Below are 57484 nucleotides of genomic sequence, written 5' to 3' on the forward strand. Positions count from 1 at the left end.
TAATTTGCGATCATTCTCAGCCCCCTTCCTGGCTGTGATGTGCATGACGACTCCTTCCACGAGCCGCCTCGGTCTGCTCCCTTATCTGATTTTCTCTTCGCGATGGCTACAGTTGCCGTTGTATCTCGGACTGATCGTGGCGCAGGGCATCTACGTGGTGCAGTTTGTTCGTGAGCTGTGGCATCTGGTCGATGCCACCTTGTTCGGCCACCTTGGCGACGGCGTCAATGCCGAGAGTGCTGAGACCACGATCATGCTCACCGTGCTTGGACTGATCGATGTGGTGATGATCTCCAACCTGTTGGTAATGGTGATCGTGGGTGGCTACGAAACCTTCGTGTCCCGCCTGAAGCTGGAGGGCCATCCGGATCAACCGGAGTGGCTGTCCCACGTGAATGCCACGGTGCTGAAGGTGAAGTTGGCCATGGCCATCATTGGCATTTCCTCGATCCACTTGTTGGCCACCTTTATCAAGGCAGATTCGCTGAGCTCGCAGACGATCATGTGGCAACTGCTGTTGCACCTGGCGTTTGTGGTTTCGGCCCTGGCGCTGGCGTACATCGACCGGATCATGCAGCCGGGCGTGAAGGGCGAGGCGCACTGAGCTCGCAACGTTCCGGCAACGTTCCGGCGCGGCCGCTTGTTGCTACGCTTGTGACTCGCCGATCTCGGGAGCAGGCCGCGTGGAGAAGCGTTTCATTCTCGCCCTCGACCAGGGCACGACCAGTTCCCGTGCGATCCTGTTTGATCGCTCGGGCTCCGTCGTTGGCACATCACAGCGCGAGTTTGCGCAGATTTTTCCGCAGCCGGGCTGGGTTGAGCACAATCCACGCGAGATCCTCACCAGCGTCCTGGTGACGGTGACCGAGTTGCTCGCGAATGCGCAGGTCGAACTTGCGGACATCGCGGCTATCGGCATCACGAACCAACGCGAAACAACGGTGGTATGGGATCGAGCCACCGGCCAGCCTGTGTACAACGCCATCGTGTGGCAATCGCGGCAGAGCATGGATATCTGCGAACGAATGAAGCAGGAGGGCCTCGAATCCCTCGTGCGCGAACGTACCGGCCTCCTGATCGACGCCTACTTCTCGGCAACCAAGCTGCGCTGGATCCTCGATCATGTGGATGGCGCACAGCAACGCGCAGAACGCGGCGAATTCCTGTTCGGGACGATCGATAGCTGGCTGATCTGGAACCTGAGCGGCGGGGCGGCCCATGTAACCGACGTAAGCAATGCCGCGCGCACGCTGCTCTTCGACATTCATCGCCGCTGTTGGGACGAGGACCTGCTGCATGCGTTGAACATCCCGCGCGCGATGTTGCCCGACGTCCGCTCGAACAGTGAGATCTACACGACGACGGCGCCTTCCCAGTTCTTTGGCGCCAGCATTCCTGTCGCTGGAATGGCCGGTGACCAGCAGGCGGCGCTGTTCGGACAAGCTTGCTTCAAACCGGGCATGGCCAAGAACACGTATGGCACCGGCTGCTTCATGCTGATGCATACCGGTGGGCAAGCCGTGCCGTCAAAACACGGCCTGCTGTCCACCATTGCGTGGCAGCTGGGCGACCGTGTCGACTACGCGCTGGAAGGCAGCATCTTTGTCGCGGGATCGGTGATCCAATGGCTGCGAGATGGCTTGCGCATGCTGGGCAAGGCCAGCGACTCGCAGGCTTATGCGGAGCGCGTGGCATCCAGTGATGGTGTGTACATGGTGCCCGCATTCGTCGGGCTGGGTGCGCCATATTGGAAAAGCGACGTGCGTGGTGCGGTATTCGGGTTGAGCCGCGGCACCAGCAAGGAGCATTTCGTGCGCGCGGCGCTGGAGTCGTTGGCCTATCAATCGCGCGACGTGCTTACGGCGATGGAAGCGGATGCCGGCCTTGCATTGACCGAGTTGCGTGCCGATGGCGGCGCGATCGCCAACGATTTCATGGCGCAGTTCCAGAGCGACATGCTGGGCGTGCCCGTGCTGCGTCCGCGTGTGCAGGAAACCACGGCGCTGGGCGCGGCGTATCTTGCCGGGCTGGCCGTGGGCTTCTGGAAGGATTGCGAGGAGATCGCCGGTCTATGGCAGATGGATAGGCGTTTTACGCCGCAGATGCCTGCACTGGAGCGCGACCGGCTCTATCGCGGTTGGCAGGATGCGGTGAGCGCGACGATGGGATTTCGCGTGGGCTGATGCCGCTGCTTTCTTGATGTCATCCCGGCCTGTACCGGGATGACGGTGAGGGAGCATGGAGCGGAGCAGCGCGCCTGGCGCGCTGTCGTCAATCGAGCGCGTAGCCGAACTGTTCCTTGAACTCCGCGGCGAACTGCGCGTAGTCGAAGTGCTGGTTCTGCGTGCCCGGATGTTCCACCTTCAGTGCGCCCATCAGCGAGGCCATGCGGCCGACGGTGCCCCAGTCCTTGCCATTCATGATGCCGAAGATGAGGCCTGCGCGATAAGCGTCACCGCAGCCGGTGGGGTCAATCACCTGGCGCTCGCGCGCCGGCGGGATCTCGTGGATGGTGCCGTCGGTGTGGATCTGCGAACCGCGTGGGCCCAGCGTGACGATGTAGGCCTTCACGCGTGAGGCGATGTCCTGCGCGCTCCAGCCGGTGCGCTGCTGCAGCAGCTGCGACTCGTAGTCGTTGACGATGACGTAGGTGGCCTTTTCGATCATCGCGCGGAACTCGGCGCCATCGAACAGCGGCATCGCCTGGCCCGGGTCGAAGATGAAGGGCACGCCGCGCGCGGAGAACTCGTCCACGTGTTGCAGCATCGCATCGCGGCTGTCAGGCGCCACGATCGCGAAGCTGATCTCCGGGATATCGCGCACGTGGTTGGTGTGCGCACTCAGCATCGCGCCCGGATGGAAGGCGGTGATCTGGTTGTTGTCCAGGTCCGTGGTGATGAAGCACTGCGGGGTGAACTGGTCCTCGAACTCACGGACATAGTCCAGGCGGATACCGCACTTTTCCATGTGCGCGCGGTACGGCCCGAAATCCTGGCCGACCGTGGCGACCGGCACCGGATCTGCGCCCAGCAGCTTGAGGTTGTACGCAATGTTGCCGGCGCATCCGCCGAATTCGCGACGCATGCGCGGCACCAGGAAGGACACATTCAGGATGTGCACCTGGTCGGGCAGGATGTGGTTCTTGAACTGGTCCTGGAACACCATGATGGTGTCGTAGGCGAGCGATCCGCAGATGACGGCAGACATGGCGCGAGGTAGTTCCCTGGCAGTTGTAACGGAAGTGCCGGACGGTGCACGGACCGCCCTGGCTCAAAGTTCCAGATCATACCGGGAACCACTCCCGGCCGCGACTTCCATGCGGACGAAGAGGCGTGGTGCCGATGCCGAAAACGCGCATATCATCGCGTAAAGAAAGGCTTTCTTAACGAGATTGTCCTTGCGGTCCGAGGGCTTGCTGACTAGACTGGCCCGCTTACTTTTTAGCCACAGCCGGCCCACGGCGGACCCATGTTCAAGAAGTTTCGCGGCTTTTTCTCCAACGACATTTCCATCGATCTCGGCACCGCCAACACGCTGATTTATGTGCGTGGCCAGGGTATCGTCCTGAATGAACCGTCGGTGGTGGCGATCCGTCAGGACCGTGGCCCGGGTGGCCCGCGCGCCGTTGCGGCGGTGGGTAGCGACGCCAAGAAGATGCTGGGTCGTACGCCGGGCAACATTGCCACGGTGCGCCCGATGAAGGATGGCGTGATCGCCAACTTCTCGATGACCGAGGCGATGCTGCAGCACTTCATCAAGCAGGTGCACAAGTCGCGCATGCTGCGTCCGAGCCCGCGCGTGCTGGTGTGCGTGCCCTGCGGCTCCACCCAGGTGGAGCGTCGCGCCATCAAGGAATCGGCGGAAGGTGCCGGTGCCCGCGACGTGTTCCTGATCGAAGAGCCCATGGCCGCTGCGATCGGCGCCGGTATTCCGGTGCACGAGGCGCGTGGCTCGATGGTGCTGGATATCGGCGGCGGTACGTCCGAAGTGGCGGTGATCTCGCTCAACGGCATCGTCTACTCGCAGTCCGTGCGCGTGGGTGGCGACCGTTTCGATGAGGCCATCATCAACTACGTGCGCCGCAACCACGGCACGCTGATCGGCGAATCCACCGCCGAGCGCATCAAGATGGAAATCGGCTGCGCGTTCCCGCAGAGCGAGGTCAAGGAGATCCAGATCTCCGGTCGCAACCTCGCCGAAGGCGTGCCGCGCATGTTCACCATCAACTCCAACGAAGTCCTCGAGGCGCTGCACGAGCCGCTGTCGGGCATCGTGGCGGCCGTCAAGTCGGCGCTGGAGCAGACTCCGCCGGAACTGTGCTCCGACGTGGCTGAGCGCGGTATCGTGCTGACCGGTGGCGGCGCGCTGCTGCGTGATCTCGATCGCCTGATCTCCGAGGAAACCGGCCTGCACGTGCAGGTGGCCGACGAACCGCTCACCTGCGTGGCACGCGGTGGCGGCAAGGCGCTGGAGCTGATCGATCAGCACGGCAGCGATTTCTTCGCTCCCGAATAACCTATACGACAGGGGTCGGGTAGGTCATGGCGCTCGCGCGCGAGGAATCCTCGCCCCTGTTTGCCGGCACGGTTGCCGGAACGCTCAGGCTCATCTTTTATCTCGCGCTGGCCATGGTGCTGATGGTGCTCGACCATCGCAACGGCTGGATCTGGCGCTTGCGCTACACCACCTCGGTGCTGGTGGAGCCGGTCTATCGTCTGGCCAGCCTGCCGTCTGCCGGCATGCGCGCCGCCAGCGTGGCCTTCTCCGACCGCAAGCTCCTCACTGAACAGAACCAGCGCCTGCGCGAGGATCTGCTGCTGGCCAATGCCAAGCTCAACCGCATGGCGGCCGTTGCCGAGCAGAATCAGCGCCTGAAGGAACTGCTGGATACCCAGCACAGCCTCGAACTCAACGTGCAACTGGCCCGCGTGATCGACGTGGACCTAGGCACGGCCCGTCACCGCATGCTGGTGAACGTGGGCGCGCGCGATGGCGTGAAGAAAGGGCAGGTAGTGATCGACGCCCACGGCGTCATGGGTCAGGTGGTCGAGGTGATGCCGCGCACGTCGTTGGTGATGCTGGTGACAGACCCCGACCATGCCATTCCGGTGGTGATCGAGCGCACCGGCTTGCGCACGGTCGCCTATGGTTCGCGCGATGGCGGCTTTCTGAGCCTTCCCAATATTTCCATGGCATCCGACGTGCACCCCGGCGACAAACTGCTGACCTCGGGTCTCGGTGGCCGTTTTCCGCCGGGCTTCCCGGTAGGCGAAATCCGCAGTGTGGAGCCGGCAGCCTCCGGCATGTTCCTGGAAGGGCGCGCGCGCCCGGCCGCGGACCTGGACCGCAGCGAAGACGTCCTGTTGCTGCATGACCTGGCCGAGCCGGTGGGTCCGCCGGAGCCGGTGACACCTGCAGGCCCGCCATCGGATCTCGCGCCCGCACCGGCGCCCGCTTCCAGCGCGCCCGCGCCGGCCAGGAACACCAATGCAGCGGCAGCGGCCTCCGCCGGGACGGTGACGCCATGAACAAGCAACGCGTGGGTCTGTTGTGGTTCGTCGGGTCGCTGGTGTTCGCCCTGCTGATGATGCTGATCCCGCTGCCCGCACCCCTGCAGCCATTCAAGCCGTACTGGCCTGCGCTATTCCTGCTGTACTGGTCGCTGGAAGCGGGCGACCAGCGCGTGAACCTGGGTCTGGCGTTCTGTATCGGCCTGGGCGCGGATCTGCTGGATGGCGTGCTGCTGGGTGAGCAGGCGATGCGCCTGTGCGCCTTGGTGTTCATCGCATTGCGTTTCCGTTCGCGCCTGCGCTTCTTCCCGATGTGGCAGCAGACCTTGGCCGTGCTGGCGTTGCTGCTCAACGATCGCGTGCTGTTGCTGATCGTGCGCACGTTTGCGGGTGAGTCGTTGCCGCCGCCCACCTGGTGGATCTCGCCATTCATCGGCGCGGCGTTGTGGCCGTTCCTGTTCCTGCTCATGGACGACCTGCGCATGCGCCTGCGCCTTCAGTAGCGCCATGGCACTCAAGCGACGCTCGATCAAGGATTCCCGAGGCGAAAGCACGCTGTTCCGCGTGCGCGCCATGGTGGGCTTTGCTTTGATCCTGCTTGGGCTTGGCGTGCTGGTCGCCCGCTATCACTACCTGCAGGTGGGGCGCCACGACGAGTTTGCCCTGCGCTCGGAAAACAACCGGGTAAAGCCGCGGGCGATTCCCCCGGCGCGTGGCCTGATCTTTGACCGCAGCGGTGTGCTGCTGGCCGACAACGTGCCTGCCTTCCGCCTGGAAGTGGTGCCCGAGCAGGTGTCCGACATGAAGACGATGTTGTCGGACATCCGCGACGTGGTGCCGTTGGGCGATGACGACATCGATGCCTTCCGCAAGCAGCTCAAGCAGAACCGTCGCTTCGACAGCGTGCCGCTGAAGCTGCATCTGACCGAGGACGAGATTGCCCGCTTTGCGATCAATCGCTGGCGTTTCCCCGGGGTGGACGTGGTGCCGTATCTCACGCGGCGCTATCCGTACGGGCCGCTGTTCGCGCACGTGGTGGGCTACGTCAGCCGCATCGACGCCGATGACATGAAGCGGCTCGACCCTGATCGCTACAAGGGCACCAGCCATGTGGGGCGCAACGGGCTGGAGCGTTCCTATGAAGACATGCTGCACGGCGAACCGGGCTATGAACTGGTGGAAGTGAACGCCGATGGCCGCGTGCAGCGCGTGCTGGAAACCCATCCGCCGACACCGGGCAAGAACCTTTACCTCAGCATCGACGTGCGCGTACAGAAGGCGGCCAACGATGCGTTCGAGGGACGTCCGGGTTCGTCGGTGGCGATCGATCCGCGCAACGGCCAGGTGCTGGCCATGGTCAGCGTGCCGAGCTTCGATCCCAACCTGTTCGTCAACGGCATCAGCCATGCCGACTACACGACGTACACCACGGCGGAAGACAAGCCGCTGCTCAACCGCGCGCTCAAGAGCGCCTATCCGCCGGGCTCGACGGTGAAGCCGTTCCTCGCCCTCGGCGGCCTGGAGCTGGGCGTGCGCCGGCCGGAGGACACGGTGCTGTCGACCGGCGAATTCTGCATACCGGGGCAGCAGCGCTGCTATCGCGACGACACGCGCGGTGGCGACGGCACGGTGAACATGGTGCGTGCCATCGAGAAGTCCACCAACACCTACTTCTACCGGCTCGCGCTGGACATGGGCATCGACCGGTTTGCCAGCTGGATGGGCAGCCTGGGCTTCGGCAAGAAAACCGGCATCGACCTGCTGGGCGAAGCCGAGGGCATCCTGCCTTCGCGCGAATGGAAGGCCACGCGCAGCAAATATCCGTGGTTCCAGGGCGAGACGGTGATCGCCGGCATCGGCCAGGGTTATTGGAATGTCACCACGCTGCAGCTGGCCCACGCCACCGCCACCTTCGCCGGTCACGGCATGCCGTACGCACCGCGGCTGGTGATGGCGACGGCAGCGGTGAAGGAGCGGCCCACTCCCCTGGCCAATCCACCCTCAGGCCCCTCCGTGATCCGCAAGCCCAATGATTGGAATGTGGTGAACGAGGGCATGGAGGCGGTGGTCTACGGCCAGGGCGGTACCGCGCAGCAGGCCGGTGTGTTCAAGGGCTTCCCGCTGCGCGTCGCCGGCAAGAGCGGTACGGCGGAACGTTTCTCTCGCCGCAGCAACGAATACGACACCAACAAGAACCTGGCCTATCTGGCCACGCGCCATCGCGCATGGTTCATCGCCTATACGCCCACCGAGGCGCCGCGCATCGCGGTGGCGGCCATGCTCGAATCGGGCGCCTGGGGTGCGGCCGACGCAGGTCCCATCGTGCGCAAGATCATGGAAGCGTGGCTGGTCTCGACCGGTGGCGCGGTGCCTCCGGCGAAGACGCCCGAAAGCGGCACGCTGGCACCTGCGAGCGCTCCGGAGACTCCCGACGATACGCCGGTGGCCACGCCTGCCGACATGCCGGCGATGCCACCGGAAAGCGCCAGCACGGCACCGCCGGACGACGGAGGCACCCCATGATCGACGCCCTCCAGCTCAGGTTGCAGCGCGCCCTGCAACGCATGCTCAAGCGCCCGCGCATCGACCTGCCGCTGGCATTCGGCCTATTCGTGCTCGCCGTCGTGGGCTTGATGACGCTGTACAGCGCCAGCGGCGGCAACATGGCGATGATCACCGGGCAGGCGGTGCGCTTCATGATGGGCGGCGCGTTGTTGCTGCTGATCTCGCGCATCCCGCCCTCCGTGTTGCGCAGCTGGACGCCCTGGCTCTACGCCGGCAGCGTCACGCTTCTGCTGGTGGTGGCCGCGCTCGGTGAGGTGCGCAGCGGTTCCAAGCGCTGGCTGGACCTGGGCGTGCTGTCGTTCCAGCCGTCGGAGCTGCTCAAGCTCACCATGCCGATGATGGTGGCCTGGTACCTGCATCCGCGGCAGTTGCCGCCGAGCTGGAAGGACATCGCCGTCGTCGGCATCCTGATCGCCATTCCCGCCGGCCTCATCGCCGAGCAGCCGGATCTCGGCACGGCGCTGCTGGTGAGCGCCGCCGGCGCGTTTGCGCTGTTCCTGTCGGGCATGCGCTGGTGGAAGATCGGCAGCCTGCTGGCCATCGTGGGCGCGATGGTGCCGGTGGCCTGGCATTTCCTGCACGAATACCAGCGCAATCGCGTGCGCACGCTGCTGGATCCGGAATCCGATCCGCTGGGCAATGGCTGGCACATCATCCAGTCGCAGATCGCGGTGGGTTCCGGCGGCACCTTCGGCAAGGGCTGGCAACACGGCACGCAGTCGCGGCTGGACTTCCTGCCCGAGCACACCACCGACTTCATCTTCGCGGTGTTTTCCGAAGAGTTCGGCCTCATCGGCGTGATCGGCGTGATGCTGCTCTACGCCTTCATCATCGGCCGCTGCCTGTGGATCGCCATGGAAGCGCGCGACACCTATTCACGCCTGCTGGCCGGCGCGATCGGCATGAGCTTCTTCGTGTACGTGTTCGTCAACGGCGGCATGGTGGCCGGCATGTTGCCGGTGGTGGGCGTGCCGATGCCGCTGATCAGCTATGGCGGCACGTCGGCGGTGTCGCTGCTGACGGGCTTCGGCGTGCTGATGTCGATCTTTGCCAATCGCAAGGTGCATGACTGAGAACGCATGCGGACGCGCGCCGCCTGAGGCGCGCGCGTCCATGCAAGCCTGAGGTTGTCTGGAGGGTCGCGCGCACTGTGCGATCACCTGGCCTGGCGATTCGCAAAACCCCGTTTTCCCCCGGGGTTGCGTGATAGGCTTTGCATCGAAGCCGTTCCGACAGTGAAGTCATTCATGCCACTGATTGCCGCGTCGCTACCGACTCGTTGCCTCGCCGCCGCACTGGGCCTTTTCTTCGCCGCGGCATGCATGCCAGCCCTCGCACAAATCCATCCGGGACAGAGCCAACTGGTCAGCGAAGTGGCCAAGGACACCGGCAAGAGTCCGGCGGCGCTCAATGCCCTGCTCGATGGCGCGACCAAGCAGCAGAGCATCCTCGATGCGATCAGCCGCCCGGCCGAAGCCAAGCCGTGGAAGGACTACCGGCCGATCTTCATCACGCCCCAGCGCATCAATGACGGCATCGCGTTCTATCGCGAGCATCGCGCGCTGCTGGAGAGCACCGGCCGCCAGTACGGCGTGGCGCCCGAGTACATCGTGGCGATCATCGGCGTGGAAACCTCCTACGGTCGCAACACCGGCAAGTACAAGGTGCTGGATGCGCTGGTGACGCTGGGCCTGTACTACCCGCCGCGCGCCACCTTCTTCCGCGACCAGCTCAAGACCCTGCTGGAGCTGCCCGACAATCACCTGGCCGGTCCGGTGGACACGCTCACCGGTTCGTACGCCGGCGCGCAGGGCTGGGGGCAGTTCATGCCTTCGAGCATCCGCGATTTCGGCGTGGACGCCGATGGCGATGGCCGCATCGACCTGAAGAACTCGCTGCCGGACATCTTCGCCAGCGTCGCGAACTATTTTGCCAGGCACGGCTGGCAGCAGGGCGGCCTGGTGGCGGCGCGTGCGCAGCCCGACGGCGCGGCCAAGCCCATCTCGGTGAAGGACTCCAAGCCGCAGTGGCCGCTGGAGCAGCTTGAGGCGTGGGGTTATGCGCCGCTGCAGGCGATCAATCCGGGCCAGCCCACCAGCTTGCAGTCGCTGGAAGGCGGCGATGGCATGGAATACTGGTTCACCTTTCAGAATTTCTACGTGATCACCACGTACAACCGCAGTCCGCTGTATGCGCTGGCGGTTCACCAGCTGGCACAGGCTATTGCCGAGGGGGCAGGTGTGACCCAAGCCGCGCGATGAGGTGGCAGCTCGCGCTGCCTGTTTTGATGATGGCGCTGCTGGCTGGATGCGGTGGCGGAAAAACCCGACCTTCCCCGACCCACGCCGGATCGCCCTCGTCGCGCGGTGGGAGTGCGTCGTCGCCGGGCGGTAGCGGCAGTGCCCGCGGCGGTATCTACGACGACACCAGCCGCCCGCAGAGCAGTCGCTATCGCGACAACTCGGACAGCGTGCCGGATGCGTTGCCGCCGGAGGCCATCGACAAGATTCCCGAGCCGGTGCCCAAGGTGGAACCGCGTGCGCTGTACGGCAACAAGTCGCCGTATTCGGTGCTGGGCCAGTCTTACAACGTGCTGTCGAACCCCAGCGGTTATGTCGAGCGCGGCATCGCCTCGTTCTATGGCAACAAATTCCACGGGTACAAGACTTCTAGTCTCGAAGACTATGACATGTACCAGTTCACCGCTGCGCACAAGACCTTGCCGTTGCCCAGCTACGCGCGCGTGACCAACCTGGAGAATGGCAAGAGCGTGATCGTGCGCATCAACGATCGCGGCCCGTTCCACGAGAACCGCCTGATCGACCTGTCCTATGCCGCCGCCGTGAAGATCGGCGTGTGGCCCAAGGGCACCGGTCTGGTCGAGGTGCGTGCCATCGATCCGGGCCAGCCGCTCACGGCGCAGACCCTGCCGCCGCCACCGCCGCCGCCCAAACCGGCCAGCCCGGGGCCCGGGATTTTCCTCCAAGTGGGCGCATTCTCCGATGCGGGTAATGCCGAGCGTGTAGCGCAGCAGTTGCGGGCGGCCAATTTTGCGCCAGTACAGGTGGTGGATGCCCAAATCAACGGCCGCAATATCCGGCGCGTGCGCGTGGGACCGCTCGCCAGCGTCGACCAGGCCGACGATGTCACCTCGCGCATCGAGAATATGGGGCTGCCCAGGCCGCAGGTCGCGGTAGACTGACGTATTGAATTCGCGGCGTCGCGGCGCCGCCATCTAGCATTGGATTGAACCGAACGATGAACCTGATCCGCCGTACCCTGTCTTCACTCGCCGTCGCCGCCCTGGTTGTCGGTACCGCCATCGCCCAGCAGACCCCGCCCAAGCCCGTGCCGGTTCCGCGCCCGGCGGTGCCCGAGGCGCCGGTGCCGCCGCCGCCGGACGTGGACGGCAAGAGCTGGGTGCTGATGGATTACGCCACCGGCCAGGTGCTGGCGTCCAAAGAGCCGGATATGCGCGTCGAGCCGGCTTCGATCACCAAGGTGATGACCGACTATGTGGTGTCCGCCGAGATCGCCAACGGCAAGATCCACATGGCCGACCCGGTCAACATCAGCGAGAACGCATGGCGCAGCGGCGGTGCGGGCACCGACGGTTCCACCAGCTTCCTCAAGCTCAACAGCCAGGTGCCGCTGAAGGACCTGCTGTACGGCATGATCATCCAGTCCGGCAACGACGCTGCCATCGCGCTGGCCGAGCATACCGCCGGTTCGGAAACGGCGTTCGCCAACCTGATGAATGCCTATGCCAAGCAGCTGGGCATGACCAACTCCAATTTCCAGAACGCGTCCGGCTATCCGATCGCCAACCACTACTCCACGGCGCGCGACATCGCGCTGCTTTCGCGCGCACTGATCCATGATTTCCCCGAGGACTATGCGATCTCGGCGGTCAAGGACTTCGAGTGGAACGGCATCAAGCAGCACAACCGCAACCTGCTGTTGTGGCGCGACAACACCGTGGACGGCATCAAGACCGGCCATACCGCGGCCGCCGGCTTCTGCCTGGCCGCTTCGGCCAAGCAGGGCGATTCGCGCATGATCGCCATCGTGATGGGCGCCTCCAACGAGAAGGCACGCGCCGATGCCGCGCTGGCGCTGATGAACTACGGTTTCCGCTTCTACGAGACGCACAAGCTGTATGACGGCAACAAGCCGCTGGCCACGCCGAAACTGTGGAAGGGCCAGTCCAACCAGCTGCCGCTGGGCGTGGCCGACAACGTGCTGGTGACGGTCAAGCGCGGTGACTACGACAAGCTCAAGGCGACCATGGATGTCCCGGCCACGCTGATCGCGCCGTTCACCAAGGGACAGCAGGTGGGTACGCTGCGGGTCACGCTGGACGGCCAGCCGGTGCAGAACGTGCCCCTGGTGGCGCTGGCGGATGCGCCGCAGGCCGGGTTCTTCGGTCGCCTGTGGGACAGCATCATGCTGTGGTTCCACAGCGACAAGAAGCCCGACGAGAAGAAGTGAGGAGGTGCCGGCATGCGCGATATCGACTCCATCGAGGCCCAGCAGGAAGGCCAGGGCTTCCAGTTTCCAGGCGAATTTGAAATCACCGCCATGGGCAACGCCAGCGCGGACCTGAAATCCCGCGTGCCGCAGATCCTGGAAGGGATAGGCCTGCATGTGCTGCATGAGACGGTGAAGCATCGCAACTCCCGCGAAGGCAACTTCATCTCGGTGACCGTGAGCTTCCGCTGCGACACGCGCGAGCAGTACGACCTGGCGCATTCGACGCTGCGGGCCGACCCGGATATCCGGTACACGCTGTAAGGCCGAGGATGGGAATGGGATAGTGGGGCGCAAAACGAAGGCGCTCCCGCGGCCACCGATGGCGCCGCAGCCGGTTCTGGCGCCGCGACCACCCACGACCAACCCCGAGCTTCCGGCACTTGGCTTCCCCTCCAAGTGCCCGCACCTTCCCCAGACGTACCCCGTCCCCAGGCATCGCCATGTCCCTCCCGCTCAAAGTTCGTCGTCTCGGTCGCCAGCCCTACGCGGCGACCTGGGAGGCGATGAGCCAGTTCACCAACAACCGCGGCCCCGATACGCCCGATGAGTTGTGGCTGCTGGAGCACGACCCCGTGTTCACCCAGGGGCAGGCCGGCAAGGCCGAGCACGTGCTCGCGCCCGGCGATATTCCGGTGGTCCAGGTGGATCGCGGCGGCCAGGTGACCTACCACGGCCCGGGCCAGATCGTCGGCTATCCGTTGATCGACCTGCGTCGCGCCGGTGTCAGCGTGCGCGAGCTGGTGAACAAGATCGAGCAGTCCATCATCGATACGCTGGCGCACTGGAATATCGGCGCCGAACGTCTGGAGGGTGCTCCGGGCGTCTACGTTGCCGGGGCCAAGGTGGCGGCGCTGGGTCTGCGCGTGCGCCGCGGCTGCAGTTTCCACGGCCTTGCCTTCAACGTGAACATGGACCTGGAGCCCTATCACCGCATCAATCCCTGCGGCTACAAGGGTTTGGCGGTCACGCAGGTGCTAGACTTGGGTGGCCCATCGCGCCTGTCGGATGTCGAAGATGCGCTGGTCGACGAGTTCTGTCGCCAGTTCGGTTTCGCCGCCGAATCGGCCGCCCCCATCCTCCCTGAACTACCCGCTCGCGTAGCGGTCTGAGTCTGCCTACATGAGCGACATGTCCACCACCAAGGTCATCCCGATCAGTGTTGTCGGGACGCCCGAGAAGCAAATCGGCAACGACAAGATCGCGCTGAACCGCGCGGGCTTCGACACGGCCGTGCCGACGTTGCGCAAGCCGAGCTGGATCCGCGTGCGCCTGCCGCAGGGCAATGCCGTGGCGCAGCTGAAATCGCGCCTGCGCGAGAACTCGCTGGTGACGGTGTGCGAGGAAGCCTCGTGCCCGAACATCCATGAGTGCTTCAGCAAGGGCACTGCTACGTTCATGATCCTCGGCGAGGTGTGCACGCGCCGCTGCTCGTTCTGCGACGTGGCCCATGGCCGCCCAGCCGCTCCCGATCCGCTGGAACCGGCGCGTCTGGCTGAGACCATCCGCGACATGCGCCTGAAGTACGTGGTGATCACCTCGGTGGATCGCGACGATCTGCGCGACGGCGGCGCCGAGCACTTCGCCGCGTGCATCCGTGCCACGCGCCACGCGTCGCCGAACATCAAGATCGAGATCCTCACGCCCGACTTCCGCGGCAAGGGCCGCATGGAGCGCGCGCTGGAAGTGCTCAAGGACTTCCCGCCGGACGTGTTCAACCACAACCTTGAAACCGTGCCGCACCTCTATCGCGAAGTGCGCCCGGGCGCGGACTACCAGTGGTCGCTGGACCTGCTCAAGCGCTTCAAGGCGCAGCATCCGGACGTGCCGACCAAGTCCGGCATCATGCTGGGCCTGGGCGAGACGATGGAGCAGGTGCTGGAAACCATGCACGACCTGCGCGCGCACGACGTGGAAATGATCACCATCGGCCAGTACCTGCAGCCGACGCCGCATCATCATCCGGTGGTCCGTTACTGGACGCCGGAAGAATTCGAAACGCTGCGCGTGGCCGGTGAGGAGATGGGTTTCCATCACGTCGCCTCCGGTCCGCTGGTGCGTTCGTCCTATCACGCCGACCTGCAGGCACATGCCGCAGGTGTCACTGAGCACGCCTGAGAACTCCCAGAGAGCCTATGAAACTGCGCCCCACGCTAGCCCTGCTGCTTGCTCTTGCCGTCACCGGTGCCGGCGCCTACGCGCAGTCCGCCGCCGATCTCGCCGGCGACAACGCACCGCGCAAGTACTCCACGCTGCCACTCAAGCCCACGGTGAACCAGTCGCAGGCGGCGCAGCTTTCCGCGCGCTTCCTCACGCGCTTCCACTACGACGCGCAGCCGCTCGACGATGCGATGTCGCAGAAGATCTACAAGGCTTATCTCGACAGCCTCGACGGCGAAAAGGTCTTCTTCACACAGGCCGACCTTGCCAAGTTCGCGCCGCTGAAGACGCAGATGGACGATGCGATCTGGAACCAGGACCTTTCCGGCCCGTTCTCGATGTTCAACCTGTACATCACGCGCGCGATCGATCGCATGAACTATGCGCGCAGCCTGTTGAAGCAGGGTTTCGACTTCAACACCAGCGAAAGCTACAACTACGATCGCAAGAAGGCCGAATGGCCCAAGGACCAGGCGGAGCTCGACACGCTGTGGCGCGAGCGCACCATGAACGACTGGCTGCGCCTGAAGCTCGCCGGCAAGACCGATGACGACATCCGCAAGACGCTGGACAAGCGCTACGCCGGCTACGTCGACCGCGTGAAGCAGCTCGATGGCGAGGACGCGTTCCAGTCCTTCATGAATGCCTATGCCGAGTCTACCGACCCGCATACCGATTACCTCGGCCCCCGCGCCGCGGAAAATTTCGACATCTCGATGAAGCTGTCGCTGGAAGGCATCGGCGCGGTGCTGCAGGCGCGCGACGAATACACCGCCATCCGCGAAGTCGTGCCGGCCGGTCCGGCGGCGAAGTCGGGCAAGGTGCACGTGGGTGACCGCATCGTGGCGATCGGCGAGGGCGAGAACGGCCCCATGGTCGACGTCATCGGCTGGCGCCTGGACGATGTGGTCAAGCACATTCGTGGCAAGAAGAACACGACCGTACGCCTGGAAATCCTCCCGTCCGACGCAGGCGTGGACGGCAAGCACGAGCTGATCACCCTGGTGCGCCAGAAGGTGAGCATCGAAGAGCAGGCCGCCAAGAAGAAGGTCATCGAGATCAAGGACGCCAGCGTCACCCGCAAGATCGGCGTGATCGACCTGCCGAGCTTCTATTCCGATTTCGGCGCGCGCCGCGAAGGCGACAAGGACTTCAAGAGCGCCACCCGCGACGTCGCCAAGCTGCTCGGCGAGTTGAAGGCTGCCGGCGTCGAAGGCGTCGTGATCGACTTGCGCAACAACGGTGGTGGTTCGCTGGCCGAAGCCAATGAACTCACCGGCCTGTTCATCGACCAGGGTCCGGTGGTGCAGGTGCGCGATGCGCGCGGCGAAGTGCAGGTGCAGGGCGACGACCAGCCGGGCATGTCCTGGAGCGGCCCGCTGGCCGTGCTGGTGAACCGCGGTTCGGCGTCGGCGTCGGAAATCTTCGCAGCGGCCATCCAGGACTACGGCCGCGGCCTGATCATTGGCCAGCCCACGTTCGGCAAGGGCACCGTGCAGAACCTGGTCGACCTCGACCGCTTCACCCGCAACACCAGCGAGAAGCCGCAGTACGGCGAGTTGAAGATGACCATCCAGGAATTCTTCCGCATCAACGGCGGCTCCACCCAGTTGAAGGGCGTGACGCCGGACATCCAGTATCCGAAGAATGGCGACGAGAAGGATTTCGGCGAGTCGACCTACGACAACGCGCTGCCGTGGACGCAGATCCAGCCGGCCGACTACAAGCCGGTGGCGGACCTGAAGGCGTATCTCGGCCAGCTGCAAGCCAAGCACGACACCCGCGCTGCCTCATCGCCGTCGTGGAAGCTGATGCTCGACGAGCTGGCGCAGTACCGCAAGATGCGTGACAAGACCACCATCTCGCTGAATTTTGCCCAGCGCCAGACCGAGCGCAAGGAACAGGACGCCCTTCAGGCCGATTTCCGTGCCCGCCACAAGGCCATCGATGGCGACGTCAACGGTGACGACGACGTCGCGACGGACGATGGCCTCAACGCCAACGAACGGAGCCTCAAGTCCGAGCTGAAGCAGGAGAAGGACGCCAAGAAGGCGGCCGATCCGCAACTCGACGAAACGGCGCACATCCTGTTCGACGCCGTGGGTCTCATCAAGGCCGATTCGAAGTTGGCATCGGAAGTGCTGCCTTATGGCGGTCGCTATTCGAGCGCCACGGCAGCAGCGGCCGCACCGGAAAAGACCCCGCCGGCTGGCGTGCACTGAACTGGCGCTCTCCGCGGGTCCGTCCATGGGCGGACCCCGATGGAGGCGAGGGCCAGCGGGGCATGACACCGTTGCCGGCCTTGTTGTGCTGATAAAAAAACCCGCCTTTCGGCGGGTTTTTCATGGGCGAATACCTGGGATCAATCGTCGTCGTTGTCGCGGAACAGGTGTCGCAACAGGAAGAAGGCACCGAGTGTGCCGGCGACGATCGCAGTAGTAGCTACCGGGTGCCGCGATACCTGGCGGCGCAGGCGACGGTACTGGTAGTTGGCCTCGTCGGCGAAATCCTCGGCGGCATGGCCGATGCGACGTGCATAGGTGTTGCGATTGCGGCCGAAGCGGCGACGCGCATCGCGCCCGCGCTCCACCAGTTCGTCCGCACGGTCCGCAGCTTCGCCCGCGTAATGCCGCAGGCGGTCACCGACCCGTTCGCGGACGCCGTTGACGGTGTTCTCGATGTCATAGGAACGGCCCATGGCGTCCTCCTTGCAGTGTGTTGAGCCAAGGTGCCAGCGCTGGCGTGAGTGACGCGTAAACATCGCATGGCCTGTTCATGCAGAAATCATGGGCTTGGCGCGGCCTGCGGGACCGTCCGCCGACAGCATGCGAGCCAGTGCCCGCTGGAAGGGTGGCGTGGCCTGGCTGGCGCGCAGCAGGGCCCGCCTGGCCAGTCGCGCCGGCAGGCGGTCGTCGGTGTACAGCTTCGCGATGGCCAGCGTGGCGAGATACAGCGGGCGCGTGGCCAGACGGTGGTTGCGCTGATAGCGCTCCAATACGCGAATTGAGGCGAAGTCTTCGCCGGCGGCGTGCGCCTTGCGGATTTCCGCCGCCAGCGATTCCACACTGAGCAGGCCGAGGTTGAAGCCGTGCGCGGTCACCGGATGCATGCCGACGGCGGCGTCGCCAATGAGCGCGATGTTCGGCGCCACGAAGCGGCGCGCATAGGTTGCCACCAATGGATAGGTATGGCGCGTGCTGGTCAGGCGCATCTGCCCGAAGCGGCCGTCGAAGCGGCGATGCATGTCCTTGTTGAAGGCGGCATCGTCCAATGCCATGACGGCCTTCATGGCGTGGCCGGGCAGCGTCAGCACTACCGAGGCTTCGCCGTTGTGCAGCGGGAGAAGGGCGAGCGTCTGGCCGTGATCGAACCATTCGAGCGCTTCGCCGTCGTGCGACCGTTCCAATGCCATGCGGCACACCAGCATGGACTTGCCGAAGTCGTGCATGTCCGCGGGAATGCCGACCTCACGTCGCAGCGAAGAGAAGCGGCTGTCGGCGGCAACGGCCAGTCGCGCAGTGAGGCTGTCGCCGCTGGAAAGGTGCAGGCGAGGCAGGCCTTCGGAAAGCGAGACCGCGTGAACGGCGGTGTGAGGGACCAGCGTGACGCGCGGTTCGTGTTCCACGCATGCGTAGGCGGCACGACGGATGCGGTCGTTGGGCACCAGGAAGGCGAGCTCCGCATCGTCGTCGCCTGCGGGTGCCACGCTGAGCCCGTGCAAGGACGAACCATTGAGCACGCGGGCGCGGCGCAGTGGCGAAATATCCGGAGGCCCAAGGCGTTCCCACACGCCCAGTTCGCGCAGGATGCGCACGGAGCGCCGGGTGAGGGCGATTTCGCGTCCGTCGAAGGCGGGTTCGCGCAGCGACCCCAGTGGCTGTTGTTCGACGACGACCACACTCAGGCCGGTGGGAGCGAGCGCTCGCGCCAGGCACAATCCTGCCGGACCCGCTCCGACGATGACGACATCGACCTGCATGTGACCGCTCCCGCCGCATTCGGCTCTGAAAGGATCACGGCATGCTAGCGATGGGTGCCGGTGGTGCCTTGACAGGTGTCATTGCGGCGCGGCGGAAGCCGCACCGTCAGTAGATCTCGGCCACGCAGCAGCGCAGGCTGCCACCGGCTTTTTCGATCTCATCCAGCGCCGCGCATCGCAACTGGAAACCCCAGTGATCCAGGGCTTCTCGCTGCGTAGTCGTAAGCGAGTCCGCGGCGCGCTCGCTCAGCCACACGCAACGATCGGACAGGGTGATGGCGTTGCCGGCAAACGACGCCTTCTGCGCCGCACTCAGAGTGATGGCGCGACCGCCATAGGCACGAGCGATCGCCTCGGGTACGGCCGGATCGACAAAGCCCTCGGGCGCGAGCATCGCCGCGCGTCCAGCCAGCAGGGCCAGGACCACGTTGGTGTGATATTCGCCAGGTGCGAGATCGAAGCAGAACGTAAGGCGCAGGCCAAAGGCCTCGTGCATGGCGCGCGCACCCGCTTCGTCGCAGCGTTCGCTCAATCCGCAGAAACCGACGCCGCGTGCGCGATCGATGACCAGCGAGCCGGTGAGTTCGGCGACCAGGTCGCTGCGCGCAGAGAGGTCGATTTCGCGGTAACCGAGCACATCGCGAAAGAACGCGCGGATGTCGGTGCGCTCAGCCTCGCGCTGGCGAACCGGATGGCGCATGCGTCCGATGATGAATCGACCGGGCGCCGTCGCAAACACGTTGTTGGGAAACACGGCATCGGGCGTGTGCGCGTCGCCGGGAAACGTGATGATCGGAACATCCTCGCGCAAGGCCTGTGCAAGTGCCGCGTGCTGGGCTAGTGCATGCGAGGGTTCCACCGATTGCGACAAGTCCATGTAGCGGTTGTCGCGCGCGGACTCGGTGGCCAGTGCAAAGTCCGCGGGCGTGACCAGGAAGGCGCCACGTGCCGTTGCGGCGGCACCTTCGATGGGCGCGAGTTGCGCAAAGGCTTGGAGGAAGGCAGCGGGAGAACGAGTGATCATGGGTGCGCTCAGAGTGTGTCGGTGGCCGGCTCCGGCGGCGTGACGGGTTCGCCCTGCAGGCGCTGGCGCCGCCGCAGGGTGGGGAACATCGTCATCCACAGCCCCACCACGATCAGCGTGCCGATGCCGCCGATCAGGGTTGCGTTGACCGCGCCCACCCATGCCGCAAGCAAGCCCGATTCGAATTCGCCCAGCTGGTTGGAGGTGTTGATGAAGATGGCGTTGACCGCGCTCACGCGGCCACGCATGTCGTCGGGCGTGTCCAGCTGCACCAGCGCACCGCGGATCACCATGCTCACCATGTCCAGCGCGCCGAGCGCGAACAGCGCCGCCAGCGAAAGCCACAGCGCAGTGGACACGGCAAACACCAGCGTGGCGACGCCAAAGCCGGCGACGGACGCGAACATGATCGAACCCACGCGTCGTTCCATGTTGTGCCGCGTCAGCCATAGCGACATGAGCAACGCGCCGACGGCCGGCGCCGCGCGCAGCAGGCCCAATCCCCACGGGCCGGTGTGCAGCACGTCCTTGGCGAAGATCGGCAACAGCGCCGTGGCGCCGCCCAGCAGCACCGCGAACAGGTCCAGCGAAATCACGCCGAGCACATCGGGGCGCGCTCGGATGAAATGCACGCCGGCGAACAGGGTCTTCAGCGTGGCGGGTTCGCGCTTGGGTTGTGCCTGTTCGTAGCGCAGGTGTGCCATCAGCGCGACGGCGACCAGGTAGAGCAGGGCGCACACCGTATAGACCGTGCCGGGCCCGGCCACGTAGAGAAAGCCGCCGACCGCCGGACCCATGATCATCGCGGCCTGTCCTGCCGAGGCACTGGCGGCCATGGCGCGCGGCAGGATCGACGTCGGCACCAGCGCGGGCAGCATCGATTGCAGCGCGGGAAATTCAAAGGCCTTGGCCACGCCGATCACGAATATCAGCGCGAGGATGGTGGCCTCGTGTGCGAGATGCATCAGGCTGATGACGGCGAGCGCGGCGATGGCGACCAAGTCCACGATCTGGCCCAGCATCACGATGCGCCGGCGCTCGAACTGATCGGCCACGTGACCCGCGGGCAAGGCCAGCAGCACGGAGGGAATGAACTGGACGAGGCCGATCAGGCCAAGGTCCAGCGCCCGTCCGGTGATCGCGTAGACCTGCCAGCCCACCGCGACGGAAAGCATCTGGAAGCCGAAGCCGGAGCAGATGCGCGCAAACCAGAACTGTACGAACGCGGGATGCGAGCGCAGCGTATCCGCCGGCGCAGGAGACGATGACATGGGGAGCGGCCCTGGGGAGTCTGCGCATTATCGGCGGCACGCGCCATCGGGCAAGCATGAACGGTTCACACCGGCCTGCCCTTCCGTTGACCTGACGTTGTCGCTGGCCGCCCTAGCGTCAAACGCGTCCATGCAGGCAGCGAGGTGAGCCATGGGTCGCTTTGCCGAACAAGTATTCATCCATCCCGCGGAAATTCGTCATCTGGAAGGGCTGGTGCAGGCCTTGCCGACCAACGGGCACGTGGTGCTGGTGATGAACGACGGCACCAGCCACGACGGCATCGTGTGCGAGCGCCCGAACGTGCAGATGTTCCGTGACATTGCGGAGAACGAGGGCATCAACGGCGTGGTGCGGCTGGAGCGCCCGGACGTGCCGGACTGGACTTGCTATGTATGGCTCGGTGACATCCGTCGCGTGGAACATCTCGATTCCACGATGGGCAGCGAGACCTGAGGGCCTCGCTGCCCAAGGCTCAGACGCCCTGTGGCTGCAGCGTGGCCTGCGGCAGCGGGCGTGGGCGCGGCATCGCATCGAGGCCAAACAACAGACGCAACCAGCGCGAGCGACGTATCACCATCTCGTGCAACACCGCGCAGCCGCCTACCGTACCCAGCAGCACCAGCGTCGGCTCCCACATCGGGCCCAAGCGCAGCGGAAGCAGCCAGTAGGCAAAGGCCAGCATCACGCTCTGGTGCAGGATGTACCAGGGGAACACCGCTTCGCGCGCATACGGCAGCCAGCGGAACGGACGGTTGAGATAGCGATGGCCCCAGCCCAGCACGGCGGCAATGGCGCTCCATGCATAGAGGAAATGCAGTATCCGCATGCACAGCCGGGTGCAGGCCATGGCCGACTCCGGCGCGTCCGTGAGGTCGATGAAGTTGTCCAGGTAAGCCAGCAGCAGGAATGCCGCGAAACAGGCCACGGCCATGCCCAGCGCACGGTGGCGCAGGCGAGCGAGTTCATCCCACAAGCCCTGGTGCGTGCCAACGACGTAGCCATAGAAAAACATCGTGGCGTAGCCGGCGTGGGCGTACCAGTCACCGACAAGGGCATGGCTCATGGGAAAACGCGCGGCGAGCCAGAGGTTGCAGGCAAGCAGCGGCAGCGCGGGCAGCACCAGCAGCGGCCAGCCGCGTAGCCGCTGCAGAACGGCGATGGCGCGCTGTCCCGAGGCCGACTCCAGTGCCGGCAGCAGCGCCAGCAAGACCAGCGTGTAGACCCACACGTACGGCAAATACCACAGGTGGTTCCAGGTGACGCCGAACTGCCAGCCGTCGAACGCACCGGCGGGCCACGGTCCGCCGGTCCAGTAACGCAGCAGGAAGCGGCCGAAGCCGGGCGCGACCAGGCCGTTGTCCACCCCCTGCACATACGGCTGGATGGGAATGACCACGGCCATGCCGAACAGCAACGGCAGCAGCAGCCGTACCGTTCGCTTCCAGGCCAGCGCCGGGAGGCTCAGGCGTCCCCGCAGGAAATGCACCGCCATCCCAGAGATCAGGAACAGCAGGTCCATGCGCCAGAAACTGGAGGCCAGCATCGGATGCGCCAGCCAGTCGGCGATGTAGCTGCTCTTGAGATGGAAACGCCAGTCGTCGGCGGGACCCACATACAGCATGCCCAGATGGAACAGGATCAGCAGGCCGAAGGCCAGGACGCGCAGGGCGTCGATGTCGTGGCGGCGGTTCATGAACGGCACTCCCTGGTCGGGGTGGATGAAGTGATGCTCCACCTGCGCCCGCCCCGGGTTTGCCGCCAAGTGATTGATTGACCGGATAAGGGGACGAGTGGCGGACGGCGAGGGACGAAATGCCCGGTACGGCGGCGGCTCCACGTAGAATCCCCGTCCATGACGCCAGCACCCGCCTTCGACTATTCCCGTTTCCAGCGCTGGCGCCGGCCGTTCGAGATCGGCTTCTGGGTGGTCATGCTGATGGCCAACACGGTCTTCAACGGCATGGTCGCCTGGTTCGACGATGTCTATCGCATGCACCGCGCCGACAGCATCGAGCCGTGGATCTGGGAGGCCAGCAGCAGCCTGGTGCTGCTTTTGCTGGTGCCCACGGTGGTGTGGGCCACCCGGCGATGGCCCATGCGCTTCGATACCTGGAGGGCCAACCTCAAAGTGCATCTGGGCCTGAGCGTGGCGTTCTGCCTCGTCCATGTCGGGCTGATGATCGTGCTGCGGCGCCTTGCCTATGCCGCCATGGGCGAGCACTACGATTTCGGCGACGACTGGCCGTTGCAGCTGGGCTACGAATACCTCAAGGACATCCGTACCTACGCTTCATTCGTGTTGACGATCACCGGCTATGGTTTCGTCGTGCGCCGCCTGCAGGGCGAAGCCAGCCTGCTGGCCGAGCCGGACGAGGGGCCGCCGGTGGAACCCGTCGACCGGCCCGAACGATTCCTGGTGCGCAAGCTGGGCAAGGAATTCCTGGTCGCGGCGCGGGAGATCGAATGGCTGCAGGCCTCGGGCAACTACGTGAACCTGCACGTGCGCGGACGCAACTATCCGCTGCGCGCCACCATGGCCGGCATCGAGGAACGCCTGGATCCCTCGCGTTTCGAGCGCGTACATCGCAGTTACCTGATCAACCTCGATTACCTTGCGGAGATCGAGCCACTGGACACGGGCGATGCGCGGCTCGCCATGCGCGATGGCGCGATCATTCCGTGTAGCCGACGGTACCGCGCCCAACTGCGCGAGCGCTTCGGCGAGACGCCCGTCGGCGCCTGATACCCTCGTCCTTCGTGCAGGAGCGCACCCTGTGCGCGATCCGGGACGCGGAACGCTCCACCTGCGGCATGGGCGATCCCGGGTACGACGTCGCGTCGCGGAAGGACAGGTGTTGCGCTCCGACGCGCGCCCGTTTCACTCTAGGCGCCTTCCTGACCGCGGATACCACGCCATGAACCTGCTTCGTCCTGCATTTGCCGGCACCGCCTTCTGCACAGTTCTTGCCATGGCGGCCTGCTCCCAGTCCGGCGAGCAGGCGCAGGCGCCACAGCAGGGCCAGGCACCTGTCGATGCATCGGCGCAAAAGCTGGATACCTATCGCCAGCTGGTACGCATCGGCAACGACGAAATGGCGGTGACGATGGGCAAGGAAATCGTCAGTCGCTACCCCGACAGCGCCGCCGCCAAGGAAGTGCAGCAGAGCCTGCCGACGATCGAGAAGCGCTACACCGAGAACAGCGAAAAGAATCGCCTCGCGGGGCTCTGGCTTTACCAGGTGTCGCCGATGGAGGGTGGCACGCAATCGACCGCCACCATCTACACCAGCCAGCCTTCGGGTGAGGAGCGCGTGCGCCTGGTGCTGCGCCGCCATACCGACTGGGGACAGAACGCCTTCCTGTTCAACGGCGGACCGCACGGCTTCGTGTGCAAGGGCGTGTGCTCGATCAAGGCCACGTTCGACGGCAAGCCCGGCACGATCAGCGCGTTTGCACCCACCACCGGCGAGCCCGCGTTGCTGTTCAAGGACGACAAGGGCTTCATCGCGCAGCTGGAAAAGGCGAAGAAAATCACCATGGACGTGACGCTGCAGGACGGCGAGAAGAAAGTGACCCTGGTGTACGAAGTGGGCGGCTTCGACCCCGCCAAATGGCAGCCGGTCAACAAGCAGGCGAAGAAGAAGTAAAGCGTCCACGCGCGCGGTTTTCGCGCGTTGTGGCATGCAGTCACCACGGAGATTGCCGTCATGGCCATCAAGCAAACTCTTTTCGTCGCCGCTGCTGCCCTGTGTCTCGCCGCCTGTGCCAGCGTGGGCCAGGACTACGCCACGCGCCTCAGCGCGCGCCAACAGGCCTACGCCACCGCGGCCGGCGCACCGGTCAACAGCTTCCGCTACGTCAGCCTGTGGTCGTGGGAACCGCTGAGCGACCAGCAACTGGCAGTCTATACTCGCGCCAACGAAGCCTGGCTGCTGGACATGGACGGCAAATGCCGCAACCTGCAGTTCACCAACCACATCGGCCTGACCTCGAGCGTCAGCGAAGTGTCCGCCCGTTTCGACCGCGTGATCACCGGCGGCGCCGACGCACCCTGTTTCATCAAGCAGATCCGTCCGGTGGACATCGCCAAGCTGAATTCACCGCAGCAGGGCAAGCCGCGTGAGGTGGAAGAGGTGGCGCGGCCGGCGAAGTGAGGGAATGTGTGGCTTGCGATAGGTGGCGGTGTCCCAACGACTGCGCCTTCCGCACGTTGGGCGGCCGGCAGGACGTCGAAACGCCCGCTGCGCAGGCGGCACGCTGGCGTTACGCAACAACCAAAGACTGATGCCTCTGGATCCCGGCCCCGCCGGGATGACGATCAACAAAGCCCGAGGCGAAGGCGATCACGCACAGGGTGCGCTCCTACAGAAATGGCTTCGAGGAAGTCATGGTACTAATCGTCACCACTCCAGCGCGGCGATCCGGCGACCGCGACCGCAGGCAGGACCCAGCCACTCCCACCAGATGAGAGTGAGCAACGTCAATTGAGAAACAGCTTCTCCGCGATCTTCGCCAGCGGCTTCTCCACCGCCTTCTGCAGCCGCGGCGGAAGATCCAGCGGCCTCAGCAGCATCTTCACCGTCATCTCGGCGGGAATATTACGGCGCAATAAAGCGTGCGCACGCTCGGCCACGCGACGGAATGCCGTGTCGTCATCCTTCTGGTCGGGATAGCACTGGTTGAAGACATGGCGCAGCGCGATGTCGCCGTCCTCGGCCTTGATCTCGTTGACGCGACGTAGGATCGCGCGGAATACCTTGTAGCGGCCAAAGCCCTCGCGTTCGCGGTACAGGCGAAAGTGCTGGTAGAAGTGCTTGAAGTGACGCACTTCGTCGCTCTTGATGTGATGGGTGAGCTGTTTGAGGACGGGCTCGTCGGTGATGTCGTTGAGTGCTCGATACAGACTGGCAGTGCCGGTTTCCACCACGCAGCGCGCCGCCAGTTCCAGGCCGCGGCTGGTTTCCAGTTGTTCGTTGGTGCACATCGCGCCGTACTCGTCCCAGAACGCCTGGAAGCCGCGCTCCCAGTCAAATTCCGGCCAGACCGCCTTGACGTAGCCGGCCAGCGCGCGGCCGTGTTGCAACTCCTCGTGCTCCCAATGCTGGCTCAGCCAGGTCTGCAGTTCCTGGTCGCCGGCGAAATGGTCGACCAGGTTGTGGGTGTACAGGTCCGAGCCGCTTTCGACGAACGAGGCGCTGCACAGCAGGAAGAACAACTCTTCGTTCTGGCGTACACGTTGGATATCGATCCGGCTGAAATCCAGGCTTTCCAGGGTCCAGGGCAACGAAGTGGCGTAGTTCACGCGGGCATTCCTGTGCGGGCCGGCGTGGTCGCGGGGCAGGGCGACCGCAGGCATGACGATAATGTGACAACAGGATACGACGGGACGGCGACGTGGGATTAACGTTCGCCGACCCCTGGGAGGTCGAGGTGACCCGCGCCGGGTTCAGCGCACCACGGTCACGGGTACATGGGAGCGTTGCAGCACGTCTCCCGATACCGAGCCCAGCAGCCAGCGGGCGAGTGCGCCGCGTGCCGTGTGGCCGATCACGATATGGTCGATGCCATGGCTGCGTACCTGCTCCAGCAGCACGTCGCCGGGACTGCCGCGTACCACTTCGGCGTCGATGATCGACGCCGCATCGGGCACCAGTTCCTTCACTTCCTCCAGCAGGCGGGTGCATTTGCCCGCACCCGGGTCGGTCATCATCAGGGCGCAGGTATCGGCGCTGCCTTCCGTGATCTGCAGCACCGACACGACGCGCACGCGCCCGCCGCAGGCACGGGCGAGGTCGGTGGCAAAACGCACGGCGCGCCGCGAGGAATCGGAGCCGTCATAGCCGACCAGTGAATACGTGAGCATGCGATGTCCCCCTTGGAATAACTCAGTGACGCGGCATCTGGCTGCGACGCATGAAGGGTTCCCTCGCAGGCACGGACGGGTTCCGGCGGATGTGCCGCGTGGTGCTGCGAGCCGGTCTGACTCTCCCATTCATGGTCGTTTTCTCGGACGCCCGATGGGTTCCAGTGTGCGCGTGGCATTGTTAGTGAAAAATCAAACGCACGCTTTGCACACGATATTCACGACGGCAGCGGAGCATGAACAGCGCGACGCCGCGTCGGGTATTGCGTTCAGCAACGCTCCGCAGAATGGCGATCGGAGTTTGAATTCCACGGATCAGCGAAGGAGACCATGATGATCAAGCGTACTTTCGTAATGGCAGCACTGGTGATGGCTTGTGCAGGGGTGACGACGGCTCTGCCGGTGGCAACGGCGAGAGCGGCGGATGCCGAGGTGAAGTGCGACCTGAGCTTCAGCCTGTCGGGCTGGTCGATTATCTACAAGCACGCCTCGGGTACCGGTGTGGTGGTGTGCAGCAATGGCCAGCGCGCCAACGTGAAGATCTCCGTCAACGGTGGCGGCCTCACCGCCGGCAAGTACCACATCGATAACGGCAAGGGCGACATCAGCCACGTACACAGCATCGACGATGTGTTCGGTGACTACGCACAGGCCGGTGCCGAAGCTGGCGTGGTCAAGAGCGGCGAGGCGCAGGTGCTGACCAAGGGCACCACCTCGCTGGCCTTGCATGGCAGCGGCGAGGGCGTGAACCTGGGCGTGTCGGTCGGCCAGTTCTCGATCACCCGCACCAAGTAAGCGATCTTCCGCGCGAAGACAAAGGGCGCCGCGTGGCGCCCTTTGTTTTGCAACGCGTACACTGGCCGTGCTTTTCACCTTGCCGGAGTCGCTTCCATGCGCCGCGTCCCACTGTTGCTGATGCTTGTGCTGTTCCTCGGGTTGATCGTTCCCGTCCACGCCGAAGAGTCGTCCGCGCTGCCGGTCGTGGGGCAGGCTGCGCCGAACTTCCACCTGCAGGACCAGAACGGCAAGTGGCACGCGCCTGCCGACCACAAGGGGCACTGGGTGGTGCTGTACTTCTATCCCAAGGACTTCACGCCCGGCTGCACGACCGAGGTGTGCACCTTCCGCGACGACATCGCCAAGCTGCGCCAGGCCGGCGCCGACGTGCTGGGCGTGAGCCTGGATGACGTGAAATCGCATGCGGATTTTGCCGCGAAGTACCACGTGCCGTTCCCGCTGCTGTCGGACGCCGACGGCACGACGGCCACGGCGTACGGCGTGCTCAGCTCCAAGTTGGGCTTCAAGTACGCGCGCCGCACCACGTTCCTGATCGATCCGCAGGGCAAGGTGGCCAAGGTCTACCAGGACGTGGACCCCGAAAAGAATTCTGCGCAGGTGCTTGCCGACCTGGCCTCGCTGAAGGCGTCGTCCTGATGCCGCTGAAGACAAACACCGCTCCCCGAGCCGAAGGGTTTGCGCTGTGGCGCATCGTGGCCTGGCTGATGCTGCTGCTGGCCGCCTATGGCTGCCTGCAGTACGCGGTGCACGCCAGCCAGCTTTGGCGGGCGCTGCAGCCGCTGCCGGCGTCCAACACCGGCGACATCGCGCAGCTGCACAAGATGCTGGCGTGGGACATCGGCTATTTCACCGCGGCCTTCGTCATCGTGGTGGTCTGCGCGGGTGCCATCCTGCGCCAGGCCTGGGCGCGGCCTGCCTTGCAGGCAGTGGCCGTGCTGATGGCGTTGGGTTGGGGATTTGCCGGGGGGCTGGTGCTGCTCTCCCAGTGGCGCGAATTCAGCCAGGGCGTGGCCATGACCAATGCGCAGGCATCGCTGGATGAGGCCTCGCAACTGGCGCTTGATCATGTCCGTCGGTCTTTCATGATCGCCATCGCCGTGAAGGCGGTCGCGATCCCGCTGCTGTTGTGGCTGGCCTGGTGGCTTGGGCGCCCGCAGGTGAAGGCAGGGTTTCGCAAACTGCGTTGATTGCGGGCCACGGTTCAGCAACGGTTGCCGCGGCGCGGGTTATCGCTGCGGCTCCGTCCGATTTCGGCCATGCCATGTCCCCGCGCCGCCTCCCATTCGTCCTAGCCCTCGTGCTCGCCAGCTTCGGCGCCCTCGCGCAGGACCTCGCCACGACCTGCCACGCCACCAGCAGCTATGACCTCACGCTGGCGCCGGATCGCCTGCTGTTTGATCGGCCCCAGCCGTCGCCGCGCCAGGTGGAATTGCACGATGGCACCCTGCGTACCGACGGCGCGCCGGTGTCGCTGCGCCCGGATGAACAAGACCGGCTGGCGCTGTTCGAGCGCGAGCTTCGCGCGCTGGCGCCGCGGGCGAAGGCGGTGGCGTCCAACGGCGTGGACCTGCTGGTCGCCGGCATGCACGACGAAGGCGCACGACTGTCGCTGAGTCCGGACACCCGCGCGGAACTCGATCGCCGCGTCGCGGCCCGCGCGGCCGAACTCAAACAGCGGCTGGCGGCGAGCAACAGCACCCACGACTGGCAGGGTAACCTGGCCGACCAGTACGCCAACCAGATAGCGGCCGACCTGATGCCGCTGCTGGCCAACGACCTGGGCCAGCAGGCCATGAATGCGGCCATGACCGGCGATCTGCAGGCCGCGGCAAATCTTCGCGACACGGCTTCGGACCTGGCCACCCAGCTGCGTCCTCGACTTGAGCAGCGCATGCAGGCCCTGGAGCCCCAAATTCGGGCGCTGTGCCCGTCGGTACAACGCCTGGCCGAGTTGCAACAGGGCATTCGCGCCAGTGGGGGACAGCCTCTGGATCTACTGCAGGTGGGCCAATAGAACACCGGCTGAGCGGAAATCCGGCTGGTCAGGCGGATTAACCTTGCGCTAAGCGCGGAAGGACGAGGATCGCCATGGAACCAGGCAGTGGTCAGGAGGCACCCTCGTGCCGCGTACAGAAGCACCGCATTACAACGCCCTGATCCGGCGTGGCATTGATGATCGCGAGTTGTATCGCCGGGCGCTGACACGCGTCCGCGAGCCAGGCCTGCAGGCACTGCTGGCCGAGAATCTGCGCACCTTGGAGCTCCTCATAGGCGATCTGCAGGTTCAGGTGCACGCCATGGGTCGGACGCCTGCCCAGCATGGCACCTTGGCCGGGGCGATCCGCAGCGCGCTGGCCGAGCTGACCGCCGGCATGTCGGCCAACCGCGATGCAGCCTGGGTGCACTGCCTTGCGCGCAACGAATGCTCGCTGTTGCAGCAGTTCGAAGACCAGATGGCCCATGCATCCGCCGAATCGGCGCGCGTGCTCGGCATACAGCTATCGCGACTGCATAGCATCCACCGCGACATGCATTGCCTGGCAGGCACCACGCACGGCTAAGCCATCATCCAGGGGGGAACATGTCCGTGACGCCGGAGGAAGTGCTGGATTTCTGGTTCGATCCCGCGGCCAGGCCGCGCTGGTTCGAGCGCGACGATGACTTCGATGCCCGCGTCCGCCAGCGTTTCGGGCCCACGCTGGAAGCGGCGGCACATGGCGAGCTGGATGATTGGGCGGCTACGCCCCGAGGCTGGCTGGCGCTGCTGATCGTGCTCGACCAGTTCAGCCGCAATATTCACCGCGACGATGCACGGGCGTGGTCCGCCGATCCGACATCGCAAACCATTGCGCTCGCTGGCATCGCGCGGGGTGACGACCAGCGTCTGGAGCCGCTGCAGCGCCTGTTCGTCTATCTCCCGCTGGAACACGCGGAAGATTCTGCGTTGCAACAACATTGCGTGCACTTGTTCGAACGTCTGCTGGCGCAAATGCCGGAAGACGGGCGTGAACCTTTCCAGGGTTTCCTTGACTATGCGCGTCGGCACCACGATGTGATAAACCGCTTCGGGCGATTTCCCCATCGCAATGCCGTACTGGGACGATCCAGCACACCTGAAGAGGCGGCCTACCTGGCCCAGCCTGGTTCGGGTTTCTGAAAGCCACGTTTCGAGAAGGAGTTCGACATGCGTCGCAGCTATCTCGCCATCCTGCTGTTGTCGCTGAGCCTGGCTGCTCATGCCAGCAGCACCTACCGCATCGGCAGTGAAGTGCTCACGGTAGGCGACAGCGCCGTGCGTGCCATGCAGTTGCTGGGCAAGCCCGATTTCAAGGAGCCGGTGGAAAGCGATTACGGCGGCTACCAGGGCGAGCGCTGGCAATACCAGCGCGACGATGGGCACATCCTGACGGTGACGGTGCTCAACGGGCGCATCTCCGACATCCAGGACCGCACGCACTGAGCTTCGGCCGCTTCCTACATCGCTGCACGGCGCGCAGTGGCTGACTGCGTCTGACCAGTCGTCGTTACCTGTCCCGACCGCGCAAGGGCGCGGATCAACGACAGGGAGTGGTCATGCGTCGATGGATGGGTGGAATCGGCCTGCTGGTGGCGCTTGCCGCGAACGCAGGCAGCGGGACGTTGCGGGTGGGCGCCCAGGTGCTGGTCGTGGGCGACAGCGCAGCGAGGGTCGTGGAGTTGCTGGGCAAGCCTTCGTACAAGTCCCGCGGAAAATCCACCGCGACGCACCAGGCGCACAAGACCGGGCGCAAATCATCGGCGCACCATGGCGCCGCAGAGGTTGCCGGGGAACAGTGGCAATACCGCGATGGCAACCACACCGTCACCGTTGTGGTGGTCGATGGGCGGGTCAGCGCCATTCGCGACGGCGGCCGCTAGGCAGGCTGCGGTGTGTAGCGGCGGGGCCATGGCGCGGTGTCCGTGTGGGTAGTCCCGACTGCCGAGGCAGGCGAGGCTTCCTGCCTTCTCGCCCGTCGTGCGATAACTGGCGCCGTGCCAGGGAGATCGCACCATGTCCGACGCCACGCCCGCGGCGCAGCCGCGTAGCCCCAGCCTGCTTCGTCCGAGGCAGGCGGGCGGGCACGGCAAGGTCACCAACATCGAGCTGTTCTTCGACCTGGTGTTCGTCTATGCGATCACCCAGCTCTCCCACACCCTGCTGGGCGACCTCAGCCTGACCGGCGCGCTCCACGTCCTGCTGCTGTTTCTCGCGGTGTGGTGGGTTTGGATCTTCACCGGATGGATCACCAACTGGCTGGATCCCGAACGGCTGGCGGTGCGCCTGCTGTTGCTGGTGCTGATGTTCGCGGGCCTGTTGCTGTCCACCGCGTTGCCCAAAGCCTTCGATGGGCACGGCCTCATCTTTGCTTGCGCCTATGCCTTCATGCAGGTGGGACGCTCGGCTTTCATGGTGTGGGCGCTGCGTTATTCGCCGCCGGCTGCGCAGCGAAATTTCCATCGCATCGTCGCGTGGTTCATGGCATCGGGCGTGCTGTGGATGGCCGGAGGCCTGGCGGCGGGCGAGGCGCGTTTTGCCTGGTGGATCGGCGCCCTCGCCATCGAATACCTGGGGCCGGCGCTTTACTTCTACGTACCCGGACTGGGGCGTTCCAGCACCAGGGAATGGGATGTCGAAGGCGGCCATCTCGCCGAACGCTGCAGCCTGTTCGTGATCATCGCGCTGGGTGAATCAGTGGTGGTGACCGGCAGCAGCTTTGCCGAGAGCGCGCGTGGTGTCGATGCGTGGCTGGCCTTCGTCACGGCCTTCGTCGGTTGCGTGGCGATGTGGTGGATCTATTTCGACATCGGTGCCGAACGTGGCAGTCGTTCGATCCGCAAATCCAGCGATCCGGGTCGCACCGCGCGGCTGGGCTACACCTACCTGCATCTGTTGATTGTCGCCGGCATCGTGGTCAGCGCGGTGGGCGACGAACTGAGCCTGGGCCACCCGCACGAAGTGGCTACCCGCGCGGACGTCGCTGTGTTGCTGGGTGGCCCGGCGCTGTATCTGCTGGGCAATGCATTGTTCAAGCAGGCGGTGAACCAGACGAACTTGCCGATCTCGCACTTGCTTGGCATCGGCGTGCTGCTGGCGTTGTGCTGGCCGGCGACGTCGCTGTCCGTGCTGGCGCTGGCGGGCGCAACCACCGCGTTGCTGGTGCTGGTCGCTGTGTGGGAGACACTGTCGCTGCGCAGCCTGCGGCGCGAGTTGTACGACGCCGAGCACGGCTAGCAGTAGGGCTCTTCTTGTCTGTGGGAGCGCACCCTGTGCACGACAGGCGCTTGGTCGTGCGTGGTCATGAATTCGCGACAGCCGACATCCGTTGTGATCGTCGGGGTGCCGGTCGCGCACAGGGTGCGCTCCTACAGTGGAGGCGTCGCTGTAGCTGTTTGTAGGAGCGCACCCTGTGCGCGATAAGCGTCTGGTCGTGCGTGGTAGTGAATTCGCGAAAGCTGGCTCGTTATTGCTGCGCAACCTGCGGCGCGAGTTGCACGACGCCGGGCGCGGCTAGTCGTAGAGTGCCTCTTTTCTGTGGGAGCGCACTCTGTGCGCGATAAGCGCCTGGCTGAGCATGGTCGTGAATTCGCCACAACCGACATCTGATGTGATCGTCGGCGTGCCGGTCGCGCACAGGGTGCGCTCCCACAGATAACGCGAGGAGGCCCGGCGCGCCAGGCCGCGGAAAGCACGTCCTACAGCGAAGATGTGGCGCCGGCGTGCCGGAGCTGGCGCAGGAGATCATCTGCCTGCCATGCGCGCGGTTCGCGTTCGGCTTCGCGCACGAGCTCCACCAGCTTTGCATTGATCGGCGCGCTAAGGCCGTGAGCGGCCGCCAGCTGCACGATCTCGCCATTGATCGCATCCACTTCGGTGGGGCGGCGGCGTTGCAGGTCTTCCCACGTCGAGGATCGTGCGACCGGATCGATTGCCAGCATGCGCGAGGCCACGCGCTGGAACAGGGCGTCGGGCAGTTCGAGCACGTTCGGCAGCCAGCGCGTGGGCAGCGGCGTGAGTCGCGCGGCTTGCATGCCGGCGGCACGGAACACGGTCAGCGCCTCGCGCTGCGCCAGCGCCAGGCAACGACGCCAGCTTCGCTGCGAGAGTTCCTCCTTCAATGGCACCGACGACAGCGCATTGATGGCGTTGTTGAGGTTGAGCAGCAGCTTGGCCGTCTGCACAGCGGGCATGTCGTCGCGCGCGAGCAGCGGCAGCCCTGCCGCCGCAAACAGCGGGGTGAACGGCGCGAGCGAGGGATGCGACGCGCACATCAGTTCGCCCGACGATCCCTGGTGGAACACGCCGGGCTGACGCTGCAGCACGTTGAACGGCACCATGCCGGCAAGCACCGGGTGGCCGGGCAGGGCGGCGCGCAACAGATCCGCATTGTGCAGGCCGTTCTGCAGGCTGATCACCGGGGTGCCGGGCGCCAGTACGCCGGCGAGTTCGCGCGCGACGGTTTCGGTCGCGCCCGATTTCACCGTCACCAGCACCAGGTGCGCCTTGGCGGAGGCGAACGGGTCGGTCTGCACATCCAGCGTGCGGCCGGGGACATGGCCTTCCTGGCCCGCAAGGTCGGTCCAGTCGAGCCCATGCAAGCGCCACGCATCGGTGATGCGTCGGCGGCCGATGAACGTGATGCGTGCGTAGTCATGCAGCCGGGCGCCGACGTAGCCGCCCACGCTGCCCGCGCCGTAGATGGCGATGCGCGGCAAGGCATGCACACTCATGCGATGGCGGCAGCCGCGGCGCGACCGGCGACGCGACCGGAGAACAGGCAGCCGCCAAGGAAGCTGCCTTCCAGTGCGCGATACCCATGCAGGCCGCCGCCGCCGAAGCCGGCCGCTTCGCCCGCCGCGTACAGGCCGGGCAGCGGTTGGCCGTCCTCGCGCAGCACGCGTCCTTGCAGATCGGTTTCCAGTCCGCCCAGCGACTTGCGAGTGAGGATGTTCAGGCGCACGGCGATCAGTGGGCCGTTGGCGGGATCAAGGATGCGATGCGGCTTGGCTACGCGCACCAGCTTGTCGCCGCGATAGCGACGCGCGTTGTGGATGGCCATCACCTGCGCGTCCTTGGCGTACGGATTGTCGAATTGCCTATCGCGCGCCTCGATCTCGCGACGCAGTTGCGCCACGTCGAGCAGCGGATTGCCCGCCAGTGCGTTCATCCCGGCGACAAGTTCTTCCAGCGTGTCGCGCACGATGAAATCCTTGCCGTGCTGCTTGAACGCTTCAACAGGTGCCGGTGCGCCTTTGCCGATCGCGCGCCGGGCTACCTGTCGCCAGCTCTTGCCGGTGAGGTCGGGATTCTGCTCCGAGCCCGACAGTGCGAATTCGCGGCGGATGATCTGCTGGTCGAGGATGAACCAGCTGTAGTCGTAACCGGTGCGGCGCAGGTGGTCGAGCGTGCCCAGCGTGTCGAAACCCGGCCATAGCGGGCCGGGCAGGCGCTGGCCGGTAGCGTCGAACCACAGCGAGGACGGACCCGGCAGGATGCGGATGGCATGCCTGGGCCAGATCGGATTCCAGTTCTCGATGCCTTCGACGTAGTGCCACATGCGGTCCCGGTTGATCTGCCGCGCGCCTGCGCTTTCGCTGATGCCGAGCATGCGGCCGTCCACGTGTTCGGGCACGCCACACAGCATGTGTGCGGGCGGCTGACCCAGACGTTCCGGCCAATGCTTGCGAACCAGCTCGTGATTGCCGCCGATGCCGCCGGACGCCACCACCACCGCCTGCGCGAGCAACTCGAACGCCTGCACCACCTCGCGTGAGCTGGGCTTGCCGCGCTCCATGCCGTCGGGTGCCAGCACGCTGCCGCGCACGCCCGTCACCGCGCCACCTTCGACGATGAGTTCATCCACGCGATGACGAAAGCCAAACTGCAGCAGGCTCTTGGCCTGCGCTTCGCGCGCACGACGCACGAACGGTTCGATCACGCCGGGGCCGGTGCCCCAGGTGACGTGAAAGCGCGGCACCGAATTGCCGTGGCCGATGGCGCCGTGTCCGCCGCGTTCGGCCCAGCCCACCACGGGAAACCAGCGCATGCCCATCGCGTGCAGCCAGCTGCGTTTCTCACCGGCGGCGAAATCGACATAGGCCTGCGCCCATTGGCGTGGCCAGTGGTCTTCGGGACGGTCGAACGCCGCCGTGCCCATCCAGTCGGCCAGCGCGAGCGCATGCGAATCGCGCACGCCCATGCGCCGCTGCTCCGGCGAATCGACGAAGAACAATCCGCCGAACGACCAGAACGCTTGTCCTCCCAGGCTCTGCTCCGGCTCCTGGTCGAGCACCAGCACGCGCTTGCCGGCATCGGCCAATTCCGTAGCGGCAACCAGGCCAGCCAGGCCGGCGCCCACCACGATCACATCCCACCCATCGCGCATCCCACGACTCCCCTCATGGCGATCACCGAAGGAACTTAGCGTGTCGCTCGTGGCTATGCCTAGGCGCAGTGCGTCATGACCGGAAGAACGGACATGACCGATGGCAGGGGATGACACCTGGCCCATGCCGGGCAGTCGGGCGTGTCGCATTGTTCCGGGGCATTCACGCGGATCTTAGGGAGGTGATCGGCATGCGTACGACATTCATGGCTTGTGCCATGGCGGCGGCTTTTGCCTTCGGTGGCGCGGCGCAGGCTCGCGATATCTCCATCCACGACGACCAGTGCGGTTTTGCCACCGATTACGACGTGAGCGTCACCCCCGATGGCATCGACTTCAGCCGTGATGCCGGCCATCCCGGCAAGGTGTTCATGCACGACGGTCACCTGCGGGTGGACGGCCATGACGTGACGGTCTCAGGCGACGACGCCACGCGCCTGCGCCAGTACGAACAGGAAGTGCGGGCGCTGATGCCCGAAGCGGCCGGCATTGCGCGTGAAGGCGTGAACATCGGCTTTGCCGCGATGCGCACGGTGCTGATGACCTTCGCCGAGAACGACAGCGATCGTCGGCAGATGGTCGACAAGCTGGACCGCAATCACCGCATGGCATTGGCCAGCATCGACAACGGGCTGGGCAAGGGCGTGTGGAAGCAGCACGCCATGGACGAGGTGATGGAAAACGGCATCGAGAGCTCGGTGTCCGATCTGGTCGGCAAGGTCACGGGCGAGGCTGTCACGGCCGCGCTCAGTGGCGACCAGAGCAAGGTCGCCGCGCTGGAAGCGCGCGCCAACTCGCTGGACAAGACCATCGACAAGGAAATCGACAAGCGTGCCGACGAACTGGACAAGCATGCCAAGGCGCTTTGCCCGCGGCTGGCGTCGCTTGAACAGTTGCAGCACCAGTTCCAGTTCCGCCTGCAGGATGGTTCGCGCCTGCAGCTGCTTTCGCACAAGGACACGGATAACAAGAAGCTGGCAACAGCCACGGACCACGCGCGCGCCGACTGAGGCGACTTCGCGCCTGGATCCTACAAGTCGTCGCTCCCCAGCACGACCCGCCTGAGCCGCGCCACACCCTCGGCGCGGTTTTTTTATGCCGGCGTGCCGGCCTTCGCACCGCGGAACCTTGATAGCGCTGCTGCTAGGCTCCCAAGCTTTGCCAAGCCAAGGGTCCCACGTCATGCACGATCTCCTCGCGCGCCTGCCACTTTCCGAAGCCGCCATCGCCACGCTCATCAATCTCGGGGTGGCCATCGTGATGCTGCTGGTGGGCCTGTGGCTGGCCGCGCGTGTGGCCAATATCGCCCGCCGCGCCATGCAGCGCGCCAACGTCGACCAGACACTCAGCGGCTTCCTGCGCAATCTCATCAACGGCGTGCTGGTGGCAATGCTCATCGTGATGGTGTTGCAGCAGGCCGGTGTGCCTTCGGCGCCGCTGGTGGCCGCGCTGGGTGCTGGCGGCCTGGCCATCGGCCTCGCCCTGCAGGGCTCGTTGAGCAACCTCGCGTGGGGCGTGCTGCTGATCGTGTTCCGTCCGTTTCGCGTGGGCGACTTCATCCAGGCCGGTGGCGTAGAGGGCACGGTGGAGGCCGTGAGCCTCATGCACACCATGCTGGTGATGCCGGACAACCGCGAGGCAGTGGTACCCAATGCCAAGATCGGCTCGGATGCCATCATCAACTTCAACCGCCGTGGCACCCGCCGCTTCGAGCTGAAGATCGGCATCGGCTACAAGGACGACATCGGCAAGGCGATGGACCTGGTCCGCCAGCTGTTCGCCGCCGATGCGCGCATTCTGCGCGACCCCGCGCCGGGCGTATGGACCGAGAGCCTGGGCGACCACGGCGTGAAACTGGTGCTGCGCGCCTACACGCGCAGCGACGACAGCTGGGCCGCGCAGACTGACCTGCTGCGCGCGGTGAAGGAACGTTTTGATGCCGAGGGCATCTGCATCCCGCTGCCGCAGCGCGAACTGGCCGTGGTGCAGGGGCAGTTGCCGGGTCAGCCGGCCTGAGCAGGGCCGGCGCCCAGGCCAGTGTTTCGTGAACGAGGCCTTCTGCGTCGAAACCGCTGCATACGTATGCGAATGGTGGATTAAAACGATCCAAAAGCGACCAGAAGCGGGTCTCGTTCGCTATGATTAAAGCCTTACGCGGCCGTCATCCCCGCACGGCACGCCATCGCCATCCGTAGGAGAAACCATGGCCGACCTCAAAGAAGCACGCGTCCCCGATATCGGCAGCGAAAACGTGCCGGTGATCGAAGTCCTGGTGAAGCCGGGCGACAGGGTCGCCAAGGAACAGGGCCTGGTGACGCTGGAGTCGGACAAGGCCACGATGGAAGTGCCGGCGCCCTTCGCGGGCGTGGTGAAGGAACTGAAGCTCAAGGTGGGCGACGAGGTGTCCGAGGGCGCCCTGATCGCCATCATCGAGGCCGAAGGCGAGGCAGCCGCTCCGGCGCCGGCGCCGGCCCCCGCCCCCGCCGCCGCGCCGGCCAAGGCCGAAGCGCCCGCCAAGTCTGCCCCGGCACCTGCACCTGCTGCGGCCCCGGCCGCTGCGCCGGTGGGCGGTGGTGGCGTGCAGGAAGTTCGCGTGCCCGACATCGGCAGCAGCGACGTACCCGTCATCGAGATCCTGGTGAAGGTGGGTGACACCGTCACCAAGGACCAGAGCCTGATCACCCTGGAATCGGACAAGGCCACCATGGAAGTGCCCGCGCCGTTCGCCGGCGTGGTGAAGGACATCAAAGTCAAGGTCGGCGACGAGCTTTCCGAAGGCAGCCTGATCGCGCTGGTCGAAGCCGCCGGTGGCGCGCCTGCCGCAGCCCCGGCCCAGGCCGCGGCACCGACCAAGGTGGAAGCACCCAAGGTCGAAGAGAAGCCCGAACCGATCGGTGGTCGCAGCGTGCTGCCTGGCAACGCGCCCGAAGGTGACGTGGCGCCGACCGCGCGCGCGCCGTTCGATTCCAAGATCATCATGCCCGGCGACGCGCCGTATGCCAGCCCCGCCATCCGCGCCTTCGCACGCGAACTGGGCGTGGACATCCGCCAGGTGAAGGGCAGCGGCCGCAGCGGCCGCATCCAGCGTGAGGATGTCACCGGTTACGTCAAGCACGCGCTCGCTTCGGGCGCGCGTCCGAGCGGTGCGCCGGTGGCGGCAGGCGGTGGCCTCAACCTGCTGCCGTGGCCGAAGGTGGACTTCAGCAAGTTCGGCCAAATCGAAGAGAAGCCGCTGTCGCGCATCCAGAAAATCTCGGGTGCAAACCTGGCGCGCAACTGGGCGATGATCCCGCACGTCACCCAGCACGAAGACGCCGACATCACCGAGCTGGAAACCTTCCGCAAGAAGCTCGGCGAAGAAAACAAGGACCTCAAGGTCACCCCGCTTGTGTTCCAGATCAAGGCGGTGGTCGCGGCGCTGAAGAAATTCCCGCAATTCAACGCCTCGCTCGACGAGAGCGGCGAGAAGCTGATCCTCAAGAAGTACTTCCACATCGGCATCGCGGTGGATACGCCCGATGGCCTGGTGGTGCCGGTGATTCGCGATTGCGACAAGAAGGGCCTGCTGGACCTCGCCGTTGAACTGGGCGAGATCTCCAAGAAGGCGCGCGACAAGAAGCTTGGCCCCAGCGAAATGTCCGGCGGCTGCTTCTCCATCTCCTCGCTCGGCGGCATCGGCGGCACGGCGTTTACGCCGATCGTCAATGCGCCGGAAGTGGCGATCCTGGGCGTGTCGAAGGCCTCGATGAAGCCGGTGTGGAACGGCAAGGAATTCGCGCCGCGCCTCATGTTGCCGCTGTCGCTCAGCTATGACCACCGCGTGATCGACGGCGCACTCGCCGCACGCTTCGCCTCCTACCTCGCGCAGCAGCTGGGCGACATCCGCCGCCTGCTGCTCTGACTTTGCTTTTCCCTCTCCCCTTTGGGGAGAGGGCAGGGTGAGGGGCGGGTGCTCGCGGCACCGCCTCAACAGGTAGCGAAAGAATCAAAGGATCCCCCATGGCAAGCACCATCGAAATCAAGGTCCCCGACATCGGCGGTCACGACAACGTGCCGGTGATCGAGGTGCTGGTGAAGGTCGGCGACACCGTCGCCAAGGAACAGAGCCTGATAACGCTCGAATCGGACAAGGCGACGATGGAAATTCCGTCGAGCGCGGACGGCGTGATCAAGGAATTGAAAGTGAAGGTGGGCGACGAAGTGTCCGAAGGTGCGGTGATTGCCGTGCTCGAAGCATCGGACGCGGGCGCAGCCAAGCCGGCGGAAGCGCCGAAGGCTGCTGCACCCGCGCCCGCACCGGCCGCTGCAGCGCCCGCGGCTGCTCCCGCTCCGAAGGCCGCTGGCGCCTCCGGCCGCACACCCGACATCGAATGCAAGCTCGTCGTGCTGGGCTCCGGCCCGGGCGGCTACACCGCCGCATTCCGCGCGGCCGACCTTGACGTCGACACCGTGCTGGTCGAGCGCTATGCCTCCCTCGGCGGCGTCTGCCTCAACGTGGGCTGCATCCCGTCCAAGGCGCTGCTGCACGCGGCGGCCGTGATCGACGAGGCCGAAGCCATGGCCGCGCACGGCGTCAGCTTCGGTGCGCCGAAGATCGACCTCGGCAAGCTGCGTGACTTCAAGACCAAGGTCGTCGGCAAGCTCACCGGCGGCCTGGCCAGCATGGCCAAGCAGCGCAAGGTGCGCACCGTGCAGGGTGTGGGCACCTTCGTCTCGCCGAACGAAATGGAAGTCCAGACGTCCGAAGGCACCAAGCTGCTTCGCTTCGAGTACGCCATCATCGCCGCCGGTTCGCAGGCCGTGCGCCTGCCCGCGTTCCCGTGGGACGATGAGCGCGTCATTGACTCCACTGGCGCCCTGGAACTGAAGGACGTGCCGAAGAAGCTGCTCGTCGTCGGCGGCGGCATCATCGGCCTGGAAATGGCCACGGTGTATTCCGCGCTCGGCAGCGAAGTGACCGTGGTCGAGTTCATGGACCAGATCATCCCGGGCGCCGACGCTGACCTGATCAAGCCGCTGGCGCAGCGCCTGGCCAAGAAGCTCAAGGGCGTGCACCTCAAGACCAAGGTGGTCGAGGCCAAGGCCAGCAAGAAGGGCATCGAGGTCAGCTACGAAGGCGAGAGCATCCCGGAGACCACGCTGTTCGACCGCGTGCTGGTCGCCGTGGGCCGCTCACCGAACGGCAACAAGATTGGTGCCGACAAGGCCGGCGTGGCCGTCACCGAGCGCGGCTTCATCAACGTCGACACGCAGATGCGTACCAACGTGAAGCACATCTTTGCCATCGGTGATCTGGTGGGCCAGCCGATGCTGGCGCACAAGGCCACGCACGAGGCGCGCGTCGCCGCCGAAGTCGTATCGGGCATGAAGAGCCACTTCGATGCGCGCGTGATCCCGTCGGTGGCCTACACCGATCCCGAGATCGCCTGGGTCGGCGTCACCGAGCGGGAGGCGAAGGAAAAGGGCCTCAAGGTCGGCGTGGGCAAGTTCCCGTGGGCGGCCAGCGGCCGCGCCATCGGCATCGACCGCACCGAGGGCTTCACCAAGCTGATCTTCGACGAGGACACCCATCGCATCGTGGGCGCCGCCATCGTCGGCCCGCACGCGGGTGACCTGATCAGCGAACTGTGCCTGGCGATCGAGATGGGCGCGGAAGCGGCCGACATCGGTCTCACCATCCACCCGCATCCGACGCTGGGCGAATCGGTGGGCATGGCAGCCGAAGCCTACGAAGGCACCATCACCGACCTGTACATGCCCAAGAAGAAATAGGCCGGCGGTGCCGCAATAAGGAAAAGCCCGGGGAAGCCCGGGCTTTTTTCGTCAGGGCGCCTTGCCGGTGGCGGGCGCCGCCTCGGGCACGCCAGACAGCAGCTGCTGTTCGGCCTGGTCCAGGTGCGATTGCGTTTCGGTGGCCGTGTTGATCATCTGGTGCAGCACGGTAAGGAAATCGACCGGATCCACGTCCATGCCCAGCTCGATCCGCGTGCGCAGGTCCACCATGCGGCGCGCATCCAGCGAGATGGTGCTGTCGTTGGTCATCCACGTGCTGGCTTCGCGTTGGGCCGCATAGGCGGCTGAATAGCGCCGCAGTTCGTCCGCATCGATCCAGCTGGCGGACTGATTGGCCACCGCCACATCCCAGGCCTGGCTGTAGAACGTGGGCCAGGTAATGCTGATGGTGAACTTGTCCCGATTGGCACGGATGTGCTCGTTCACCGCCTTGGCAGCCGCACCCGCATGCAGGTCCTGCATCACCAGCTCGTTGAGTTGCTTCAGGGGCGCCAGACGCTTGTCGTTGTTGGTTCGAGCCATGCGGATATCGGCGATGTTGGAGCGCAGCTCCGCCTCAATCTGCGTGCGCGCCTGGTCGGCGGCATGCCGGTGATGCGTGCTTTCGATCCACTGCTCCAGACCGAGCGCCGTGAGGATGGACAGCACGATCATCAGGTAGTGCTGCACGAATTCCCGGAAAGACTGCATGCGTACCTTGGGCACTTCGAAATGCATGGCGACTCCTGTCGGCGTCGGCGGGAAAGCGCGCAGCGTACCCGATCCGCCGCCCCGTGCGTCAGGCCTCGTAGCCCAGCCGCTCCAGCATGGGGCGCAGGATCGGCAGCACCGGTTCGAAGTGCTCGCGATAGGCGTGCCAGCGGTTCACCGACCTGCCGTGGATGCCCTGCGTCACCTGCGCGTAGCTCGGCGTGCTGATGAAACCCTTGGCCGTGGCGTGTTCGGCGAAGCGGGTCATCGGCGTGGCGTCGTCCACGCCGAGGAATTGGCCAAGCCGCGTGACGTGTTCGTCGAAGCGGTTGACCACCGATTCGTAGCGCCATTCCAGTACACGCGGTGCGAACACCTCCATATGCTGGTACCACTGCTCGAACGCCTGCACGTAACCCTCGGCCAGCCGCTTGAGCGAGGAGCACAGCACCATGAAGGGTGGAGCGCGGAACGGCAACATGTAACAACTGAGCAGCACATCACAAGGGTGTCGAAGGCACAGGATGATGTTGGCCTCGGGATACAGCCGCGTGATCATCGGCAGGCACAGCATGTTGAGCGGATTCTTGTCGACCAGACGCTGCGTCCCGAGGTCGGGCACCACCTTGCGCGACATGGCCATGTAGATACTCCGCAGTTGATCCGCTTCGTGCTGGGTCAGCTGGCCGAGGTCTTGTGGATACGTCTGTCCGGCCTGTTGCATGCGCTGGATCAGTTCGTATACGAAGTCGCGCTCATCCATGGAGCGAAACTCAGGATGCGCATCGAGCATCTGTTCGAGCAACGTGGTTCCCGAGCGAGGGAAGCCCACGACGAAGACGGGGCTGTCCAGGCTGCGCGGCACGGACAATGTGCTCCATCGGTCGTACTCGACGTGGCTCACACGATGATTCGCCATGGACAGCGGCTGGCTGCCCTCGACGGTCAGTTCGGGCACGATCGCGCTGGCGATCTCCCATTGCGCGGCGTGGGCGATTTCCGCGGCGCGCAAAGCGTCCTCGTGACGGCCTTGCTTGCTTCTGACGCCCGCCAACCCGAACGCGGCGGTTGCTCGCGTGGCCGGACCGTCGCTCAGACCGAGCATGCGCTCGTAAAGGCCGGCCGAGTGATCAAGGTCGCCACGTTGTGCCGCGACGGCGGCATGTGCCTGCCAAGCTGCGGTGGCGAGCACAGGAGACTCCGGCAGTGTCGCTTCCAGCTGGTGCAGCGGCAGCCGTCCAAGTTCGGCTTCGGCAAGGTCGATCTGGTTGCCGCGCTCAAACATTGACGCACGCAACGCGGCGACACGCCATTGCGTGATTCGTGCATCTTCGTTCTCGGGCAGGATGCCCCGTTCCAGGACTTCGAAAGCCGTCGCCTGCTCGCCCTGCGCGGAAAGCATCGTGGCCAGCAGGATGGCCTGTTCCATCGGTTGTGGCGGCCAGTTGGCGGCATCGGCCAGCATCTCCTGTTCGCCACGATGATCGCCGCATGCATGGCACGCATGCGCCGCTTGCAGGCGCGCATCGATGAAGGCGGGCACCAGTGCCACGGCATCGAGCAAGGCTTCTCGCGCCTGCAGCCAGCGTTGCTGCTGGGCGTAGAGCAGGCCGAGGTTGAAATGGATCTGTGCTTCCTGCGGTGCCAGCGCCACGGCACGTCGCAGAGCGTCTTCAGCCACCGCCATGTCGCCGAGCTGGCGGGCAACGACCGCGAGATTGTTCCAGTATTCGGCGACGGTCGGGTTGCGCTGCACGAGGCGGCGGAACGTCGCCATTGCTTCGTCGAGGCGATGACTAGATTGCTGTGCGGCACCCAGTAACAGCAAGGCCGTGCTGTCGATATCACCCAGGGCGGCGACGGGTTCGCCGAGTGCCAATACGGTGGCAATGTCGCCGCGCTGATACGCCGCGAGCATGCGGGCGGTAAGGTCGGCGGAGGATGGCGCGAAGTGGTCCGTCATCCTTGAATCCTAGCAGCGGGATGGTCGCGGCAAGAGCCGCGACCATCCGCCTTGTTGCAGTCAGATCAGAACTTCACCGTGGCGCGAGCCCAGTAGTAGCGGCCCATCACGTCATATGTTGCGGTATCGACGTTGTAGTTCGAGCCGTTCTGGTAGGCCAGCGGCGGGATCTTGTCGCTGAGGTTGTCGATACCCACATCGAAGCGGGTATGGATCGTCGTCCACTCGTAGCCGCCCGAGATCGAGTGATACAGCACGGACGCCATCGGTGCGCTGGCGCCGGTGTCTAGGTTGGCGTTGAGGTTGGTCACGTTGTGGATGTAACGCGACTGCCACTGTGCACTCCAGTCACCCATGGCCCAATTGAGCGTGAGCGTGCCGCGCCAACGCGGGATGTTGCCGAACTGCAGGCCGTACGTGCCGGCGTAGTTGATCGTCTCCGAACCCGGCTGGCCGGGCGTGGCATTGTTCTTGTACGTCGAGATGTACGTGGTGTTGAGGCCCGCCTTGAAGTTGCCCGGATCCACGCCGCCCACGTCGAAGTGGGGGATGGCGTAGTTGAAGGTAAAGTCGACGCCGGTCGTGCTCAGGTTGCCCAGGTTGACCACGGGCGTATTGATGTAATTGACCGCACCGGCCAGCTTGTTGGTCTGGTCGTAGCGATTGATGAACGAGCAATACGAGCTGCTGTTGTTGGCAAAGCACTCGTTCGCCACCGTCTGCGCCTGGATCGGCGTGAGCGTGTCTGACAGGTAGATGTGCCAGAAGTCCAGCGAGCTGGATACGCCCTCCCACCAGCTAGGCGAGTACACGAAGCCGATGTCGATGGACTTGCCCTGTTCGGGCTTGAGCGTGCTGCCGGCCGGCACGGCGCCGGAGTAGCAGGAAGTGACCTGCCCCAGCGGGTTGCCGCCCCAGTTCACCGGCACGTTCTGGCAGGCCGCGGAGTGCTGGGCCAGCTGCGCGGCGCTCAGGCCAACGCAGGGATCGGTGAGGTTGGGGCCGCCGACGGTACGCCCGTCATACAGCTCGTCCATGTTCGGCGCACGGAACACCTGCGAAACCGTGCCACGCGCCAGTAGGTCCGGGATCGGGCGGTATTCGATCGCGATCTTGCCGTTGGTGGTGCTACCGGAGGTGTCGTAGTCGGAATAACGCAGGCCCACGTCGACATTGAGCGAGTACGCCCAGGGTTGTTCGTTGACCAACGGAATCAGCGTTTCGGCGAACAGTTCCTTCACCGTATCGCTGCCGCCGCCCGGCGAACCGCAGGCTTCGGACAGCACCACGCAGGTATTGGTGATCGGGTCGAGGATGGCATCCGCGGTGACGTTGTAGCTCATCGACGTCTTGCGATACAGCGCACCGGTCGACAACTGCATGGTGCCCGCCGGCAGATCCCAGATGTCGCCAGAAGCGGTGAATTGACCCTGCTTCATGGTGTTGGTCAGGGTGTACTGCGGTGCATCCACGCCCTTCTTCAGCAGTTCGGTGACTGCCGGATCATCCTGGTCGAAGATGTTCGCGCCGGCATCGATGGCCGCCTGGAAGGCCGGCACGTTCACTTCGTTGTAGTTGGTCTGGAGACGGCGCGTATGGCCGTAGTCGAAGTTGGCATCCCAGCTCCAGGTGCTCTGGCCGAAGTTGCCGCGCAGGCCGGAGTTGAACTCCTGGTTGTTGGTCGTGAAGGTATGCAGGCGCGTACCCAGGCCGGTGAGGCGCACGTTGAAGGGATAGCCGCTAGTAGCCGCGTCGCCGATGGTGCCCTGGCTGAAGGTGACGCCGAACGGGTTGTTCGGATTGCTCGCCAGGACATTCCAGCCGTCACCCACGCCCGTCGGTGCCGGTGCATCCTGGCCGGACGAATTGGTGTGGTTGTAGAACGCGTCGGCATAGAACGTCACGTAGTCGTTGATCTTGTAGTTGCCGATCACGAAGACGTTGGTGCGTTCCTGCTGCTGCTGGATGTAGTTGTAGGCGTTGTAGTTGTACGTGTCGTTCGAGTCGCTGAAGCAGCGATAGTCGCCCAGGCTGGTGCCATTGCCGCTGGCGCGGGTCACGTAGGCGGTGTCGGTGCCGTTGTAAGGGGCGCAGCCCGGCGACTTGTCCAGCGGCACCAGGATGCGGCCGGTCGGAATGGTGTGCGAGCCGGAAGCCTGCGGGCCGCCGTTGTACAGGTACAGCTGTCGTGCCGAGAAGTCGCGACGCGGTGCCAGCACAGGGTTGTACTTGTTGTAGTCCACGCCGGCGACAATGTTGCCCTGCTCACCGGTCGCACCCACGGTGAACTGCGCGCCGCGGCGCTGGCCGTCGCCGTGGCCGGAGATGCCATCGTTGACGCTCAGCTCCGCGCCCTTGTAGTCCTTGCGCAGGATGAAGTTCACCACGCCGCCCACGGCATCGGAGCCATAGACCGTGGAGGAGCCGTTGGCCAGCACGTCCACGCGCTCAATCATGTTCTGCGGAATCATGTTGAGGTCGGCATTGGCGAGGCGCTGACCGTCCACCAGTACCAGCGTTCGGTTGATGCCCAGGCCGCGCAGCGAAACGCGGGCCGCGCCATCACCGCCTTCCAGCGTGGGGCTCGCGCCGCCACCGCCGTTGCTGTTGTTCTGGGTGTTGGTCGCATTGCCCGCGATGGCCGGCAAGGCCTGCAACACATTGCCCAAGGTCGGGCTGCCGTTGTTGATGATGGCTGCACGGTCCACCGTCACCACGGGATTGGCCGTTTCCGCATCGACGCGGCGGATCAGCGAGCCGGTGACCGATACCGCGGTGAGCGTCTTGGCGCTGGACTGTTTGGGCTGTTCGGTGGTGGTGTCCTGGGTGGTGGTCTGGCTTTGCGCTGCCGGACCGCTGCCCGAGGTGTCCTTGTTGTTGGCGTCCTGAGCCTGGGCAAGTGCCGCCGTGGATGCAATGCCGACGGACAGGGCCAGACGTACCGCTACTGATAGGCGATTGAACTTGGACTGCATGGTTGTCTCCCCGAATGAAAAGGCAAAAACCTCCCCTCTACAGCCGCCTAGACGTCTATAGATTTGGTCATGCCAGTGGTTCCCCCAATTCCACTCTTTCAGGAAATCCACATCGAGTAAAGGACTTTTTAACATGCATTTCGGCACATAACCTCGAAATACAAGCAAGCTTCACGCAAGGTTTCCAAACAGGTCGCGTTGCGCGACAAAGCTGTCCGCATCGACAAAGCCGGCCAGTCCCACGCCGACCAAGCGATAGCGACTTTGCGCCGGGCGTGCCACGCGGTCGCGCAGCGCGCAGGCGATCTCGGCCAGCTCGGCGGCGGAGCCCGGTCGGGTGGCCGCCGTCACGCTGCGGGTGAGCGTCTGGAAATCCGAGGTCTTGAGCTTCAACACCACCGTGCGGGCCACACGGCCGTGTTCTCCCTGCGCCTCACGCTGGTGGGCCGCCCAGGTTTTCTCGGCGAGCCGCTGGATATGCGGGGCCAGCTCATCCAGGGTGAGGTCGTGCTCGAACGTATCCTCGGCAGAGACCTGCAGGGTCGGGCGATCGGGCTCCACCGGATGATCGTCGATACCCAGCGACAGTTCGTGGAGGCGACGACCCCAGCGACCGAACTGCTGTTCCAGCGCGTCGCGCGGCAGGCTGCGCAGGTCGCCCACCGTGGCGATGCCCAGCTCGGTGAGCCGCGCCTCCATCACCTTGCCCACCCCGGGCAAGCGGCCGACCGGCAATGGCGCAAGGAACGCTTCGACCTGATGCGGCCGCACCACGAAGATGCCGTCGGGCTTGCGCCAGTCCGAGGCGATCTTGGCGAGGAACTTGTTGGGCGCGACGCCGGCAGAGGCGGTGAGCCCGGTTTCTTCGCGAATCGCCGCGCGGATCGCTTCGGCGGTGGCCGTCGCGGTGGGCAACTGCGTCTTGGTCTGGGTGACGTCGAGGTAGGCCTCGTCCAGCGACAGTGGTTCGATCAGGTCGGTGTGCCGGGCGAAGATCTCCCGCACCTGCCGCGACACGGCCTTGTAGCGGGTGAAATCGGGCGGCACGAAGATCGCCTGCGGGCAAAGCCGCTCCGCGCGCACCGCCGGCATGGCCGAACGCACGCCGAACTTGCGTGCTTCGTAGCTGGCCGCACAGACCACCGAGCGCGCGCCGCGCCATGCCACCACCACCGGCTTGCCGCGCAACGACGGATCGTCGCGCTGCTCCACCGATGCGTAGAACGCATCCATGTCGACGTGGATGATTTTGCGGGCTGGCGTGGGCACGGCGTGAGGCGAAGGGGCGGCGGTGCACAGTCAACCACGAACCCCCGCGCGTGAATACTCCTTGTGCAGGAGCGCACCCAGTGCGCGACAGGCGTCGAGTCCAAGGCCTTCTCGCTATGGAAGGACATGGCATGCCCGGTCGCGCACTGGGTGCGCTCCTACACAAAGCCGTTAGCCGTTACTGCCACTGCGTCTGCAGTGTCTCGTCCACCAGCGTGTTCTCGAATGCCACGAAGCTGTCCAGGTCCACGGTGTCCAGCCGGAATCGCTGAGCCGCCGTGAAGAACGCCATCAGCGACAGCACGCGCTGCGGGTTGCGTGCCCACGGTGGCACGTAGACCGCACGGGTGATCAGCCCGCTTTCCAGGTAGGGCGACAGGTTGATCACGTCCGTCGTCGTCACGCGCCCGGCAAACAGCAACGGCAACATTTCCGCCTTGCCCGCCTGCAGCACCTTGCGGATGAACAGGTAAACGATCATCACGCCCTGCAGGTAGGCGCCATCCTTGGTGAAACAGATGCGACCGCGCACGTCGCCGCCGCGGAAGATGCGCGAGGCGCTGCGGTAGCTTTCCACCGGCGTCTGGCCGGCATCGAGGAAGCCGCGGAACACTTCGATGAAATCGGCGCCGTCGAGCGCGCGCTTCACCATGATCACGCGCAGTGCCACGCGACGCAGTCGCGCGAGGTCGATGGAGCCGGTGATGATCTCCGAGAATGTGGCCAGGCCTTCCTGCGCGCGCGTGGTGCGCGGCGAGCCCAGGCCCAGCGATTTGAGATACGGCTGATGCTTGCCGTTGAGCAGGGTGGCGGTGTGCACAAACGCCTCGTGCTCGGTGAGCTGCGCCAGGTCCAGCTCGGAGAACAGCGCGGTGGAACGCAGGTTGATGCTCTTGCTGCCGGCCGTGGCCTTGGACGAGAGATCGGGGTTGAGCACCACGTCCACGCGATCCTTGTCGAAGAACGAACCCAGCCGCTCGCGCAGCCGCTCGGCGAACACGTCGGCGGGAATATCGGCCTGTACCGGCGGAATGGCATCGCGGCCGATCAGGTCATCGCTGATCGAGATGAGGTCCTGCGCCGCGTCGAACGCGCTGGCGGTCTGGCTGCTGTGCACGCCGTCGGGCCGTCCATACAACGCCGTGGAGCAGCGCGTGAACATCTCGGTGCCGACATGCATCAGCATCTGTGCTGCGGTGAGATAGCTCCAGGCGGTCTTGAACAGCCAGTCGCCGATGGGATGGCCGCGATCGAGCTTGGCCATGATCGCGCGCAACGCGTCCATTTCACCGCTGAGGTCGGGATGGCGACGCGGCGGATCGGGCAGTTGCGGGTTGCCGCGTTCGTATCCTTCGAGAAACTGCGCTTCCAGTTCCACCGGCCAGTCGATGGCCTTCAGCACGCGGATCTTCTTGCCCACTTTCACCAGCTCGCGGTCGAGCTCGAGCAGCGGACCCAGGGTCTTGTCGTCCTCGGGCCGGACGACCTCTCTCTCAACGGTACTCATGACGCCTCCTTGGGGAAGCGCCGGCCAGTGGCCGGCCGGCATGCAGCGACGGGGGAGACCGGCACTTTGCGCCCGCCGCGCGTGATGGGCTAGCGAAGAACTACTGAGTCCACCGGGAAAAAACGCAGCACCGGCCGATTGTTGCAGTCGCATGTCGATGTGGACCGTGTACTCGCGCTATCGTCCGGACTTCGTACCTGCGGGGAACCGTTGCGCACCATGACTGCCGAGACTCATCCCGCCTATCTGCGCCGCCTGGGCACCTGGGACGCTGCCGCCATCGTGATCGGCGGCGTGATCGGCGCCGGCATCTTCCGCAGCGCTTCCACCGTGGCCGAACGCACGTCCTCGGGCGCCGAGCTGCTCACGCTGTGGGCTGTCGGTGGCCTGCTCACGCTGGCAGGCGTGCTCTGCTACGCGGAACTGGGCGCGCGCCGACCGCAGGCGGGCGGCGTGTACATCTACCTGCGCGAAGCCTATGGACAGCTGCCGGCCTTCCTGTTCGGCTGGACCATGGCGCTGATCAACTATCCCGGCAGCGTGGCGGCGGTGGCGACGACCTTCGCGGACTACGCGTGTTCGGCGGTGGGTCTGTCGGCAAGCTGGGTCAAGCCGGTGGCGGCCGGCGCCATTGCGTTGATTGTTGCGGTGAACCTGTTCGGCATCAGCGCCGGCTCGCGCATGTTGAACGTGTTCACCGTGCTCAAGGTGTCGGCCATTGCACTGGTGGTCACGGTGGGCGTGGTGCTGGCGCACGGCCAGTTCGGCAACGTGTTGGCCACGGATGCCACGCATGCGCTGCCGCCGGGCGCATTCCTGGGCGCATTGCTGCCGGTGCTGTTCACCTATGGCGGCTTCCACTATCTCAACGACCTCGCCGGCGAAGTGCGCGAACCGCAGAAGACGCTGCCGCGCGCCCTGGGCCTTGGCCTCGGCGGCGTGGTGGTGTGTTACGTGCTGGTCAACTTCGCCTATCTCGCTGGGCTGGGCCATGCAGGCCTGGCCGCGAGCCATGCGCCGGCAGCGGACTTGATGCGCCGCCTGTTTGGCGAGAACGGCGCGACGCTGATCGCGGTGGGCATTGCCTGTTCCACCTTCGGCTACTGCAGCATCGCCATCGCGGGCGGCGCACGCGTACTGCAGACCATGGGTTCGGACGGCATGCTGTTCCGCGCCGTGGGCCGCATCGACCCGCGCACGCATGCGCCACAGGTGGCGCTGGCAGTGCTCGGTGGCTGGGCCATCGTGCTGGTGATTTCCGGCAGCTTCGGCCAGCTTGTCGACTACACCACTGTGGGCGAGTGGTTGTCGCATGCGTTCGGCATCTCCACGCTGTTCTGGTATCGCCGCCGCTTCCGCAACGAACCGTCGCCTTATCGCGTGCCGTTGTATCCGCTGCTGCCGGTGCTGTTCGTGTTCACCGTGCTGGGCGTGATCATCGCAACTGCCGTCCATTCGCCGAGCGACGCGGGCATGAGCCTGGTGCTTATCTCGGTGGGCGTGCCGGTGTACTACGCATGGCGCGCCTGGCAGCGGAGGGGAGCATGAACTTGCGTTGCGCAGTGACGCGCGGTGAACAGCCAGCCACGCTTCAGACGTGGCAGGCATACTGCCGTCTCTCCCCTGTGCCGAGCTGCCGATGAGCCGGATCGCTCCCCTAGCCGCGTGCTGTTTGCTGGCCCTCGCGGGCTGCCACAAGGCCAGCGACACCGACCGGGCTGATCTCAGTCGCGTCGCGTCCACGCCCGCCACCAGCGCCAAGGCCCAGACGTCCGCCGCCCCGACCACGCAGACCTCGCTCGAGCAGGTACAGCGCGATGGTGCGCCGGTCACCGTGGCAGGCATGTCGCTGCAGCGCTACGCGTTCCAGCCATCGCCACAGCCACAGGTGGTGGTGTCGCTGAGCCGTGGTGAGTGGGACTGGTCGAAGGAAGGCTCGCTGCATGTGGACATGCAGAACGTGATGCCGTGGGCGGTGACGCTTACCGTGGATATCGACGGCGCCAATCCTTCCCAGCACCTGCATGCCACCGTCGGCGTCCCGCCGGGCCCGCCGCAGACGCTGATCATCCCGCTGCATGCCACGTCTCCGCGCGCCATGGGCATGCAGGCGGGCCCGCCGATGCCTTACACGGCCGGCGGCAAGCGCCTGTTCGTGGCGACCACGGTGGAAGGTTCGCTCGACCTTGCCCACGTGAAAGCCGTGCGCCTGGGCACGCCCGCGCCCACGGCGGCGCAGACGCTGCTGTTCGGCAAGCTCGATACCAGCCGTGGCGACCATGACCTGCGCGATGCCTACACCGGCATCGTCGATGCCTGGGGCCAGTACACGCGCGGGCAATGGCCGGCCAAGGTCGATTCCGACGACGCCTTGCGCGGCGCCAAGCACCGGCCCAAGGAACCGGTCATCGGGCCTGTCGTGGCGCACAAGGGATTCGACCGCTATGGCGGGCGTAACGACCTGCCGGCATTCAAGGCGACCGGCTGGTTCCGCAGCGAAAAGCGCGATGGCCGCTGGCACCTGGTGACGCCGGAAGGCCACGCGTTCTTCTCGCTGGGCGTGAACGTGGTGGACGATGACGGCGGCCGCACCTACATCGAAGGCCGCGAATACATGTTCAAGGACCTGCCACGCGACAGCGGCCGCTGGTCGCCGTTCTTCGGCACCGACGGCAAGCCGGCGGGGCAGCAGGGCGCGTCGGCCGGACTGGCGTTTCGTCACGGCCGCTGGTTCGACTACTACTCGGCCAACCTGTTCCTCGCCGATGGCCGTCACTGGCGACAGGCCTGGCGCGCACGCACGCTCGACCGCCTGGAAGACTGGGGCTTCAACACGCTGGGCAACTGGAGCGACGAGGCGCTGACGCAGACGCACCATCTCGCGTATACGCGTTCGATCAACATCGCCGGCGTGTTCGGCAACGTCGCCACCGGTTATGACTACTGGGGACGCATGCCCGATCCGTTCGATCCGCGCTTCGTGCAGGCGGCCGCCGCCGCCGTGGCGCAGGCCGCGAAGGAAGTACACGACGACCCATGGCTGTTGGGTTATTTCGCCGACAACGAACTGGCGTGGGCGGGACAGGGACCTCAGGGCCGCTGGGCGCTGGCGCAGGGCACCCTGCGTGGCGAGGCGCGCAGTGCGGCCAAGCAGGCTTTCATCGCGGCGCTCAAGCAAAAATACGCCACGCCGGCCAAGCTCGCCGCGGCCTGGGGCATCACGCTGGATGCCTGGGATGCGCTTGAGGCGACCAACTTCGCCGCGCCCGATCCCAGCGAGGCGCACCCGGCGATTGCCGATGACTACAGCGCATGGCTGCGCGAGTACGCCGACCAGTACTTCCGCACCGTGGCGCAGGCCATCCACAAGCACGACCCGCACCACCTGTTCCTCGGCGGACGCTTCGCCGTGCACACGCCCGAGGCCGTGGCCTCGTGTGCGCAGTACTGCGACGTGGTGAGCTTCAACGGCTACGCCGACGTACCAGCGCACGCTTTCGATGCCGATGCTTTCGCCAAGCTCGACAAACCCGCGCTGATCGGCGAATTCCATTTCGGCTCCGACGACCGCGGCCCATTCGGCAAGGGCGTGGTGCCGGTATGGAACGAACAACAGCGCGGCGAAGCCTATGCGCGCTACGTGGCCGCCGCGGCCGCCAGCCCGTTCATCGTGGGCGTGCACTGGTTCCAGTACGTCGACCAGCCCATCACCGGCCGCCTGCTCGACGGCGAGAACGCCCACATCGGCCTCGTCGCCATCACCGACCGCCCGTTCAAGAGCTTTGTGGACGCCGTGCGCGAGGCCAATCGCAATACGGGTTACTGACGATCCGGTTCTCTGTCCGTCAGTAAGAGCGAAATCCAGTGGGAGCGCACCCCGTGCGCGACAGCCTTGCGGAGCGTAGATACCGACGCTCCGCAGTCGCGCACAAGGTGCGCTCCCACAAGGTGACGCCAAGGCGTTCGACTATGCCGCTCTGTGGCAGGAGCGCACCCTGTGTGCGACAGCCTTGCGGAGCGTTGACACCGAAGCCCCGCAGCCGCGCACAAGGTGCGCTGCCCCAACATCCCGACAATTACTTCGCCGCTTTCGCCTTCTTCTCCGCCTGCTCCTTGCGCCACTGGCGGAAGTCGTTGATGGCGGGAAGATCACGTAGCAGCTTGCTGCGCGGGTCGACGATGACCAGCGTGCCAGCAGGTGCGTCCACGCTGCCGTTGCCGTCGGTCATCGGCAGGGTCACCAGCTTGTCGCCCACCTGCACGTCCACCGGCAGCGGGAACGGCTTGCCGTGCGGCACCTTCCAGTGCAGGCGCAGGGTGTTGCCATCCTGGCTCGTTTCCAGTGCCGGCAAGTCGGACTCATACAGGTACACATCGAAGAACCAGCGCATGTCGCGGCCGGTCACCTGGTTGACGATGTCGATGTAGTCGCGCGTGGTGGCGTAGTGCGGCGTGAAGTTGCCCGGCTTGGGATCCGGACGTCCATACACGAGGCGGCGGATGCTGTCGAAGAACGCCCGGTCGCCGATGGTCTGGCGCAGCGTGTGCAGCATCAGCGAGCCCTTGTAGTAGATGTCGTTGCCCGGGCCGTGCTCGGCGTCGTACACCTCGTGCTCGAACTGACTGCGCCCGGCCACGATCGGGTAGGCGTTGCGCACCATCGTGCGCTCGTCCTGCAGCATGGTGAAGTACGGCATGTCGCCCGTGAGGTACTGGCCGTACAGCGGCTGCATGTAGGTGCCAAAGCCCTCATGGATCCACATGTCGTCCCAGTCGGCATTGGTCACCTGGTTGCCGAACCACTCGTGCGAGAACTCGTGCTGCAGCAGCCAGTCGAAGCCGTACTGGCTGCGCGGATAGCCGTTGCCGTAGGCGTTGATGGTCTGGTGCTCCATGCCCAGGTGCGGCGTTTCCACCACGCCCATCTTCTCGTCGCCGAACGGGTAGGGGCCGATCTCCTGTTCGAAGAAGTCGATCATGCGCGGGAACTCGCCGAACAGCTGCTTCGCCTGCGCCTCATGGCCGCGCAGGTACCACATCTGCATCGGGATCGTGTTGCCGTAGCGGCTGTGGTAATCGCCCTTGATCACCTCGAACGGACCGATGTTGAGCGAAATCGCATAGGTGGTCGGATGCTTTGCGCGCCAGTGATAGGTGTGGGTAGCGCCGTGCTCCTTGATGTCCACCAGTACGCCGTTGCCTGGCGCGGCCAGTGACTTGGGCACGGTGACATAGGTGTCGACAAGATCAGGCTTGCCCTGCGGATGGTCGATGCACGGCCAGAACAGGTCGCAACCCTCGCCTTCCACGGCGGTGGCGATCCACGGCTGGCCGTCTTCGGTCTTGGACCACACGAAGCCGCCGTCCCACGGCGCCTTCTTCGCCACGTGCGGCTTGCCACCGTAATGGATTTCCACCGTGGTCTTGCCACCCTTGGCGAGCGGCTTGGGCAGATGGATGGTCAGACGGCCATCCGGATTGCTCCACTGGTCGGCGCCGAGCACCTTGCCGTCCACCGACAGGCGGCTTACGGCGAAGTTGTGGTCGAGATCGAGCAGCAGCACGTCGGTGGCTTCGCGCGCGCTGAAGGTGAGCTTGGCGACGGCATCCAGGCTTTGCTGCGCAGGGTCCACATCGAAATGAAGCTCGGCATGATCGAAGTTCACCCGCGCCTGCTCCACCGGCAGGGTGCCCCCCGAACGCGTGGTCTGTTCGCTGAGCGGCGGCTGCGTAGGCTTGGCGTCCTCGGCGTGGGCGAAGGTGCCAAGCGCGGCGCACAAGGCAAGGGCAAGCAGGCGGCGTGTCGTCATGGGCGGATTCCCCTGTGGAGTCAAACCCGCAGAATGACAGTACGGGGGCGCGCGCGGGATCGCCAAAAGTCATGGCCCGGCCCGACGCGTGCTTGTGGCCGCCCACATCCGGCGCGCATGCTTGGACAGCCTCGTGGAGAGCGCTCATGGACATGCTGCAGAACCTGGCGCTGGCAGGCGGCCTGTCCTGGGCCAGCGGCTTCCGCCTCTATGCCACGGTCTTCATCGCCGGCCTGCTGGGGCGACTGGGCTACGTGCACCTGCCCGATGGCCTGAGCATGCTCACCGACACCTGGGTGTTGGTGACGTCCGGCGTGTTGGCGCTCGGCGAGTTCGTCGCTGACAAGGTGCCCGCCTTCGACAGCGTGTGGGATGCCATCCAGACCTTCGTGCGCATTCCTGCGGGGGCGTTGCTCGCCTGGGGTGTATTTCGCGATTCCGGAGCTGGCACGCAGTTCGCAGCGGCGCTGCTGGGTGGTGCGATTACCTCGGGCACGCATCTGGCGAAGACCGGAGGCCGCGCGCTGATCAACACCTCACCCGAACCCTTCAGCAACTGGGGCGCCAGTGCGGGCGAAGACATCTCCTGGCTCGGTGGCATGTATTTGATGTGGCAGCACCCGGCGGTGTTCCTCGTGCTGTTGGGGATCTTCGTGGTGTTCCTGTTGTGGCTGGTACCGAAGATCGTGAGGGGGTTGAGGGCGCTGGCGCGTCGATTGAGAGGGGAGCGGGTTTCCGGCGCGTAGCGCGGGGCGGTTTCATTCGCGATACCGCCTGCTCTTTGTAGGAGCGCACCCAGTGCGCGATCGCCTTTCGCCTCAGTCTCCCGGTTCTTCATCTCAATCCGGCGCAGGCTGTATTCAAATCTCGGCAATCAGCCGGCGGAGCAATCTACTTCTTCCGCTTCCTCCGGGATGAAGGCCGGTGCTCACGACGATACGAACATCCTCTGCAACGCCACAGGCCAATCGCGCACTGGGTGCGCTCCTACGGAGTGCAGTGCGTGGCGTATGTCGCGATCAACCTTCTCGTTCCCGCCCTGAAGCCCGATGCGTAGTTATTGGCGATGAATCAACCGCCGTATCGCTGCTGCAAAAACGCAAAGAACGCACGCAGCCCCAACGCTTCGCCACCGCGCGGGCGACCCGGGCGGTCGTTGTCGTTCCACGCGTAGGTGTCCAGGTGCAGCCAGGGCATGGCTTCGGGCACGAAGCGTTCGAGATACAGCGCGGCGGTGATCGCGCCGGCGTGGCGCGAGGGACCGGCATTGGCGAGGTCGGCCAGGTACGACTCCAGCATTTTGCGATACGGACGCCACAACGGCAGGCGCCACAGCGGATCGTTGGTGGCACGTCCGGCCGCGATCACCTGGTC

General features: G+C 65.2%; 51 protein-coding genes (1 of these 51 cut by a window edge). 34 read left to right on the top strand and 17 right to left on the bottom strand.

The window, feature by feature from the left end; genetic code table 11:
* The first annotated feature begins 43 nt into the window (after positions 1-43).
* Together VFG49_RS07875 and glpK are read left to right on the top strand one after the other, a co-directional pair.
* Positions 44-604: a TIGR00645 family protein gene (locus tag VFG49_RS07875; RefSeq protein ID WP_324859292.1), complete on the top strand. Its 561-nt coding sequence runs from the start codon at positions 44-46 to the stop codon at positions 602-604.
* A gap of 79 nt (positions 605-683) precedes the next feature.
* A complete protein-coding gene (glpK, locus tag VFG49_RS07880) occupies positions 684-2183 on the top strand; it encodes a glycerol kinase GlpK (RefSeq protein WP_324859180.1) in 1500 nt (499 codons plus the stop codon).
* A gap of 88 nt (positions 2184-2271) precedes the next feature.
* Here glpK and VFG49_RS07885 read toward each other — a convergent pair whose 3' ends face one another.
* Positions 2272-3207, bottom strand: a complete 936-nt coding sequence (locus VFG49_RS07885) for a carbohydrate kinase family protein (RefSeq protein WP_324859182.1) — start codon at positions 3205-3207, stop codon at positions 2272-2274.
* 261 nt (positions 3208-3468) lie between these two features.
* Here VFG49_RS07885 and VFG49_RS07890 point away from each other — a divergent pair, with 261 nt between their 5' ends.
* From VFG49_RS07890 to VFG49_RS07945, 12 genes are all read left to right on the top strand, one after another.
* Positions 3469-4515, top strand: coding sequence for a rod shape-determining protein (locus tag VFG49_RS07890; RefSeq protein ID WP_266150025.1), 1047 nt, complete (start codon positions 3469-3471; stop codon positions 4513-4515).
* Positions 4516-4541: 26 nt separating this feature from the next.
* The gene (mreC, locus tag VFG49_RS07895) at positions 4542-5528 is read left to right on the top strand and encodes a rod shape-determining protein MreC (protein ID WP_324859186.1); all 987 of its coding nucleotides are present in this window, start codon (positions 4542-4544) and stop codon (positions 5526-5528) included.
* Positions 5525-6013: a rod shape-determining protein MreD gene (gene mreD, locus VFG49_RS07900; RefSeq protein WP_324859188.1), complete on the top strand. Its 489-nt coding sequence runs from the start codon at positions 5525-5527 to the stop codon at positions 6011-6013. Before mreC ends, mreD begins: the two co-directional genes overlap by 4 nt.
* Before the next feature lie 4 nt (positions 6014-6017).
* On the top strand, positions 6018-8033 hold the full coding sequence (mrdA, locus tag VFG49_RS07905) for a penicillin-binding protein 2 (protein ID WP_324859190.1): 2016 nt from the start codon (positions 6018-6020) through the stop codon (positions 8031-8033).
* Positions 8030-9148: a rod shape-determining protein RodA gene (gene rodA / locus VFG49_RS07910; RefSeq protein WP_324859191.1), complete on the top strand. Its 1119-nt coding sequence runs from the start codon at positions 8030-8032 to the stop codon at positions 9146-9148. Before mrdA ends, rodA begins: the two co-directional genes overlap by 4 nt.
* A 174-nt stretch (positions 9149-9322) precedes the next feature.
* Positions 9323-10336, top strand: coding sequence for a lytic murein transglycosylase B (gene mltB / locus VFG49_RS07915; RefSeq protein ID WP_324859193.1), 1014 nt, complete (start codon positions 9323-9325; stop codon positions 10334-10336).
* Complete coding sequence (locus tag VFG49_RS07920; protein WP_324859195.1) at positions 10333-11277, top strand: septal ring lytic transglycosylase RlpA family protein; 945 nt, start codon at positions 10333-10335, stop codon at positions 11275-11277. The genes mltB and VFG49_RS07920 overlap by 4 nt, the downstream gene beginning before the upstream one ends.
* Before the next feature lie 56 nt (positions 11278-11333).
* Positions 11334-12566, top strand: coding sequence for a D-alanyl-D-alanine carboxypeptidase family protein (locus VFG49_RS07925; protein ID WP_324859197.1), 1233 nt, complete (start codon positions 11334-11336; stop codon positions 12564-12566).
* Positions 12567-12578: 12 nt separating this feature from the next.
* Complete coding sequence (locus VFG49_RS07930; RefSeq protein ID WP_324859199.1) at positions 12579-12869, top strand: YbeD family protein; 291 nt, start codon at positions 12579-12581, stop codon at positions 12867-12869.
* A gap of 179 nt (positions 12870-13048) precedes the next feature.
* Complete coding sequence (lipB, locus tag VFG49_RS07935) at positions 13049-13717, top strand: lipoyl(octanoyl) transferase LipB (protein ID WP_324859201.1); 669 nt, start codon at positions 13049-13051, stop codon at positions 13715-13717.
* 10 nt (positions 13718-13727) lie between these two features.
* The gene (lipA, locus tag VFG49_RS07940; RefSeq protein WP_324859204.1) at positions 13728-14723 is read left to right on the top strand and encodes a lipoyl synthase; all 996 of its coding nucleotides are present in this window, start codon (positions 13728-13730) and stop codon (positions 14721-14723) included.
* A gap of 17 nt (positions 14724-14740) precedes the next feature.
* Positions 14741-16987: a carboxy terminal-processing peptidase gene (locus VFG49_RS07945; RefSeq protein WP_324859206.1), complete on the top strand. Its 2247-nt coding sequence runs from the start codon at positions 14741-14743 to the stop codon at positions 16985-16987.
* Positions 16988-17127: 140 nt separating this feature from the next.
* On the opposite strand, the gene VFG49_RS07950 is transcribed toward VFG49_RS07945, so the two are convergent.
* From VFG49_RS07950 to VFG49_RS07965, 4 genes are all read right to left on the bottom strand, one after another.
* Entirely contained in the window at positions 17128-17463 is a 336-nt protein-coding gene (locus tag VFG49_RS07950; RefSeq protein ID WP_324859208.1) for a hypothetical protein, read from the bottom strand.
* 75 nt (positions 17464-17538) lie between these two features.
* Complete coding sequence (gene ubiM / locus VFG49_RS07955) at positions 17539-18744, bottom strand: 5-demethoxyubiquinol-8 5-hydroxylase UbiM (protein WP_324859210.1); 1206 nt, start codon at positions 18742-18744, stop codon at positions 17539-17541.
* A gap of 106 nt (positions 18745-18850) precedes the next feature.
* Positions 18851-19768, bottom strand: coding sequence for an arginine deiminase-related protein (locus VFG49_RS07960; protein ID WP_324859212.1), 918 nt, complete (start codon positions 19766-19768; stop codon positions 18851-18853).
* 8 nt (positions 19769-19776) lie between these two features.
* Complete coding sequence (locus tag VFG49_RS07965) at positions 19777-21039, bottom strand: MFS transporter (protein WP_324859214.1); 1263 nt, start codon at positions 21037-21039, stop codon at positions 19777-19779.
* A 151-nt stretch (positions 21040-21190) separates the two neighbouring features.
* On the opposite strand from VFG49_RS07965, the gene VFG49_RS07970 reads away from it, so the two are divergent.
* A complete protein-coding gene (locus tag VFG49_RS07970; RefSeq protein WP_324859216.1) occupies positions 21191-21493 on the top strand; it encodes a DUF3247 family protein in 303 nt (100 codons plus the stop codon).
* Between the two features lie 19 nt (positions 21494-21512).
* Here VFG49_RS07970 and VFG49_RS07975 read toward each other — a convergent pair whose 3' ends face one another.
* The gene (locus VFG49_RS07975; protein ID WP_324859218.1) at positions 21513-22733 is read right to left on the bottom strand and encodes an acyltransferase; all 1221 of its coding nucleotides are present in this window, start codon (positions 22731-22733) and stop codon (positions 21513-21515) included.
* A gap of 159 nt (positions 22734-22892) precedes the next feature.
* Here VFG49_RS07975 and VFG49_RS07980 point away from each other — a divergent pair, with 159 nt between their 5' ends.
* The 3 genes from VFG49_RS07980 to VFG49_RS07990 all read left to right on the top strand — a co-directional run bounded on the left by VFG49_RS07980 (position 22893) and on the right by VFG49_RS07990 (position 25194).
* Positions 22893-23783 (top strand): LytTR family DNA-binding domain-containing protein, encoded by an 891-nt coding sequence (locus VFG49_RS07980; protein WP_324859220.1) that lies wholly within the window; start codon positions 22893-22895, stop codon positions 23781-23783.
* Positions 23784-23955: 172 nt separating this feature from the next.
* A complete protein-coding gene (locus VFG49_RS07985; RefSeq protein WP_324859222.1) occupies positions 23956-24687 on the top strand; it encodes a hypothetical protein in 732 nt (243 codons plus the stop codon).
* 60 nt (positions 24688-24747) lie between these two features.
* Complete coding sequence (locus tag VFG49_RS07990) at positions 24748-25194, top strand: DUF6491 family protein (protein ID WP_324859224.1); 447 nt, start codon at positions 24748-24750, stop codon at positions 25192-25194.
* A gap of 326 nt (positions 25195-25520) precedes the next feature.
* Here VFG49_RS07990 and VFG49_RS07995 read toward each other — a convergent pair whose 3' ends face one another.
* Entirely contained in the window at positions 25521-26342 is an 822-nt protein-coding gene (locus VFG49_RS07995; protein WP_324859226.1) for a ferritin-like domain-containing protein, read from the bottom strand.
* A gap of 144 nt (positions 26343-26486) precedes the next feature.
* Positions 26487-26903 (bottom strand): universal stress protein, encoded by a 417-nt coding sequence (locus tag VFG49_RS08000; protein ID WP_324859228.1) that lies wholly within the window; start codon positions 26901-26903, stop codon positions 26487-26489.
* A gap of 333 nt (positions 26904-27236) precedes the next feature.
* Between VFG49_RS08000 and VFG49_RS08005 the strand changes: the two genes are divergently transcribed.
* From VFG49_RS08005 to VFG49_RS08045, 9 genes are all read left to right on the top strand, one after another.
* Positions 27237-27698 (top strand): hypothetical protein, encoded by a 462-nt coding sequence (locus VFG49_RS08005; protein ID WP_324859230.1) that lies wholly within the window; start codon positions 27237-27239, stop codon positions 27696-27698.
* A gap of 96 nt (positions 27699-27794) precedes the next feature.
* A complete protein-coding gene (locus tag VFG49_RS08010) occupies positions 27795-28337 on the top strand; it encodes a peroxiredoxin (protein WP_324859232.1) in 543 nt (180 codons plus the stop codon).
* On the top strand, positions 28337-28888 hold the full coding sequence (locus VFG49_RS08015) for a hypothetical protein (protein ID WP_324859234.1): 552 nt from the start codon (positions 28337-28339) through the stop codon (positions 28886-28888). The genes VFG49_RS08010 and VFG49_RS08015 overlap by 1 nt, the downstream gene beginning before the upstream one ends.
* Positions 28889-28962: 74 nt before the next feature.
* Entirely contained in the window at positions 28963-29715 is a 753-nt protein-coding gene (locus tag VFG49_RS08020; protein ID WP_324859236.1) for a DUF2884 family protein, read from the top strand.
* Positions 29716-29821: 106 nt separating this feature from the next.
* Entirely contained in the window at positions 29822-30262 is a 441-nt protein-coding gene (locus VFG49_RS08025; RefSeq protein WP_324859238.1) for a PA2169 family four-helix-bundle protein, read from the top strand.
* A 20-nt stretch (positions 30263-30282) separates the two neighbouring features.
* Positions 30283-30858, top strand: coding sequence for a DUF924 family protein (locus tag VFG49_RS08030; protein ID WP_324859240.1), 576 nt, complete (start codon positions 30283-30285; stop codon positions 30856-30858).
* Positions 30859-30885: 27 nt separating this feature from the next.
* Positions 30886-31161: a DUF2845 domain-containing protein gene (locus VFG49_RS08035; RefSeq protein ID WP_324859242.1), complete on the top strand. Its 276-nt coding sequence runs from the start codon at positions 30886-30888 to the stop codon at positions 31159-31161.
* A gap of 113 nt (positions 31162-31274) precedes the next feature.
* Positions 31275-31598, top strand: coding sequence for a DUF2845 domain-containing protein (locus VFG49_RS08040; RefSeq protein ID WP_324859244.1), 324 nt, complete (start codon positions 31275-31277; stop codon positions 31596-31598).
* 133 nt (positions 31599-31731) lie between these two features.
* Positions 31732-32952, top strand: a complete 1221-nt coding sequence (locus tag VFG49_RS08045) for a low temperature requirement protein A (RefSeq protein WP_324859246.1) — start codon at positions 31732-31734, stop codon at positions 32950-32952.
* 461 nt (positions 32953-33413) lie between these two features.
* Here VFG49_RS08045 and VFG49_RS08050 read toward each other — a convergent pair whose 3' ends face one another.
* Together VFG49_RS08050 and VFG49_RS08055 are read right to left on the bottom strand one after the other, a co-directional pair.
* Positions 33414-34448, bottom strand: coding sequence for a 2-dehydropantoate 2-reductase (locus VFG49_RS08050; RefSeq protein ID WP_324859248.1), 1035 nt, complete (start codon positions 34446-34448; stop codon positions 33414-33416).
* On the bottom strand, positions 34445-36103 hold the full coding sequence (locus tag VFG49_RS08055; RefSeq protein ID WP_324859250.1) for an FAD-binding dehydrogenase: 1659 nt from the start codon (positions 36101-36103) through the stop codon (positions 34445-34447). The genes VFG49_RS08050 and VFG49_RS08055 overlap by 4 nt, the downstream gene beginning before the upstream one ends.
* A gap of 191 nt (positions 36104-36294) precedes the next feature.
* On the opposite strand from VFG49_RS08055, the gene VFG49_RS08060 reads away from it, so the two are divergent.
* The 4 genes from VFG49_RS08060 to lpdA all read left to right on the top strand — a co-directional run bounded on the left by VFG49_RS08060 (position 36295) and on the right by lpdA (position 41875).
* Positions 36295-37113 (top strand): DUF2884 family protein, encoded by an 819-nt coding sequence (locus VFG49_RS08060; RefSeq protein ID WP_324859252.1) that lies wholly within the window; start codon positions 36295-36297, stop codon positions 37111-37113.
* A gap of 172 nt (positions 37114-37285) precedes the next feature.
* Positions 37286-38119 (top strand): mechanosensitive ion channel family protein, encoded by an 834-nt coding sequence (locus tag VFG49_RS08065; protein ID WP_324859255.1) that lies wholly within the window; start codon positions 37286-37288, stop codon positions 38117-38119.
* Between the two features lie 187 nt (positions 38120-38306).
* Positions 38307-40004: a dihydrolipoyllysine-residue acetyltransferase gene (aceF, locus tag VFG49_RS08070; protein WP_324859257.1), complete on the top strand. Its 1698-nt coding sequence runs from the start codon at positions 38307-38309 to the stop codon at positions 40002-40004.
* A 98-nt stretch (positions 40005-40102) separates the two neighbouring features.
* Positions 40103-41875 carry a dihydrolipoyl dehydrogenase gene (lpdA, locus tag VFG49_RS08075; RefSeq protein WP_324859259.1) on the top strand — a complete coding sequence of 591 codons (1773 nt, stop codon included), beginning with the start codon at positions 40103-40105 and terminating at the stop codon, positions 41873-41875.
* Between the two features lie 51 nt (positions 41876-41926).
* On the opposite strand, the gene VFG49_RS08080 is transcribed toward lpdA, so the two are convergent.
* The 5 genes from VFG49_RS08080 to VFG49_RS08100 all read right to left on the bottom strand — a co-directional run bounded on the left by VFG49_RS08080 (position 41927) and on the right by VFG49_RS08100 (position 50300).
* Positions 41927-42613 carry a hypothetical protein gene (locus VFG49_RS08080; protein WP_324859261.1) on the bottom strand — a complete coding sequence of 229 codons (687 nt, stop codon included), beginning with the start codon at positions 42611-42613 and terminating at the stop codon, positions 41927-41929.
* A 61-nt stretch (positions 42614-42674) separates the two neighbouring features.
* The gene (locus tag VFG49_RS08085; protein ID WP_324859263.1) at positions 42675-44549 is read right to left on the bottom strand and encodes a tetratricopeptide repeat-containing sulfotransferase family protein; all 1875 of its coding nucleotides are present in this window, start codon (positions 44547-44549) and stop codon (positions 42675-42677) included.
* A gap of 65 nt (positions 44550-44614) precedes the next feature.
* Positions 44615-47524: a TonB-dependent receptor domain-containing protein gene (locus VFG49_RS08090; protein WP_324859265.1), complete on the bottom strand. Its 2910-nt coding sequence runs from the start codon at positions 47522-47524 to the stop codon at positions 44615-44617.
* A gap of 171 nt (positions 47525-47695) precedes the next feature.
* The gene (dinB, locus tag VFG49_RS08095) at positions 47696-48793 is read right to left on the bottom strand and encodes a DNA polymerase IV (protein ID WP_324859267.1); all 1098 of its coding nucleotides are present in this window, start codon (positions 48791-48793) and stop codon (positions 47696-47698) included.
* A 178-nt stretch (positions 48794-48971) separates the two neighbouring features.
* Positions 48972-50300, bottom strand: a complete 1329-nt coding sequence (locus tag VFG49_RS08100; protein WP_324859269.1) for a tyrosine/phenylalanine carboxypeptidase domain-containing protein — start codon at positions 50298-50300, stop codon at positions 48972-48974.
* A gap of 219 nt (positions 50301-50519) precedes the next feature.
* Between VFG49_RS08100 and VFG49_RS08105 the strand changes: the two genes are divergently transcribed.
* The gene (locus tag VFG49_RS08105; protein WP_324859271.1) at positions 50520-51848 is read left to right on the top strand and encodes an APC family permease; all 1329 of its coding nucleotides are present in this window, start codon (positions 50520-50522) and stop codon (positions 51846-51848) included.
* Between the two features lie 91 nt (positions 51849-51939).
* Positions 51940-54126 (top strand): beta-agarase, encoded by a 2187-nt coding sequence (locus VFG49_RS08110; protein ID WP_324859272.1) that lies wholly within the window; start codon positions 51940-51942, stop codon positions 54124-54126.
* 250 nt (positions 54127-54376) lie between these two features.
* Here the strand turns inward: VFG49_RS08110 and VFG49_RS08115 are convergent, their stop codons facing one another.
* Positions 54377-56110, bottom strand: a complete 1734-nt coding sequence (locus VFG49_RS08115; protein ID WP_324859273.1) for a M1 family metallopeptidase — start codon at positions 56108-56110, stop codon at positions 54377-54379.
* Between the two features lie 146 nt (positions 56111-56256).
* Here VFG49_RS08115 and VFG49_RS08120 point away from each other — a divergent pair, with 146 nt between their 5' ends.
* Entirely contained in the window at positions 56257-56856 is a 600-nt protein-coding gene (locus VFG49_RS08120; protein ID WP_324859274.1) for a DUF4126 domain-containing protein, read from the top strand.
* A 325-nt stretch (positions 56857-57181) separates the two neighbouring features.
* Here the strand turns inward: VFG49_RS08120 and VFG49_RS08125 are convergent, their stop codons facing one another.
* On the bottom strand, positions 57182-57484 hold the 3' end of the coding sequence (locus VFG49_RS08125; protein ID WP_324859275.1) for a leucyl aminopeptidase family protein. The gene runs 1077 nt beyond the window's last position; the window shows 303 of its 1380 coding nt (coding positions 1078-1380); its start codon lies off the right edge, out of view; its stop codon occupies positions 57182-57184.

It is taken from the genome of Dyella sp. (genome assembly GCF_035685885.1).
In the GTDB taxonomy this organism is placed as follows: domain Bacteria; phylum Pseudomonadota; class Gammaproteobacteria; order Xanthomonadales; family Rhodanobacteraceae; genus Dyella.

Coding starts and splice junctions, on each gene's coding strand:
- VFG49_RS07875 (WP_324859292.1), top strand. CDS start 44: ATGACGACTCCTTCCACGAGCCGCCTCGGTCTGCTCCCTTATCTGATT.
- VFG49_RS07885 (WP_324859182.1), bottom strand. CDS start 3,207: ATGTCTGCCGTCATCTGCGGATCGCTCGCCTACGACACCATCATGGTG.
- VFG49_RS07890 (WP_266150025.1), top strand. CDS start 3,469: ATGTTCAAGAAGTTTCGCGGCTTTTTCTCCAACGACATTTCCATCGAT.
- mreC (WP_324859186.1), top strand. CDS start 4,542: ATGGCGCTCGCGCGCGAGGAATCCTCGCCCCTGTTTGCCGGCACGGTT.
- mreD (WP_324859188.1), top strand. CDS start 5,525: ATGAACAAGCAACGCGTGGGTCTGTTGTGGTTCGTCGGGTCGCTGGTG.
- mrdA (WP_324859190.1), top strand. CDS start 6,018: ATGGCACTCAAGCGACGCTCGATCAAGGATTCCCGAGGCGAAAGCACG.
- rodA (WP_324859191.1), top strand. CDS start 8,030: ATGATCGACGCCCTCCAGCTCAGGTTGCAGCGCGCCCTGCAACGCATG.
- mltB (WP_324859193.1), top strand. CDS start 9,323: ATGCCACTGATTGCCGCGTCGCTACCGACTCGTTGCCTCGCCGCCGCA.
- VFG49_RS07920 (WP_324859195.1), top strand. CDS start 10,333: ATGAGGTGGCAGCTCGCGCTGCCTGTTTTGATGATGGCGCTGCTGGCT.
- VFG49_RS07925 (WP_324859197.1), top strand. CDS start 11,334: ATGAACCTGATCCGCCGTACCCTGTCTTCACTCGCCGTCGCCGCCCTG.
- VFG49_RS07930 (WP_324859199.1), top strand. CDS start 12,579: ATGCGCGATATCGACTCCATCGAGGCCCAGCAGGAAGGCCAGGGCTTC.
- lipB (WP_324859201.1), top strand. CDS start 13,049: ATGTCCCTCCCGCTCAAAGTTCGTCGTCTCGGTCGCCAGCCCTACGCG.
- lipA (WP_324859204.1), top strand. CDS start 13,728: ATGAGCGACATGTCCACCACCAAGGTCATCCCGATCAGTGTTGTCGGG.
- VFG49_RS07945 (WP_324859206.1), top strand. CDS start 14,741: ATGAAACTGCGCCCCACGCTAGCCCTGCTGCTTGCTCTTGCCGTCACC.
- VFG49_RS07950 (WP_324859208.1), bottom strand. CDS start 17,463: ATGGGCCGTTCCTATGACATCGAGAACACCGTCAACGGCGTCCGCGAA.
- ubiM (WP_324859210.1), bottom strand. CDS start 18,744: ATGCAGGTCGATGTCGTCATCGTCGGAGCGGGTCCGGCAGGATTGTGC.
- VFG49_RS07960 (WP_324859212.1), bottom strand. CDS start 19,768: ATGATCACTCGTTCTCCCGCTGCCTTCCTCCAAGCCTTTGCGCAACTC.
- VFG49_RS07965 (WP_324859214.1), bottom strand. CDS start 21,039: ATGTCATCGTCTCCTGCGCCGGCGGATACGCTGCGCTCGCATCCCGCG.
- VFG49_RS07970 (WP_324859216.1), top strand. CDS start 21,191: ATGGGTCGCTTTGCCGAACAAGTATTCATCCATCCCGCGGAAATTCGT.
- VFG49_RS07975 (WP_324859218.1), bottom strand. CDS start 22,733: ATGAACCGCCGCCACGACATCGACGCCCTGCGCGTCCTGGCCTTCGGC.
- VFG49_RS07980 (WP_324859220.1), top strand. CDS start 22,893: ATGACGCCAGCACCCGCCTTCGACTATTCCCGTTTCCAGCGCTGGCGC.
- VFG49_RS07985 (WP_324859222.1), top strand. CDS start 23,956: ATGAACCTGCTTCGTCCTGCATTTGCCGGCACCGCCTTCTGCACAGTT.
- VFG49_RS07990 (WP_324859224.1), top strand. CDS start 24,748: ATGGCCATCAAGCAAACTCTTTTCGTCGCCGCTGCTGCCCTGTGTCTC.
- VFG49_RS08000 (WP_324859228.1), bottom strand. CDS start 26,903: ATGCTCACGTATTCACTGGTCGGCTATGACGGCTCCGATTCCTCGCGG.
- VFG49_RS08005 (WP_324859230.1), top strand. CDS start 27,237: ATGATCAAGCGTACTTTCGTAATGGCAGCACTGGTGATGGCTTGTGCA.
- VFG49_RS08010 (WP_324859232.1), top strand. CDS start 27,795: ATGCGCCGCGTCCCACTGTTGCTGATGCTTGTGCTGTTCCTCGGGTTG.
- VFG49_RS08015 (WP_324859234.1), top strand. CDS start 28,337: ATGCCGCTGAAGACAAACACCGCTCCCCGAGCCGAAGGGTTTGCGCTG.
- VFG49_RS08020 (WP_324859236.1), top strand. CDS start 28,963: ATGTCCCCGCGCCGCCTCCCATTCGTCCTAGCCCTCGTGCTCGCCAGC.
- VFG49_RS08030 (WP_324859240.1), top strand. CDS start 30,283: ATGTCCGTGACGCCGGAGGAAGTGCTGGATTTCTGGTTCGATCCCGCG.
- VFG49_RS08035 (WP_324859242.1), top strand. CDS start 30,886: ATGCGTCGCAGCTATCTCGCCATCCTGCTGTTGTCGCTGAGCCTGGCT.
- VFG49_RS08040 (WP_324859244.1), top strand. CDS start 31,275: ATGCGTCGATGGATGGGTGGAATCGGCCTGCTGGTGGCGCTTGCCGCG.
- VFG49_RS08045 (WP_324859246.1), top strand. CDS start 31,732: ATGTCCGACGCCACGCCCGCGGCGCAGCCGCGTAGCCCCAGCCTGCTT.
- VFG49_RS08050 (WP_324859248.1), bottom strand. CDS start 34,448: ATGAGTGTGCATGCCTTGCCGCGCATCGCCATCTACGGCGCGGGCAGC.
- VFG49_RS08055 (WP_324859250.1), bottom strand. CDS start 36,103: ATGCGCGATGGGTGGGATGTGATCGTGGTGGGCGCCGGCCTGGCTGGC.
- VFG49_RS08060 (WP_324859252.1), top strand. CDS start 36,295: ATGCGTACGACATTCATGGCTTGTGCCATGGCGGCGGCTTTTGCCTTC.
- VFG49_RS08065 (WP_324859255.1), top strand. CDS start 37,286: ATGCACGATCTCCTCGCGCGCCTGCCACTTTCCGAAGCCGCCATCGCC.
- aceF (WP_324859257.1), top strand. CDS start 38,307: ATGGCCGACCTCAAAGAAGCACGCGTCCCCGATATCGGCAGCGAAAAC.
- lpdA (WP_324859259.1), top strand. CDS start 40,103: ATGGCAAGCACCATCGAAATCAAGGTCCCCGACATCGGCGGTCACGAC.
- VFG49_RS08080 (WP_324859261.1), bottom strand. CDS start 42,613: ATGCATTTCGAAGTGCCCAAGGTACGCATGCAGTCTTTCCGGGAATTC.
- VFG49_RS08085 (WP_324859263.1), bottom strand. CDS start 44,549: ATGACGGACCACTTCGCGCCATCCTCCGCCGACCTTACCGCCCGCATG.
- VFG49_RS08090 (WP_324859265.1), bottom strand. CDS start 47,524: ATGCAGTCCAAGTTCAATCGCCTATCAGTAGCGGTACGTCTGGCCCTG.
- VFG49_RS08100 (WP_324859269.1), bottom strand. CDS start 50,300: ATGAGTACCGTTGAGAGAGAGGTCGTCCGGCCCGAGGACGACAAGACC.
- VFG49_RS08105 (WP_324859271.1), top strand. CDS start 50,520: ATGACTGCCGAGACTCATCCCGCCTATCTGCGCCGCCTGGGCACCTGG.
- VFG49_RS08110 (WP_324859272.1), top strand. CDS start 51,940: ATGAGCCGGATCGCTCCCCTAGCCGCGTGCTGTTTGCTGGCCCTCGCG.
- VFG49_RS08115 (WP_324859273.1), bottom strand. CDS start 56,110: ATGACGACACGCCGCCTGCTTGCCCTTGCCTTGTGCGCCGCGCTTGGC.
- VFG49_RS08120 (WP_324859274.1), top strand. CDS start 56,257: ATGGACATGCTGCAGAACCTGGCGCTGGCAGGCGGCCTGTCCTGGGCC.